Source organism: Micromonospora mangrovicola, assembly GCF_047200535.1.
GTDB lineage: Bacteria > Actinomycetota > Actinomycetes > Mycobacteriales > Micromonosporaceae > Micromonospora.
The window spans coordinates 1-48,088 of sequence record NZ_JBJZOG010000052.1 but is presented as its reverse complement, the minus strand read 5'-3'; the positions used below and the strand labels follow the sequence as shown (position 1 = coordinate 48,088).

The 48,088-nt window shown below is 70.6% G+C and carries 35 protein-coding genes; 8 read left to right on the top strand and 27 right to left on the bottom strand.

Annotated elements, in window-relative coordinates:
• Positions 1-30: 30 nt before the first annotated feature.
• From ACL02O_RS20680 to ACL02O_RS20665, 4 genes are all read right to left on the bottom strand, one after another.
• On the bottom strand, positions 31-957 hold the full coding sequence (locus tag ACL02O_RS20680; protein WP_412819757.1) for a helix-turn-helix domain-containing protein: 927 nt from the start codon (positions 955-957) through the stop codon (positions 31-33).
• A 57-nt stretch (positions 958-1,014) separates the two neighbouring features.
• Positions 1,015-1,974, bottom strand: a complete 960-nt coding sequence (locus ACL02O_RS20675; RefSeq protein WP_412819756.1) for a helix-turn-helix domain-containing protein — start codon at positions 1,972-1,974, stop codon at positions 1,015-1,017.
• A 125-nt stretch (positions 1,975-2,099) separates the two neighbouring features.
• Positions 2,100-4,820, bottom strand: coding sequence for a helix-turn-helix transcriptional regulator (locus ACL02O_RS20670; protein ID WP_412819755.1), 2,721 nt, complete (start codon positions 4,818-4,820; stop codon positions 2,100-2,102).
• Between the two features lie 213 nt (positions 4,821-5,033).
• Entirely contained in the window at positions 5,034-5,864 is an 831-nt protein-coding gene (locus tag ACL02O_RS20665; RefSeq protein ID WP_412819754.1) for an alpha/beta hydrolase, read from the bottom strand.
• A gap of 183 nt (positions 5,865-6,047) precedes the next feature.
• Here ACL02O_RS20665 and ACL02O_RS20660 point away from each other — a divergent pair, with 183 nt between their 5' ends.
• Both ACL02O_RS20660 and ACL02O_RS20655 read left to right on the top strand, forming a co-directional pair.
• Positions 6,048-7,076, top strand: coding sequence for a hypothetical protein (locus ACL02O_RS20660; RefSeq protein ID WP_412819753.1), 1,029 nt, complete (start codon positions 6,048-6,050; stop codon positions 7,074-7,076).
• 81 nt (positions 7,077-7,157) lie between these two features.
• Positions 7,158-9,860 carry an ATP-binding protein gene (locus ACL02O_RS20655; RefSeq protein WP_412819752.1) on the top strand — a complete coding sequence of 901 codons (2,703 nt, stop codon included), beginning with the start codon at positions 7,158-7,160 and terminating at the stop codon, positions 9,858-9,860.
• Here ACL02O_RS20655 and ACL02O_RS20650 read toward each other — a convergent pair.
• The 9 genes from ACL02O_RS20650 to ACL02O_RS20610 form a co-directional block, all read right to left on the bottom strand.
• Positions 9,817-10,821, bottom strand: a complete 1,005-nt coding sequence (locus ACL02O_RS20650; RefSeq protein ID WP_412819751.1) for a PP2C family protein-serine/threonine phosphatase — start codon at positions 10,819-10,821, stop codon at positions 9,817-9,819. The genes ACL02O_RS20655 and ACL02O_RS20650 overlap by 44 nt on opposite strands.
• A 102-nt stretch (positions 10,822-10,923) precedes the next feature.
• On the bottom strand, positions 10,924-11,760 hold the full coding sequence (locus tag ACL02O_RS20645; protein ID WP_412819750.1) for an alpha/beta fold hydrolase: 837 nt from the start codon (positions 11,758-11,760) through the stop codon (positions 10,924-10,926).
• A 353-nt stretch (positions 11,761-12,113) separates the two neighbouring features.
• On the bottom strand, positions 12,114-13,199 hold the full coding sequence (locus tag ACL02O_RS20640; RefSeq protein ID WP_412819749.1) for an AI-2E family transporter: 1,086 nt from the start codon (positions 13,197-13,199) through the stop codon (positions 12,114-12,116).
• A 93-nt stretch (positions 13,200-13,292) separates the two neighbouring features.
• Entirely contained in the window at positions 13,293-13,841 is a 549-nt protein-coding gene (locus ACL02O_RS20635; RefSeq protein ID WP_412819748.1) for an HdeD family acid-resistance protein, read from the bottom strand.
• A 155-nt stretch (positions 13,842-13,996) separates the two neighbouring features.
• Complete coding sequence (locus tag ACL02O_RS20630; protein WP_412819747.1) at positions 13,997-15,370, bottom strand: ferredoxin reductase family protein; 1,374 nt, start codon at positions 15,368-15,370, stop codon at positions 13,997-13,999.
• 108 nt (positions 15,371-15,478) lie between these two features.
• A complete protein-coding gene (locus tag ACL02O_RS20625) occupies positions 15,479-15,784 on the bottom strand; it encodes a hypothetical protein (protein ID WP_412819746.1) in 306 nt (101 codons plus the stop codon).
• Positions 15,785-16,543: 759 nt separating this feature from the next.
• Entirely contained in the window at positions 16,544-17,278 is a 735-nt protein-coding gene (locus ACL02O_RS20620; RefSeq protein ID WP_412819745.1) for a VanZ family protein, read from the bottom strand.
• Positions 17,279-17,759: 481 nt separating this feature from the next.
• The gene (locus tag ACL02O_RS20615; RefSeq protein WP_412819758.1) at positions 17,760-18,332 is read right to left on the bottom strand and encodes a SigE family RNA polymerase sigma factor; all 573 of its coding nucleotides are present in this window, start codon (positions 18,330-18,332) and stop codon (positions 17,760-17,762) included.
• Between the two features lie 14 nt (positions 18,333-18,346).
• Positions 18,347-19,123, bottom strand: coding sequence for a permease-like cell division protein FtsX (locus ACL02O_RS20610; RefSeq protein WP_412819744.1), 777 nt, complete (start codon positions 19,121-19,123; stop codon positions 18,347-18,349).
• A 163-nt stretch (positions 19,124-19,286) separates the two neighbouring features.
• On the opposite strand from ACL02O_RS20610, the gene ACL02O_RS20605 reads away from it, so the two are divergent.
• The gene (locus ACL02O_RS20605; RefSeq protein ID WP_412819743.1) at positions 19,287-19,430 is read left to right on the top strand and encodes a hypothetical protein; all 144 of its coding nucleotides are present in this window, start codon (positions 19,287-19,289) and stop codon (positions 19,428-19,430) included.
• Positions 19,431-20,040: 610 nt separating this feature from the next.
• On the opposite strand, the gene ACL02O_RS20600 is transcribed toward ACL02O_RS20605, so the two are convergent.
• The 6 genes from ACL02O_RS20600 to ACL02O_RS20575 form a co-directional block, all read right to left on the bottom strand.
• Positions 20,041-20,289, bottom strand: coding sequence for a sulfurtransferase TusA family protein (locus ACL02O_RS20600; protein ID WP_412819742.1), 249 nt, complete (start codon positions 20,287-20,289; stop codon positions 20,041-20,043).
• Positions 20,290-20,299: 10 nt separating this feature from the next.
• The gene (locus ACL02O_RS20595) at positions 20,300-20,908 is read right to left on the bottom strand and encodes a DsrE/DsrF/DrsH-like family protein (RefSeq protein WP_412819741.1); all 609 of its coding nucleotides are present in this window, start codon (positions 20,906-20,908) and stop codon (positions 20,300-20,302) included.
• A gap of 22 nt (positions 20,909-20,930) precedes the next feature.
• A complete protein-coding gene (locus tag ACL02O_RS20590) occupies positions 20,931-21,863 on the bottom strand; it encodes a molecular chaperone TorD family protein (protein ID WP_412819740.1) in 933 nt (310 codons plus the stop codon).
• Positions 21,860-24,805, bottom strand: coding sequence for a molybdopterin dinucleotide binding domain-containing protein (locus ACL02O_RS20585; RefSeq protein WP_412819739.1), 2,946 nt, complete (start codon positions 24,803-24,805; stop codon positions 21,860-21,862). Before ACL02O_RS20585 ends, ACL02O_RS20590 begins: the two co-directional genes overlap by 4 nt.
• Before the next feature lie 11 nt (positions 24,806-24,816).
• On the bottom strand, positions 24,817-26,250 hold the full coding sequence (locus ACL02O_RS20580) for a 4Fe-4S dicluster domain-containing protein (protein ID WP_412819738.1): 1,434 nt from the start codon (positions 26,248-26,250) through the stop codon (positions 24,817-24,819).
• 166 nt (positions 26,251-26,416) lie between these two features.
• On the bottom strand, positions 26,417-26,746 hold the full coding sequence (locus tag ACL02O_RS20575; RefSeq protein WP_412819737.1) for an ArsR/SmtB family transcription factor: 330 nt from the start codon (positions 26,744-26,746) through the stop codon (positions 26,417-26,419).
• Between the two features lie 69 nt (positions 26,747-26,815).
• On the opposite strand from ACL02O_RS20575, the gene ACL02O_RS20570 reads away from it, so the two are divergent.
• A complete protein-coding gene (locus ACL02O_RS20570) occupies positions 26,816-28,204 on the top strand; it encodes a rhodanese-like domain-containing protein (protein WP_412819736.1) in 1,389 nt (462 codons plus the stop codon).
• A gap of 189 nt (positions 28,205-28,393) precedes the next feature.
• On the opposite strand, the gene ACL02O_RS20565 is transcribed toward ACL02O_RS20570, so the two are convergent.
• From ACL02O_RS20565 to ACL02O_RS20535, 7 genes are all read right to left on the bottom strand, one after another.
• Positions 28,394-29,950: a sialidase family protein gene (locus ACL02O_RS20565; RefSeq protein WP_412819735.1), complete on the bottom strand. Its 1,557-nt coding sequence runs from the start codon at positions 29,948-29,950 to the stop codon at positions 28,394-28,396.
• Between the two features lie 280 nt (positions 29,951-30,230).
• The gene (locus tag ACL02O_RS20560) at positions 30,231-36,065 is read right to left on the bottom strand and encodes an nSTAND1 domain-containing NTPase (RefSeq protein ID WP_412819734.1); all 5,835 of its coding nucleotides are present in this window, start codon (positions 36,063-36,065) and stop codon (positions 30,231-30,233) included.
• A 63-nt stretch (positions 36,066-36,128) separates the two neighbouring features.
• On the bottom strand, positions 36,129-36,443 hold the full coding sequence (locus tag ACL02O_RS20555; RefSeq protein ID WP_412819733.1) for a hypothetical protein: 315 nt from the start codon (positions 36,441-36,443) through the stop codon (positions 36,129-36,131).
• Between the two features lie 609 nt (positions 36,444-37,052).
• The gene (locus ACL02O_RS20550) at positions 37,053-39,215 is read right to left on the bottom strand and encodes an MMPL family transporter (protein ID WP_412819732.1); all 2,163 of its coding nucleotides are present in this window, start codon (positions 39,213-39,215) and stop codon (positions 37,053-37,055) included.
• A gap of 68 nt (positions 39,216-39,283) precedes the next feature.
• Positions 39,284-39,979 carry a response regulator gene (locus ACL02O_RS20545; RefSeq protein ID WP_412819731.1) on the bottom strand — a complete coding sequence of 232 codons (696 nt, stop codon included), beginning with the start codon at positions 39,977-39,979 and terminating at the stop codon, positions 39,284-39,286.
• Positions 39,976-41,232 carry a sensor histidine kinase gene (locus ACL02O_RS20540; protein ID WP_412819730.1) on the bottom strand — a complete coding sequence of 419 codons (1,257 nt, stop codon included), beginning with the start codon at positions 41,230-41,232 and terminating at the stop codon, positions 39,976-39,978. Before ACL02O_RS20540 ends, ACL02O_RS20545 begins: the two co-directional genes overlap by 4 nt.
• A gap of 156 nt (positions 41,233-41,388) precedes the next feature.
• The gene (locus tag ACL02O_RS20535; RefSeq protein ID WP_412819729.1) at positions 41,389-42,810 is read right to left on the bottom strand and encodes an alpha/beta hydrolase fold domain-containing protein; all 1,422 of its coding nucleotides are present in this window, start codon (positions 42,808-42,810) and stop codon (positions 41,389-41,391) included.
• A 725-nt stretch (positions 42,811-43,535) separates the two neighbouring features.
• On the opposite strand from ACL02O_RS20535, the gene ACL02O_RS20530 reads away from it, so the two are divergent.
• The 4 genes from ACL02O_RS20530 to ACL02O_RS20515 all read left to right on the top strand — a co-directional run bounded on the left by ACL02O_RS20530 (position 43,536) and on the right by ACL02O_RS20515 (position 47,301).
• Positions 43,536-45,008, top strand: a complete 1,473-nt coding sequence (locus tag ACL02O_RS20530) for a hypothetical protein (protein WP_412819728.1) — start codon at positions 43,536-43,538, stop codon at positions 45,006-45,008.
• On the top strand, positions 45,008-45,688 hold the full coding sequence (locus tag ACL02O_RS20525) for a peptidoglycan-binding domain-containing protein (RefSeq protein WP_412819727.1): 681 nt from the start codon (positions 45,008-45,010) through the stop codon (positions 45,686-45,688). The genes ACL02O_RS20530 and ACL02O_RS20525 overlap by 1 nt, the downstream gene beginning before the upstream one ends.
• Positions 45,689-46,020: 332 nt before the next feature.
• Positions 46,021-46,752 carry a phosphotransferase enzyme family protein gene (locus ACL02O_RS20520; protein ID WP_412819726.1) on the top strand — a complete coding sequence of 244 codons (732 nt, stop codon included), beginning with the start codon at positions 46,021-46,023 and terminating at the stop codon, positions 46,750-46,752.
• Between the two features lie 246 nt (positions 46,753-46,998).
• On the top strand, positions 46,999-47,301 hold the full coding sequence (locus ACL02O_RS20515; protein ID WP_412819725.1) for a transposase: 303 nt from the start codon (positions 46,999-47,001) through the stop codon (positions 47,299-47,301).
• Positions 47,302-47,312: 11 nt separating this feature from the next.
• Here the strand turns inward: ACL02O_RS20515 and ACL02O_RS20510 are convergent.
• Positions 47,313-48,088: transposase (locus ACL02O_RS20510; RefSeq protein WP_412819724.1), on the bottom strand; the 776-nt coding region annotated here is incomplete at its 5' end.

Below are 48,088 nucleotides of genomic sequence, written 5' to 3'. Positions count from 1 at the left end.
GGCTGGCCCCCGCGCGGAGCCGGGGTGCGGTCACGCCTTCGTCTGCTGGTTGACCGCCCGCCAGGTACGGGGAGTCATCCCGTACGCCTGCCGGAAGATCTTGCTGAAATGGGTGGCGTCCGCGAAGCCCCAGCTGTTCGCGATCGCGGCGATGGTGCGCCATCTCGCCCGTGGGCTGGCCAATTCGTCGCGGGCGGCGGCGAGCCGCCGCGTCCGGATCCACTCCCCGAGCGTGACGCCCTCACGGGCGAGCAGCACGTAGAGATAGCGGACGGAGATGTTGTGGACCCGGGCGACGCGCTCGGCGCAGAGCCCGGGGTCGGTGAGGTTGTGGCGCAGGTAGGCCATGATCCTGACCGACAGGGTCTCGTGCAGTGCCTCGACCGCCGGTGCCGAGCCGCCAAACTCAGCGGCGAGCAGGGAGGTCAGCAGTTGGACACCGACCTCCGCCACGGACGACGCGTGTGGGCCCTGCCGCAGGTCGGGCTGGCTGATCAGCCGGGAGAAGTAACTGGCGACAAGGCCGCTGATCGGGCTCGCGCCGGCGCTGACGGGTCGTGCGGCCGCGTCCCGCAGCAGCGGCCGGCCGACACCGAGCGCCGAGTGCGGGATCTGGATCAAGCTCTGCCGGTGGCCGCCGGGGAAGAACTGCTCATAGGTGGCCGTCGTGTCGAGCAGGGCGAAGCTGCCCGGCCCCAGTACGGCTTCCCGGCCGTACTGGACAACCGCGCTGGTGCCGCTGGCCTGCAGGACCAGAAACACCGCCGGCGCGACGTCTCCGCGCGAGGTGGTCTGCCCGTGACGGGCGGCCTCCGATCGGGAGCCCGGTTGGCAGACGCTCTTCAGCGAGCACACGCGCAGGTCACCGGCGGAGCCGGTGGCGATCCGGCTGCGGAACCGGGAGGGGACGTCGATCCGGTTGCGGCCGATGGCCGAGCCGGAGAAGAACGCCCGCACCGCCTCTTCTCGGTCAGGCGCGGGTAGGACCGATGTGTCCAGGACGGCATCCATGACCTACCGACCGTCCCGCCATTCACTCGGGCTGACTCCGTACGCCCGGCGGAATGCCCGGCTGAAGTGGGTGGCGTCGGTGAAGCCCCACTGCTTTGCGATGGCGAGCACCGGCCGGGTCGAGGCGTTCGGCTCGGAAAGGTCGGCCCGCGCACCCTCAAGTCGGCGAGTCTGGATCCAGCTGCCGAGGCTGATCCCGGCGTGTTCCAGGACGGTGTAGAGGTAGCGCACGGAGATGTGGTGGGCGGCCGCCACCTTGGCGGCGTTCAGGTCCGGCCGGGTCAGGTTGGCCTGGAGGTAGGCCATGATCCTGCGGTGCAGGAGGTCCAGGCGCTCGTGCCGGTCCAGCACGTCGTCCGCCAGCTCGGCGCCGACCGCCGCCCGGATCAGGTCGACACCGGCCGCGGCCAGCCGGTGGGCGTGTGCCGGGGCGGTCAGTTCGGTGGCCGCCTCGAGTCGGGTGAGGTAGGTGGCGGCGAGCGCGGACACCGCCGTTCCGGTGCCGAACGCGCGGGCCGTTGCCGCGCGCTGGGCACGTTGCGGCAGGGCCAGGGCCGACCGGGTGACTCGCACGACCGTCCGCACGCCGCCGCCCCGGTAGATGACGACGGAGCGGCTGGTGGTGTCGCGCAACGCGAACTCGCCCGGGTGCAGCACCGCCTCGCGGCCGTCCTGCACGACGGTGGATGTACCGGAGACCTGGACGTCGACGAGCACCGCAGGCTGGCGATCGTCGTCCGCCTGTCGCTCGGTACGTTCGAAGACCGCGGGCGCCGCATCCGGTGGTGCGGTGGCCTCGACCCTGCAGATTCCGATCAGCCCCATTCGGGTGTACGACAGTCGGCTCACCATCTCCGAAGGGTGATCGACCCGGCAGCGGACCACGGTGTCGTTCAGGAAGGCTTGTACGGCGTCGCCGCGTTGATCGTCGCGCAGGAAAGACGTGTCCAGGTTGAGCTGCATACCGGCCTCCAAGTGGTGCTCGTCGGCGTTCAGCAAACACGGATTGGCGCGTGGGCGGATCGCGCGGATGTACCAGATCCGGGGCCCCGACGCCGGCCGGTGGCCGGGACCCGGCGGGAATCGCGTCAGGTGGCCGGATCGTGGATCAGCACGGCCCGGGTCAGCTGCACCCGGGTGGTGACCTGGAGCTTGCGGAACACGGAACCCAGGTGGGTGTTGACGGTGTGCGGCGAGATGGACAGCTGGGTGGCCGCGGAGCGGTTGGTGTGGCCCTCGGCGACCAGCCGGGCGATCCGCCGCTCCGTCGGCGTGAGCGCGGCCCATCCGGTCGCCGGGCGCCGCTCCACGGCCGTGCGCGCGCGACGCAGCGCGCCGAGCGACCGCAGGATCCGGTCCAGTTGCTCCGCCTCGCGCGGTGACCCGGTGCGGGCGAACGTCTGCGCGGCGGCCAGCAGTTGCCGGATGCCCGCCTGCCGGTGACCGGCGCGCAGCAGCGCCTGGCCGTAGTCCGCGGCGGCGCGGGCATAGACGAGTCGGCGAGGGCTGTCGGCGAGGATGTGCACCGCCCGCTCCAGCAGGCTCAGGTCCGCGGTCACCAGCCCGTTGGCGTGCGCGGCCATGCCCGCTGCCGTGACCGCGCCGGGGTTGCGGCTCGCGTACAGGTCGGCCTGCGCCGCCAGTTCGCCGGCCAGGGCCGGGCTCCCGCCGCGCAGGGCGATGTCGATGAAGGAGCCCACCAGGGGCCGCAGGGTGCGGGTCTGGACCAGCCAGTGGTCGTCGCGCTGCTGGTCGCGACACATGATCTCGACGGCCTGCGGTGCGTCGCCGGTCGCAGCGAGCAGCCACGCCTCGCCGAGTCGCACGTGCACCACGTCGCCCGGGTCGGCGGCGGCACCGAGCCGGGCCTTGGCCGCGGAGAGCAGTTGCCGCGCACCCTGGTCGTCGCCGCGCAACATGGCGAGGCGGATCAGCGTGATCTGGCACAGCATGGTGTACGCGTGCGCCGGCGGTCCGTCGCCGTCGAGTTCGGAGATGGTACGCAGGTCGGCGTCCAGGTCGTCGAGCTGGCCGAGCAGCCAGGTCTGACTGGCCTGCGCCCACAGCACGGCGGCCAACGGGAGACGGCTGCCTTCACGCTCACACTCCCGGCGCGCCTCGGCGATCAGCCGCGCGCTCGTGTCGAAGTTGTCCAGGTGCTGGTGGACCAGGATCTCCCAGAGGATCGCCGTCGGGTCGTAATCGCGCAGGCGCTCGAAGTGGTGCAGCGCCTCCCGGCAGTAGCCCTCGTTGAACGCCGTTTCGCCGAGTGCCAGCAGTGCCGTCGTGAGGGCCTGCTCGTCGCCCAGCGCCTCCGCCGCGGCGAGCGCGGCCTTGCCGGCGTCCCGGGCCGCGGCCTGGTCGCGGCTGCGGGACAACGCGAGGGCGCGCAGCGATTCCAACCGGGCTCGGGTCCGGGGGGTCAGACCGGACCGGCCGAGGGCCCGCTCGGTCCGCCGGCTCAGCTCGGCCGCCCACCACAGGTTCCACAGGGCGCGGCCGAGCGCCGCCTCGATGCGCCCGGCGGTCTCGTCCCCGGGCCGCTGGTCGAGCGCCGCGTCGGCGACGTCGACCGCCTCGCGGTTGCGTTGGGACAGGGTCAGCAGCCGGATGGCCCGCTCGGCGGTGGGGAAGTAATCGGGGTGTCCGGGGGGTGTCAGGCTGAGCGCGCGAAGCAGCAGGTCCGCGGCCAGGGCGGGTAGCGCGGTCGTGACGTCGTCGGCTGCGTCACGCAGCAGCCCCAGCGCGTCCTCGTCGCCGGGCCCCACGCCGATCAGCAGGTGCCGTACCGCCTCGGTCGGGCGCCGGCCGCCGCGCAGCAGGTGGGACGCGGCCGCCCGGTGCAGGACATTGCGGGCCGACGGCGGGATGCCGGCGTAGACCGCCTGGCGGAGCAGGTCGTGTCGAAACTCGAGGCGCTCGCCGTCGTCGGCGAGCACCGATCCGTACACAGCTGCCTCGGTGTCGGCGATCAGGGTGGCCGCTGGCGCGCCGAGCAGCACCTGGGCGTCGGAGAGCGTGAACCGACGGCCGAGCACGGCGCCGGCCTGCAGGAACCGGAGAGTCTGCGGCGGCAGTGAGCCGAGCCGTCCTCGCACGCCGGTCACCAGGCGGTCCGGCGGGCCGTCGGCGGTCGGTGCGCCGGCCAGACCCTCCATCATCTCCACCGCGAGGAACGGATTGCCGCCCGCACCGGTCAGCAGCGCGCGGAGCCGGTCGTCCACCGGCGCCCGGAGGATGTCCGCGGCCAGCGCCTCGACCGCCGCGGGCGGCAGGGGCCTGAGCCGTACCCGCTCGACCCGCAGCGCGACCGCCTCGGTCTCCTCCCGGCTGGTGAGCGCCCAGCACACCGGGGAGCCGCGCAGCCGGACGGGCAGGACCCGGAGCGCGAACCGGCTGAGCGGATCGGCCCAGTGCAGGTCGTCGACGGCGATCATGATCGGGGTGCGGCTGGCCTGGCTCTCGATCAGGCCGGCCACCTGCTCCACCAGCCAGTACCGCTGTTCCTGGTGCAACGGCAGCGCGGCGAGGTCGGCTCCGGTGAGCAGGGGTGCCGGGCCGTGGCGCAGCGCCTCGAGCAGCGAGGCCAGCGGGGCGACCTGGTCGTTCTCCTCGGCGCGCCCGTAGGCCACCCGGAACCCGCACTCGGCCGCGTACTGGATGGTGGCGTCCAGCAGAGCTGTCTTGCCGATGCCGGGCTCACCGTGCACGAGCGCCGCCGCGGCGGAGCCCGACTCGGCGACGTCGTCAAGCAGCCGCCGAAGCACCCCCATCTCGGATTCCCGGCCGCGCAACCGGCGCCGATCCATGCCTCACCCCCTGAGCCTCACCCTTCCGGCCCTGGGGTGCGGGAGTCTCGCGCCGGCCCGCCCAGGCACGGGATGCCCGGATGGCCGGCGACGCTCGGCGTCGTCCCCGGCCCGCCCCGGGCGCCTCGTCGATCCACCGGACCCCAGGTCCGCTGCCACCAGCCTGACACCGGTCGAGCGCGTCGGAATCCCGGAAACCCTTAGTCCCGTCCGCTACGCGAACCGTCGGACGAACGCGAGCGCCGTCTCGGCGGCCTCCCGCCAGCCCTCGTCGATGGTGATGGCGTGCCCCCGGCCGGGAAGCTCGACGAACTCGGTGATGCCCGGATTGTCCTGCTGCCGGCGGTACACCGCCTCGGTGATGGCCCGCGGTACGGTGTGGTCGCGCTCCCCGCCGATGATCAGCAACGGGCCGCGCTCGGGGTTGGCCGTGTCGACCCGCGCTTCGGTCCAGGGGTTGAGGTTCGCGGTGGCGGCCTGGAAGATCGGCGCTCCGGGGGCGGGCACGGCGTAGGTCTCGTACAGGTGCTTCGCCTCCTCCTCGCTGACCGCGTTCGCGAAGGCGTACCGGAACTGTTCGAAGGTCAGCGGCACCGCCCGGTGCCGGTTGGCGGGATTGCTCAGCACCGGCGCCGAGGCGCGCAGCGCGGAGAATGGCAGGGGCAGCACGCCCCGGAACGGCGCCGGGGCGATCGCGACGGACACCGCCGCAAGACCGCGCCCGGCGACGATGTTCGTCAGCAGGCCACCGAACGAGTGCCCGATCACCGCGGGCTTCCGGTCGAGTCGGCCGATCACGGCAGCGTAATGATCGGCCACCTGGGCGATGGTCTTGCCGGCGAAGACCTCGGGGTGGGCGTTCGCCTCCTCGACGGTGTCCGGGTCGTCGGGCCAGCCGGGCGTCACCGGCGCGTAGCCGTGCTCCTCGAACACCTCCGCCCACCGGTCCCAGCTGCTGGGCAGCAGCCACAGCCCGTGGATGAACACCACCGGGGTACGCCCTGCGGCGTTGGCGCACTCGATCTGCGCGTCGACCGTAGTCATCTCTGGTCCCTCCCGTCATCGACCGACCACGCTCGTGCTCGGCGCGGCCGAGGCTAGGCCGGGTCGGGCCGGGCGAACCGGCGTCGGTGTGCACGGCCGTCAGCCACCTGTGCACGCTGGACACGGGCCGCCGGCATCGACGCGCCTAGCCTCGAGACGGTCGTCACGAGGGGGCACGGGAGCATGCAACTGGAACTGGACCAGATCCAGGGAACCGTACTCAGGCCACGGCCGACGCCGTACGTGGGCGCCTACCTGCTCTACCGGATCGACGATCCGGCGCAGGCCCGGTTGATGCTGCGCCGCCTGGTGCCGCACGTGACGACCGCCGCGGACTGGCAAGAACCGGAGGACGCGGCCTGGCTCAACATCGCCTTCAGCCACCCCGGTCTGCGGGCGTTGGGCCTGTCGCGACAAGTTCTCGATGGGTTCCCGCAGGAGTTCCGCGAGCCGATGCGCGCCTGCGAGGCTCAACTTGGGGATCTTGGCGAGGGCGACCCGACCAACGGGAAACTGCCGGAACGGGCTCGCTTCGACATCGGGCTCCTGCTGATTGCGCCCGACCGGGCCACCTTCGAGGCGAAGCTGGCCATCGGCCACACGGCGCGGCAGAAACTGGCCGGTGTCACGCCGGTGAGCCGACTGGACATCCGAGCGCCGGAGAGTGGTCGAGACCATCTCGGCCTCGTGGATCGGGCCAGCCGGCCCTTCGTCTCAGGCGAGAGTGGCCGGCCCCGGGCGGGCCAGGTCCGCGCCCGGGCGGGCGAGTTCCTGCTCGGCTACGTCGACGAGCTCGGCCGGATCGCGACCGGCCCCGGTCCGGAGCGGCTGTGGCGCAACGGCACGTACCTGTCGATCCGGAAACTGCACCAGAAGGTCGCCCTCTTCCAACGCTTCCGCAAGGAGAACGAGGACGTGTACGGCGAGGAGCTGCCGGGCGCCAGGCTGACCGGTTGCCCGCACATGCTGCTGTGCCGGCGGGCCGTGTACGGCCCGGCGCTGCCCGCGGGCGTCCTCGACGACGACGGGATCGCCCGGGGCGTGGTACTGGAGTGCGTCAACGCCGACCCGGGTCGGCAGTTCGATTTTTCGCCGCACGAGTGGATCTTCGACCCCGGGCTGCCGGCATTCGTCGTCTCGAAAGGCAGCGAACAGGTGTTCCTACCCGGAATCAGCGGATTGCGGTATCTCGCGGGAGCAATGCCCGACTGAACGTGGGCCACGACCGTGCTGCGGGTCATCTCGCTCACCAGGCGGCCTGAGTTGATCACCACCCGCCGTACGCTCGACGGGATGGCAACACGGGACCTGCTGGGACGAGCCGACGAGCTGGCGGCGATCCAGCGCATGATCGGCCGAGCCCGCGACGGGCGCAGCGGCGCACTCGTCCTGGGCGGGGAGCCCGGCGCCGGGAAGACGGCGCTGCTTGCGCGGGCGGTGGCGGACGCCGGTGATGCGTGCGTGCTGCACGTCAGCGGCGTCGAGGCGGAAGCCGACCTGAGCTACTCAGCGCTGCACCTGCTGCTGAGCCCCGTCCTGGCCGGCGGCACCGTGCTGCCCGAGCCGCAGCGGGTCGCCCTACGGACGGCGTTCGGCCTGCAGAGCGGCCCGACCCCCGACCGCTTCCTGGTCAGCCTGGCCGCGCTGACCGCCCTGGCGGAACTCGCCACCGCACAGCCGGTGGTCTGCGTCATCGACGACGCGCAATGGCTGGACACCGAGTCCGCGGACGTGCTGGCCTTCGTCGCACGACGGATCCGGACCGAACGGATCGCGATGCTCTTCGCCGTCCGCGAGAACGACCACCCGGCCCGCGCCTTCGACGGGCTCGACAGGCTCGCGGTCGGCGGGCTCCCACCGGAGGCCGTGCGGCAACTGTTGACCACTCGGGCCGGCACCGCGGTCTCCGACCGGGTGGCGAACCTGCTCCTGGCCGGTACCGACGCCAACCCGCTGGCCCTGATCGAACTCGCCCGGGAACTGACCGCCGCCCAACTGTCCGGCGCGGCCCCCCTACCCGACCCGCTGCCGGTGGGGCGGCGGCTGGAGCAGATCTACCAGCGCCGCCTGCGCGCGCTGCCCGCCGCGACCCGAACCCTGCTCCTCGTCGCTGCGTCCGACCCCTCCGGCGATGCCGGTCTCCTCCGCCGGGCCGCCGAACGGCTCGGCTCGTCACTCGCCGCGGCCGGACCGGCGGAGAGCGGGCACCTGCTGACCCTCGGCCCACGTCTCGAGTTTCGGCATCCGGTGATCCGCTCCGCCGTCTACCACGGCGCACCGGTGGCCGAGCGGCGCCTCGCACACGAGGCGCTGGCCGCCGTTGACGACAACGCCGACCGGCGGGCCTGGCACCGGGCCGCCGCAGCCGTCGGACCCGACGAAGAGCTCGCCTCCGAACTCGAACAGTCGGCGGGCCGGGCCGGCGCCCGCGGCGGCTACGCCTCGCGAGCCACTCTGCTGTCTCGAGCGGTGGAACTGACCGAGGACCGCAGCCGGCGACCATACCGCCTGCTGGCCGCCGCGCAGGCGCACCTGGGGGCCAGCGATCCGGCCGCCGCCGACGTCCTGATCGGGCAGGCCCTGCCAGACCTGCTCGCCGCCCCGGACCGCGCCGAGGGGCTGCGGGTACAGGCCCGGATCCGCTTCGCGCAGGGCCGGCTTCCCGAGGCGTTCGCGCTGATCATGGAGGTCGCGCGGACGCTGCTGGACCACGACAAGCGAGCCGCGCGGGACGCGCTGTTCGAGGCGTTCGAGGTCGCGGCGTGGACCAGCCGGCAGGCCACCCTCGCCGCGGCCACCGAGGCCCGGCGGTGGCCGGCGATCCAGCCGGCTGAAATGACACCCGCGGACCTGCTGGTCGACGCTTTCACCGCCCGCTTCCTCGACGGGCATCAGTCTGCCTTCCCACGCTACCGGGCCGCCATCGCCGCCCACCTCGACGGCGCGCCGGATTTGCGAGGATTCAACCTGGCGAGCCTCGCCGCCCTGGAAATGTGGGACGTCGACGCGCTACTCGCCCTGACCACGGCATGGGTCGACCTCGCCCGTGCCCGGGGGACGGTCAACGCACTGGCCCGGGCGCTGCGCATCCGGGCACTGCTGGAATTGGTGCGCGGCGACTACATCTCGGCGGACGAGTTCAACGGGGCCGCCGCGGAGCTGTCCCAGTTCGGCCACCGCCCGGGGGTGGAACTCCTGTTGAGCGTGACTGGCCCGGAGGACCTGGCCAGATCGACGGCCGAGCGACGGATCCGGCAGGCCGCCGCCCAGCACGAGGGTCCGTACGGGGCGCTGACCTCCGAGTTGGCGTTGTGCATGCTGGATGTCAGCCTCGGCAACTACGCCACCGCACTGGCCCACGGCCTCCGGGTCCTCGCCGAGGAAACCGTCGGCCCGCTGTACGCCAGCAACCTGCCGGAGGTGATCGAGGCGGCCCACCGGGTCGGCGACGAGTCCACCGCCGAGGCGGCGTTACGGCAACTGGCGGCCATGGCCTCGGCGAGCGGAACGCCGACCGCCCGCGGGCTGCTCGCCCGCTGCCGGGCGCTGGTCGCGACCGAGGACGAGGCGGAGCAGCACTACCGCTCGGCAGTCGCCCTACTCGAGACGTCACCCGCAAGACCCGCGCTCGCGCGAGCTCACCTGATGTACGGGGAGTGGCTGCGCCGCAGGCGGCGCCGCCGTGAGGCGCGGCAACAGCTGAGGACGGCGTACGTCATGTTCGAGGGCATGGGGGCGGCGATCTACGCCCGCCGAGCCCGTCGGGAACTGGCCGCCGCCGGGGAGACGGTTGTCGGCGGATCCACCGAACGAGGCACGCTCACGCCTCAGGAACTCGAGGTGGCACGACTGGCGGCGGGGGGCGCACCCAACCGGGACATCGCGGCCCAGCTGTTCATCAGCCCGAGCACGGTCGAGTACCACCTGAGAAAGGTGTTCCGGAAGCTGGATGTCACATCGCGGGCCCAGCTGCACGCGCAGTTGCCGTCCGGCTGACCGTCGCCGTACCGGAGGGGCCCGCGGTGAGGGCCAGCGCGGCGACGTCGTCGGGCCGGCGGCTGCCGGTGGCGGCGCTCAGGAGTTGCCGCACGCAGTCGATGACCTTGCCCGCGTTGACCGTGTCGAGCGCGCCGACCGCCGCCGCCACGCCGGCCTCCGAGACCATGGCCCCGGAGGGCAGGCGGGCCTCGGTCAGGCCGTCGGTGTAGGCGAGCAGGGTGTCGCCGAGCGCCAGTGGCAGCGTCACCTCGGGGAAGACGGGGTCGGTTCGGACGCCGAGCATCGGGCCGGGGCGCAGGCCGAGCGTCCGCGGCCGCACCACCCCGTTCTCCTGCCGTACGAGGAGCGGTTCCGGGTGGCCTCCGCTGGCGATGGTCACCCGGCAGCCGCCGTCCCCGGTCTTGACGAGGGCGCACAGGGCGGTACAGAAGCCATTGGCGTCCACGGTCCTGTGCAGGAGTTCGTCGTTGAGGGCCCTGAGCATGGCGGCGGGTCGCTGGCTGCGGTCTGCCGCCCGACGCATCACGTACCAGCAGTGCGCGGTCAACGACGCCGCCGTCACTCCGCTGCCGCACACGTCGCCCACGATGACTCCCCAGGCCCCGTCGTCGAGTGGGAAGACGTCCAGGAAGTCGCCACCGAGTCCGGTGGGCGCCGCGGGCCGGTGGAACGCCGCCAGCGTCAGTCCCGGCACCGCCGGCAGGGCGGCAGACGAGTCCAGGGTCCTGGTCACCACCGACCGCAGCAGCCGCAGCCGGTCCCGTTCCCGGCCGGCGGCCGTGGTCAGCGCCCGACGCTGTGCCGCGCCGACCCCGTCGGCGAGCCTGCGTTCCAGTTCCTCGGCGACCACCTCGGCAAGCCCGACGAGAACGGCGAACTGCTGGCCGGTGCCCGGCTGCCCGTAACTGGGGCCGGCGGCCTCGCCGAGAACCGCTCCCATGTTGACGCTGGTAAGCATTTTGCTGCTCCATTCTGAACAGGCGCGCGATTCCGGAAGCCGCGGGCAGCTCCGGGCAGGAGGGGCCGCGCCGCGATGGGCGGCGCGGCCCGGTCGACCGGATCAGCGGACCGCGTAGGCGGCGGCCTCGATTTGCCGCAGAACGGTCTCGGGTCGGGACAACATGACAACGTGCGACGCGTCCCGGACCTCGACCACCCGACTGCCCGCCCGCTGCGCCATGTACCGCTGGGCGGCCGGCGGGATGACCTGGTCCGCGGCGGGGATGACGTACCAGGACGGGAGGTTCTTCCAGGCCGGTGCGCCGCTGAGCCCGGCCAGGCCACCGACGCTGCCGGGTCGCTGGGTGACCGCCATGAGCGCCGCGGTCGACCGGGTCAGGTCCGCCGCGAACACCTCGTGGAACCTGGCCGGGTCGACGTAGCCGTCGTAGCCGGTCGAGCCGTCCGGCAGCGGAAACGGGCGTGTGATCAGGGCGGAGGAGAGCTGGCTGCCCGGGAACTTGTCGGTCAGCGCCAGCGGGCTCTCGCCTGCGTCGGGGGCGAACGCCGCCACGTAGACCAGCGCCTTGACGTTGTCATGCTCCCGGGCCGCGTTGGTGATCACGGCGCCGCCGTACGAGTGGCCGACGAGGATGACCGGACCTGGAATGGTGTCGATGATGCTGGACACGTACGCGGAGTCGCCAGCGAGATCCCGCAGGGGGTTCGCCGCCGCCAGTACCGGGTAGCCCGACCGTTGCAGTAGCGGGATGACGCCGTTCCAGCTGGACGAGCCGGCGAACACCCCGTGGACGAGCAGGACGGTCGGCGGCTGGTCCGCGACGACCCGACCGGTGGCGGCGGCAGCGGACCGCGGGACAGCTGTGCCGCCGAGCGCGGCACCGGCCACCAGCGCGGTGGCCGCGCGGTGGAAACCGCGGCGGGTGAAGGATGACATGTAGCTCTCCTCGAATTGCCGTGAATGGAATTTGTCGCGGCCACTCGGCGGGTACGGCGGATTGCGTCCGGCCGAATTCCGGAAGTGTTCGCCGGGAAAATCGAGCCGGCCGCGAGCAGCAGGTGAAAGGGATCTCGCGGATCTTTCCCGATCGATGTGGCCTCGCTCAGGTTAAACGCCATCGATTCGGTGAAATGTGTCGCACGTGCAGCCGACCATTCACCCTGTGCACTGTGGGCCGCTGTTTGTCGGGCTGCTGTTGCGACGCGCACATGCCGGGGGCGGCGGATGATCGGGCCGTTGCGGCGGTGGCCAGCGCGGCTCGGGCCGCCGAACTCGCGCTCAGGCCGCGCTCAGGCGTCTACTGCCGACGCGCTGTCCGGGCCGGTGACGGGCGACTGCTCCGGGAGCCGGTGGACCGCGACGGTGGCGACGACGGCCTTGACCGCGGCCGCGAGCGGGATGGCCATGAGCGCACCGATCAGGCCCAGCAGCGCGCCCCCGATGAGGGCGGCGAGCAGCACGGCCAGCGCCGGCAACTGGACCGCGTCGCGCATCACCCGCGGGACAAGAAGGTAGTTCTCCACCTGCTGATAGAGCACGAAGAACAGCGCGAGCGCCGTGGCGTGGGGCCACACGTCGGTGGTGGCCAGGGCCACCACGACGCAGATCGTGGCACCCAGCGTCGCGCCGACCATCGGAATCAGGTCGGTCAGCGCGACGACGACGGCCAACGGGAACGCGAACGGCACGCCCAGCACGGTGAGCGCGACGAAGGACGTGCCGCCGGCAATCACCGAGATGACGATATTACCGATCATGTACGCGCCGACCTTGTCGGTGACCACGGTCAGGGCGCTCTCGACGGCTCGGCGGTGCCGTCGTGGGGACGTCGAGACGAGCCTGGCGCGTAGCCGGGGCAGGTCCAGCATCAGGTACACGGTCAGGACGGCCACCAGGAACGCCGACGACAGCGCACCCATGAACCGCTGCCCGTATCCCAAGGCGTCCCGCCCGGGCAGCGCGGTCAACCAGTGCGCGACCTGGGCGTGGACCTGGAAGCGGTCGTCCAGCCTGGCGAGCCACGGCGAGTCGGCCCGCAGGTCGGCGAGGTAGCGGGGAAAGTCGGCGGTCAGGGCACTGCCCTGGGCGACGAGTGGTGGGACGAACGCCGCCACCGCCGCGATGAGCACCGCCAGCGCAGCCAGGACGATCACCGTCACCGCGAGACCGCGCCGCACGCCCCGGCGGACCATGGCCCGCACCGGCGGGTCGAGGCTGATGGCGATGAACAGCCCGATGAGGGCCTGCACCAGCACGGTACGCACGGCGTAGACGACCAGGCAGCCCAGCCCGACCAGGACCACTCCGCCGGTGGCCGCGATCGCCCGGCCGAACACGGTGGTGCCGGACACCGGGCCCGTCGGCTCATCGCTCATGACATCCTCCCTGCTCCGGAAACGGTGCCCGCCACCCGGCGCCCGGTCCCTGACGGGTGGGCGGCGGGTGGCGGCAGCATGTGGTCGGCTCGATCAGGTCGTGACGAGGCGGCGGGCCTCCCGGCCGGCCATCTTCGCCTGCACTGCCACGACGATCGTGGAGATGCCGTAGACGATCGCGAACAGACCGAAGACCGTGGCCAGGGTGAGCGCCCCGGCGTCCGGGCGGATCGCCAGGACCACACCGAACCCGACCGACACCAGTCCGCTCAGCGCCCACAGCACCCGCTGGCCGGCGATCTTGTCGCCGCGGAAGGCCATGACGATCTCGACGACACCGGTGATGACCGCCCACACGGCGATCCAGACGGTCAGCACCAACGCGGTGATGCCGGGCCAGAACAGCGCGCCGAGCCCAGCCCCCAGCGACAGCACGGCCAGCAGGAGATACCCGGCCACGGGCCCGGCCCGATCACTGCTGAACGCGTGGGCGGCGTCGGCAGCGGACGCGATGAACGCGTACACGGCGAACAGGATGACCAGCGCACCCACGGTGATCTGCGGCCACGCGACCGAGACGAAGCCGAGGACGACGGCCAGGATGCCACGCCACAGCAGCGACGTGGTCAGGGACTTGAACATGTTTCCTCCATCGGAGCCAGCACCGAACCGATCGCCATCGTCGCCGTCCACCCGTCCGGCGACGGTGTCGTGCGTGCACGCCTCCTGCGCCTACGTGCACAGCCGGGGTGGCGGGCCGAGGCCGCCGCGTCAGCGCTCGGCAGCCGCGCGGAGGCTCATCGCACGTCGAATCGCTCCCAACGGATTCGACTGGTGGGTACACCGTGGGCGCGGAAGCCTCGGGACAGGGAGGTCATCATCGCCGGGGGCCCGCACATGTAGACCCACACCTGCTCACTGCCGCGCCCGCCCATGACCGACGACGCGGTCAACTGACCGTCGCGATCGGCGACGACGAGGTGTAGGCGCAGGGATGGATGACCTGCGGCCGTCGCGGTGATCTCGTCGATGAAGAGGGCGTCGCGGGCGTGGGCCACGCAGTAGTAGAGGTCCACGTTCCGGTCGAAACCCTGGTCGACGGACCGCAGCCAGCTGAGAAAAGGCGTTATGCCGATCCCCCCGGCGATCCAGATCTGATCGCGCCCGCCGTACCGGTGGTCGAAGCCGCCGAACGGGCCGGTGATCCTGGCTGGAATTCCGGGCCGAAGACGATGGTAGATGCCGTAGGTATCGTCCCCAGCGGCCTTGACCGAGACGGTGAGACGGCGTACCGACGGTGAACTGGCGACGGTGAACGGGTGTCGACGCCAGCCGCCGGGTCCACCGAAGGCCACGAAGACGAACTGACCAGGGATGAACACGAGCGGGTCGCCAACCGGATCGAGCCCCACGTTGACGGTTGTCCCGTTCAGGCGTTCGACGGCGGCTACCGAGTACTGGTGAACCGGGACCACGTAGCGGGCGAAGATTTCGCGGTAAAGGTACGCGGCGACGCCGACGACACCAGTGACCAGGTAGACCGCGTCGAGCACGGTCGAGCGGTGCAGGATCACCGCAACGGTCGCGCCGTGCACGACCGCGACGGCGACGAACAGCCCCATGAACCGGTGCGAGGCCAGCCACCGCTCATAGCCGGCCTTGGCGAGGCGACGTACCGGACCGGGCCATCGGGCGGCGCGCAGACTTGGCGCCAACGCCCACAGCGACAGGAACACGATCCCGTACAGCGCCACACTTCCCAGGGCCCGCCCGAGCGTCGTGCCGTACGGATCCGGCGGCGAGTTGCCGAGCGCGAGATGGGGTACGAGCAGCAGCACGCCCACGACGGCGAGGCGGCGATGCCACAGTGCGACCCGGTCGAGGCCCCCGAACGCCCGCTCGATCGGTGGCAGGAGCGTGGTGAGTACCAGTGCGCAGACGAAGAGCAGCACCGCCTCGGCGCCGCAGAGCTCGCCGACGAATCGACCGGCGGACTCACCGCTCGGCCCGGCGACCAGCCAGAGCACGAGGTTGCCGGTGGCGACGGCGGCCAGTGCGGCGACGCCGGCCGCCCCACGTCCACCCACCGGACGAGTCCCTGCGCAACGGCTCGTCGGATCGTCCAGGGCCGCCGGCATGTCAGCTTGCTCCGCTGTCGGGTCCGAGCCCATCTGGAATCTCCTCCTGGTAAGTCTGGGCACGAGGCCGTAGCCGGAACGAGCGATCAACGGGCGCCACGCCCGTCGCGGGAGCCCTCCGGCGCCGATCTGCTCTGCGCGTCATCGCTGGCGAAAAGCCGCTGATGCAGGTCGGTGGTGAGCTGGTGTACCCGGCTGGCCGATCATGACGAACGCCGAGAGGAAAAGCGCTTCCAGCGAGATGATCAGCATGAGCTCCGGCCGTTGATCACTTTCGATGCAGATCATCCATCCCGCGAGCAGCGCGGCATGGAGATAGACGAACGACATCGGGCCGGCGAACGCCATGATCCGGTTCGCGACCCGCAACTGGAGGTCCGCCACCCGACGCGCCCGGTGCTCCGCTACCGGGTGCTCCTGCGGGCGTTGTTGCCGCTCCACCGCCATGTCACCTCCCGATCACCGGGCCGGCCGGAGTTGCGATGTGCGGGGTGGGCGTCACCCGGGTCGACGCGGCCCGAAGGCGTCGGCCAGCCGCGCGACGGGACGGCCGACGCCCGCTCCTCGTCCTCCGGGTACCGATATCGGCTTGCACCGGCGGGTGGGCCAGTGTCGCGGAGGACCGCCTGCCCAGGCAGCTGCCCCCGCCGCCAGTCGTCGCCTACTCACAGTGATCACGCTAAGGCCACCAGAACCGGTCGACCGTGTCGTGCGTGTCCCACGCTTTGCCACCCGTGCACGGATTCGCGCCGCCGCATCCGCTCAGCCGTGGACTCGCGCCACACCTTCCGTCGGTGCGCCACCATCAGCTGTTCCTGGCGATCGGCGCCAAGCGGGTCGCCGCGCCCCGCCTGGCGGCTGCCGGTACGGGGCGGAGGGCCGACCTCTCAAGCCGGCACCGCCTGTGGCGGCGAAGCCGCGATCGGACTGGCGGCAGCCGCCGCTGTTCGACGCGGTCCGTGAGTACCGCGACCGGCAGTTCGACCTGCGACGCGGTCTCGTACCGGACAACTCGTGGTTGGCCGGGCGCTGCATCTGGCGCACCGCATCGGCGAGGCCCGCGGCTGCGATTTCGGTGGCATGGCGGGCGATGCAGCGCACGCTGGTCGTGCTGCTGGCCGACCATACCGACGGCGATCACCGCGACACTGACCAGCCCGGTCCGGCTGAAATGTTGCCACGGAGCCGGACAGGCCCGAAGGCGGCTCAGCGTCTCGGTGCCGGGGCCGATCGAGGTCGATCTGACGACGCTGTGGCCGTAGCGCCCCACCAGCGGTGCGACGCCAGCGCGGCCAGCCCGGCGCCGGCGGTGTTGAGCAGTACGTCATCCACAGAGGACACGCGGTCCAGTTGCAGGACGTACTGCGCGGCCTCGACCAGGACCGAGCAGCCCGCAGCGAGCACCAGGATCCGTGGTACGGACGCCAGCGCCGCGAACCGCAGCGGGGCGAGGAACCCCAGCGCCGCGAACACCAGCAGGTTGCCGACGATCTGAACCGTCACCGTCAGCGGCCCGCCGGCGAGGATCGTGAGCAGATCCCGCAGCGGCACCAGGCTCACCCGACCGGGAACGGAGCCGGCCTGGTCGCCCCGCAACATGATCATCCATACCCACGGCACCGTCCCGTAGACGATGCCAACCTCGGCCAGCGACATCCGCCATGCCGCCGCGGTACCGGCGTCACTCCGAGTGCGCGCCAGAGCCCACACCGCCAGCGCGGCCAACGGCAGTGCGGCCACCGTTATGAGTGCCACCCCATTGAACGTACCGACCCAGCCGTGCCACCCCTCGACCATGCCACCTCCACCGCCGTCCGACATGATCTCCTGCATCGGCGGGCCGTCGCGGTTGCAGAGCATAACGCCGACCCCTTCGGTGTCCGGGTAGATGTTCCAGTTGGGGCGCTGCCGCCGCTGGCCTCGCTGTGCCCGATCACCCACTGGTCGTTGATGATCTTGGCTGAAATCCCGTATGACATGAACGACGGGTGGGCGGGTGTGGGGCCGCGTCGGGGTCGGTTGGGCCGGGGGCGGCGTGGCTTAGCTGGGCGCCCACCAGCGGTGCGCCGGCCGCCACCACGCTTTCGGCCGCCAACCCGCCCCACTGGACCAACCGCCGCCGATTGATGCCACGTACGGCATCCGAGCCCATGATCACGACCCTTTTTCGATCGATGAACTGACCGTTGCAGGTCTACCGGCGACCGCCTATCGGCAACCGATCGCCGACCCATACGCCGCCCCTATGCGCGGTACCGAGAGCACATTTGGTGTCCAGCGGCTTGCCGGCGACGGGGGCTTGGGTCTGTCCGGCGGCAAGCAGGATACGGGGCGTCGGAGAGCGTGCTACGCCACCCCGTGGACGCGGGGGCGTCAATACCGTCCATCAAACGCGTGAACGAAAGAACGCCCTATCGCTCTCTCAATGGTCGAGGAAATCCTCCCCGAGTAACGTTCGTAACCGGCTCAGTGCCCGAGCGTTACGCATCTTGACCACCGATGCGGACACACCGAGGATCGCGGCCACGGTGTCAACGCTGTGGTCCTCGGCGTGGCGCAGCACCAGGACCGCCCGGTCCTCGACCGCCAGACGCGCCAACGCGTCCACCAGCGCCATGCGCAGCTCCGGCGCCCCGGAGGGCGTCCCGTCCGGCCGCTCCGGCAGCTCGGCCAGCACGATCTCGGATCCACTGCGCCGCCGCTGCTGGTCGAATACGGCATTCATCAGCACCCGCCTGCTGTACGCCTCGAGGTTCGTGCCGTTGCGGATCCGCTCCCAGACTGAGTACATCTTGGCGAGGGTGTGCTGGGTCAGATCCTGCGCGAGATGCCAATCCCGGCACATGAGGTAGGCGCTGCGGCGTAGTCGGGTGCTGACGGACTCCACGAAAGCCGTGAACTCCTCATCCCGGGCAATTCTTGCGCGACGGCGACCCGCACCCCATCCACTCAGAGCTCCGGTCGCAGTGGCCGCGGCGGATCGAGCCGGTGTCACGGTGTCGCTGTCGGTCACTGGAGCCCTCCGACCGGGGCGTCCTTCGGACACCTACGGCCGATGACCTCCTCGACGCCGTCCATCGTCGCGTACCGGGAGCGGACGGCGGTGTACTGCGAGGCCGCAACCAACCGCAGGCGAAACGACTCGGGGAACTGGTCGGCGGTGACCGCCGCGACGAGATCTGGATTGTGCGCCCAGCGGGTCCGGAATCTCTCGTACGCCTGCCCGCGACTTTCGAAGATCAGGTTCTGCACCTGCGGATCAGCGCTCAGCGCGGTCTCGAGCGCCGCTCGTTGCCGGTCGGTTATCTCCGCGCCGAGGAAGATGACCACGTCGGTGGCGTCGCGCTCCACCGGGCGCGGCGTGCAAGAAGGAGCCACCACCGGCATCATCGCCGCGGCGACCGTCACCGGCTGATCCGCCGCCGAGCGACCGGACGGAAGGTTCAGACCGGCAACCGCGCCGATCACGACGACCATGCCGGCCGCCACTGCCGCCGCAGTCAGCTGGTTTCGTCGACGGCGCAGCCGGACACCCTCGATGATGGCGGCGTGTGCCATGTCGTCGGGCGCGACGCCAGGGTCGTCGTCAACCGCCCGTTCGAAATGCTCTCGCAGATGCCGTTCCACGGTCCGCTCTCCTCGCTGCTTCGCTGGGCCTCTGCCGGTATGACTGGATGGCCGCTCGATTCGGTCACACCGGTGGTCGACGGCGCCATCGGCCGACCGCGGTACCAGCAACCCTGCTGAGCCGGAAGCGGGCTGGCGGGACTGGGCGCAGGCACTCACCGGCCGCTCGCCGTGGCTGGGTCACGACCCAGGCCCGCGGTGGAGGCGGTGGGTGAACAACTGCGGATATGGCGGAACGGCGACCCGGGCCGTCGTCGCGACCGATGGGTCCGCGTTTATGTCGACCTCCCGCGTGATGCGTTGCCGTAGCTGCTGCCGGGGGGTGCAGGACGACCCGGTCGGTCTGCTGAACGCCTTGACCGGATGGGTTCAGCGGCGCGGTTCGGGCAGCCCAGGGACCGCAGTGGTGAAGACGATCGACAACAACTTCACGATCACCGCGCCGTACGACCTCCCGGCTGGTTGACAGCCATCTCTCTCGTCGTCAGGTGGCACGTTGTCATCGTCGTGATGACGCTCAGCCTGGGCGTTGCACTGGCTTTCGGATCAAGTAGCCGCTTCGCCTTGGAAGACGACTACTGAGACCGGCCGATTCTGCCCCTGCGACCCGCCGTTGACCGCTGAAACGGGAACGGATCGGGCACGCTGCCCGGGACCGGCACCCGCTCGTCGACTGATCGAGTCACCGAACGCCAAGCCTCGAAGGCCCACGCGAGGTCAGTTGTGTCTGCGCTGATGAAGACAGTCTCCAGCCAGGCGATGGTGTCAGCCCCGTCGGCGCACCGCCATTCGTCTCCTGGGGCGACACGCATCGTCCGACCTGATGTGCGCCACGTTGCGACATGGTCGCTGGTGCGCTCCCGCGTCCAAGGACCGAACAGCTCGACCGACCAACCATCGCCCAGAGACCTTCGCACGATTCAAGTGTGGCGAGGCGACCGACGTTCTGTCGATCGACCGGACGTTGCACGTGAGGATGCGACTTCCTCGGTGTGATGAAACGATCAGGGTCGCTGTACTTCGCTGCCGTACAAGATCAGAAGAGGCCATCCGGAGATCCCGAATGGCCTCTGAGCTCAGGACTCCTCGGTCTTGCGGATGAAAAAGACGAGGACGTTGTCCTCGGTGCCGTTGGAGAGCAGTTCGTAGCCGTTGTCCTCAGCCCACGCCGGGATGTCGGACGATGCCCCCTTGTCGGTGGCCATTACCTTGATCACCTGGGTCGGCTTCAGCCGCCGCATCGCCTTGGTGGCCGCGAGCACGGGCATCGGACACATCAGATCACGAGCGTCGACGATCTCGTCCGCCTGGATGTCGGTGGTCACGGGTCTCCTCCTAGATGAACATGGTCACGTGGGACTTGCGGGCCTCTGACATGAAGGCGGCCGCGCCGCCGAATTCCACGCCCTCCACGAAGTCGTCATGGGTGTACCCGAACACGTCGATGGTCATCTGGCAGCCGATGAGCCGCACCCCGAGTTCGCGTGCCTCGTCGAGCAGGGTGCGGACGCTTGCCACATTGTTCTTCGCGAACTTCGCCTTCATCATCCTGGTGGACAGTGCCTTCATTCCGGGCATCCCGGTCAGCACGTCGGGCATTGGCACCGGCATCGGCATGGCCGGGTTGCCCACCGGATCGACCAGGAGTTTGCGCTCGGCGTCCCGGTGGATGATGTTCAGGCCGTAGAACGTGAAGAACACCGACGTCTGCAGGCCGGCGGCGGCCGCCGCAGTGCTCAGGATGAGCGGCGGGTACGCCCAGTCGAGGGTCCCCTTGGAGGCGACCAGGGCGGCCCGGCGGGAAGCAGGGTTTCCTGCCCACGCCCGCTTGATCTCGTCGCGGACGATGTTGCGGACATCCTCCTCGGTCAGCCCGACCTTCGTGCCCGGCGGGGACACATCCGGAGCCTCTACCGGAAGCTCTGCGTGAAGCTCGGAGGTCATCTGCTTCCTCCATCTCCTGCCCTTACAGGCGATCGTCGTGACTGAACTTTTCCGCGATCACGGATGCCTCTCGCTGTGCAGCCGTCAGCACATCCGCCGTGATCGCCGCACGTTCTGCCCAGTGCCGGGCTGCCGGTCCGACGACCAACTCGTCGGCACGGTGCCGCGCCCGCCACTCGCGCGCCTGCCCGGCCAGGGCCGCCAGCGTCACAGCGGGATCCTGCTCGAGCAGTGCCCGCAGCACCCGTCGCCGGTCACCCAGCCGCAGGCCCAGGCCGGCGCCGCGGGCCACGGTCGCCAGATGGGCGCGGGTGATGATGATGCCGCTGCGGGCCGGCGTGAGCAGACCTGTCAGCAGGCCGTCGAGGTTGCCGCCGTCGCCGAGCGGCGCCACGTCACGCAGGTGCGCCGGTGGGCGGTCGGGCGGACCGACCTCGGCGGCCTCCGCCAGCAGCGCGTCGTGCAGCAACCGCGACCACTGCGCGTACGGCGCCGGGCCGCTGTCCGACAGCGCGCGGACGTACGCCGGGAGCCAGCTCGCGAGGTGTTCGTGGAACAGCGCGACCCGGGCCTGACGACGCATCGTCCGCCGCGGACCGGCCGGCTCGTCGCACTCCGCGTCGGCCAGCGCCGCGTAGAGCCCGAGCAGCGCGGCCAGGTGGTCGGCGTCGGACGGTACCGGCTGCCGCAGCGCCCGCCAGAAGCCCGCTACCCGGTCGGCGGCCTCACCGCCGAGCATGCCCTCCGCGCCGAGGTAGACGGAGGCGTACGGAACCAGCTGCACCACGAATGCTTCGGTCCACTGCTCGCCGCTCGGCCGGGGCAGACCGAGCAGATCGGCCAGGCGCAGCTGAGCTTCACCGGGCGCCTCGGCCAGCGCCCCCAGCGCCCGGAACAGCTCCGCGCGGTTCCGGGCGTGACCGGGCGCGGACTCGGCCAGCGGCAGCGTGGTCATCGGAGCGCTTCCCCCTCTCGGACCGGGGAGCCGTCCTCCGCGGGGAGGTTGAAGATGGGCTTGGCCGGCTTCAACGGCCGCATCAGCCAGTACGGCCGACGGGTGCCGTCCGGCGAGTGCCGATGGGCCGGCCGGGCCAGCTCCAGCCACCGCCGGTAGACCTCGTGGGCCTTGGCCGTGTCCACGACGATGTCCCCGTACGCCTCGGCGGGCGTGGCCTTGCGCACCCTTACCGCCTGATGCCAACAGTGCTGCCCGGAGATCGGGTCGGGGTGCACCGGGAAGGTGAGATTCTGGTGCACCCCGACGTCGCTCCACCAGATCCGGGCGGTGTCCGGATCGCTGGACCGGTACGGCGACACCCCGGCCAGCCGCTTCATCCGCCACCGGCCGTCGTCCCGGGCCAGGTCGACGGTCGCCATCATCTGCCGCTGGCTGTTCTCACCCTGTGCGGCGAGCTTCCATCGGCCCATGTGGTGGCTGCAGGCCACGACCCCGGGCCGGATGCCCTCGGTGACCCAGGCCTTCACCACGTAGGAGCCGATCTCGGTCTCCACCGTCACCAGGTCTCCGTTGCCGATGTCGATCCGGGCGGCGTCGCGGGGGTGGATCCAGAGCGGGTTGGTGTGCGCCAGCTCGTCGAGCCACTTGGCGTTGCCACCGCGGGTGTGAATCTGCGTCGGGAGGCGGAAGGTGGAGATCAGCACGACCTGATCGGGATCCATCGCCTCCGGATGCACGTGACTGCGCTCGTACCCGGGGACGGCCTGGTCCCGCCAACCCCAGTCGGCGAGGGTGCGGGAGTAGAACTCCAGCCGGCCGCTGGGGGTGGGAAAGCCGCGGCGGACCGCGCCCTCGACGCGGACGCCGACCGGCCGGCGGCCGTGGTCGTCGGGTTCCGGCGCGGCCGTCGGCACGATGTTGGGGGAGGCCGGCGCCGGGGCACGGGTGTAGACCCGGCCGAAGTGGTCCTCGCCGACGTCGACGAGCTGGTCGTCGGGGACGGGCTCCTCGTAGATCGGGCCGATTCCCTTGCGCACCTCGTACGCGCCGTACCGGCGCATGTACGCCAGCGGGGTCAGCCCTTCGGCGGCGGCCTTCTCGGGCAGGCCGGGCACCGAGTTCTCGAAGATCCAGCCGTAGTATTCGTCGACCGACAGCTTCGTACCCGGCTGCTCCTTCGACTCGTGGTACTGCCGAATGCCGAGGCTACCGTCGGGGTCGATGCGCCAGGAGAGCTCGATCCAGAACTCGTTCTCCTCCCACACCTGCCCGGGGTTGACCTCGCGGGTGTCGGTGACCTGCTCGCCGAGCCGCTCCCGCGCGGCGCGCAGCACCGGTTGACGGAAGCCGATCCACTGCCCGTCGTACTGCTCGTAGGAGTGGAGGTCGTGCCGTTCGGGGCCGAGCCCCATCGGCAGCACGTAGTCGGCGAGAAAGGCGGTCTCGCTCCAGGTCGGCGTGAGCGCGACGTGCAGTCCGACCATGGTCTCGTCGGTGAGGACCTCCATCCAGCTCAGCCCGTCCGGGTTGGTCCAGACCGGGTTGTAGACGCGGGTGAAGTAGACGTCGAGTCTGCCTCGGCCTTCCTTCAGGAAGTGCGGGAGGAGGAAGGAGAGCTCGTTGAGGGCGAGGGGATACTCCAGCGGCCAGGTCAGCTCGTTCCAGGTGCCGGGGTGCGGCGGGGTGTGGATCGGCCGCGGCACGAACTTGTTCCACGCGTTCGGGTGGGTGCCGCCCGGGGTGGCGACCGCCCCGAGCATCGCGTTGAGCAGGAACAGCGTGCGGGACACCTGCCACCCGTGCAGGTTGCCGGCGCTGGCCGAACGCCAGGTGTGGGTGGACAGCCGGGTGCCGGCGTCGCCGACCAGCTCGGCCACTCGCTGGACGGTTGCCGCGTCGATGCCGGACTCGGCGGCGGCGAACTCGAACGTGTACGGCGCGTAGAGCTCGCCCAGCAGCTCCTCGAACTCCTCGAACACGGGGGCCCGCTCGGGGTGCTCAGCGGCCAGGTACTCTGCCCAGTTCCACCAGCGTCGCATGAATTCCCGGTCATGCAGCCCGTTGCGCAGCAGGTACGACGCGATGGCCAGCAGGATGGCCGGCTCCGATCCGGGGTACGGGGAGAGCCAGTGGTCGGCGTGGGTGGCGGTGTTGGACAGCCGGGTGTCGAAGACGATCAGCTTGGCGCCGCGTTGCTTCGCCTCCATCACCCGCTGTGCGTGCGGGTTGAAGTAGTGCCCCGCCTCCAGGTGGGAGCTGACCAGCAGGATGACGTCGGCGTTGGCGTGGTCGGGGCTGGGTCGGTCGATGCCGGTCCAGAAGTGGTAGCCGGCCCGCGCGCCGCTGGAGCAGACGTTGGTGTGTGAGTTGTGCCCGTCCACGCCCCAGCTGGCCAGCACCCGCTCGGTGAAGCCGTCCTCGCCGGGCCGTCCGACGTGGTACATGATCTCGTTCCGTCGGTCCTCGACGATGGCGGTGCGGATCCGGCTGGCGATGTCGTCGAGCGCAACCTCCCAGCTGACCGGCTCCCACCGTCCCTCACCGCGGGCGCCGATCCGCTTGAGCGGTTGCAGAATCCGGTCCGGGTCGGTGACCTGGTTGATGGTGGCCGGGCCCTTGGCGCAGTTGCGCCCACGCGATCCGGGATGCTCCGGATTGCCCTCGAACTTGCGGACCTGGGCGGTGTCCCGGTCCACGTAGGCCAGCAGCCCGCAGGCGGACTCGCAGTTGAAGCAGGTGGTCGGCACCAGCAGGTAGTGCCGCTCGGTCCGCTTCGGCCAGTCCCGGGACTCCAGCTCCACCCAGTCGTCCCAACGCTCCTTCGGCGGGAACGCGGCGAGGTGGATCCGGCTCGGCCCGGGGTAGAACGTCTCGCCTCGGGCTTCGGCCTCGGCCCGGGCCGCGCTGACCCGGCCGGCGATGTCGTCAACTCGTGTCATTGCGGCGTCTCCTAGGCGAGGGGGACCGACTGGCCGGCCTGGACGTAGGCGTGTTCGTGCAGGGCGAGGCCGGCGAGCGCGACCGCACCGGCCGCGACGGCCAGCGCACCGCCCAGGCCGAACGACACGACTCCGGCCGCGGCCAGCAGGGCGAGCGCCACCAGGGCCAGGCCGGCCCGGTAGTGCCAGCGGTACCGGCCGCCGGTCATCGCGGACGTGGCGAGCCTCGCGTGGGCGGTGACATGCGGCAGGGTGACCTCGCCGAACACGAACAGCAGGTGTGCCAGGGCTGCTCCGCCGAGCACCCAGCCCAGCGCGTCGGTCACGTCACCGGCCCGCCACGCCTCGGTCGGAAGCAGCACCGCCGCGCCGGCGAGAATCGCCTGCACCGCCAGGTGCGGCGGGAGCAGCGGGCTCTGCCACAGGTCGCGTGCCTTGGCCTGAGCGAACAGGTACGCGGTGTAGACCGCGGTGAGCAGGGCCAGCGGAAGTCCCGCGACGGCCGCGACGGTCCGCAATGCGGGAGTGCCGATGATCGCGGCGAGCAGGTGCAGCCCGAGTACGGCGGCGAAGCCACCCAGGATGATCCCGCCGCGGGCCAGCCAGGAGCGCCACTGTGGCCGGGTCAGGATCAGGTAGAACCGTTCCGGGTGTTCGAGGTCCCAGATCAGCAGGGCTGCGGTCAGAGCAAGAAACGTGGCGGCGACGACCGGGGCGATCCAGACCCAGAGCGGGCTGGCGGCGTCGAGCCTGCCCAGCAGAACCAGGAGCAGGGGAACCAGATACGCCCCGGCGGCGATGCTCTTCGTCCACGTGTAGGCGCTGACCCGCCAGTCCCATGGCGCGCGGTGCGCGACGTCGTACGAGATGATGGCGGCGGCGCTGCTGGACTGGGCGGTGGTCGGTCCCTGCACGATGTGTGGACCGGCTGGTTGCTCGACCCAGGCGTAGGTGTCGCCCTCGGGTCGGGCCGCGGCGAGCGGATCCAGCGTGGCCTGCGTGGCACCCTTGTAGAACAGCTTGGGCCTGGTGCCCTTCTCCGGCCGGCGAACCGACACCGGCTCGCGGTTGACGATCTGCGCCACGGCGGAGTCGGGGTCGTTCAGGTCGCCGACCATGATCGCCTGGGTGGGACAGACGACCACGCAGGCCGGCTCAAGCCCCACCTCCAGCCGGTGTGCACAGAAGTTGCACTTCTCCGCGCAGTGGTCCTCGGGATTGATGAAGATCGCGTCGTACGGACAGGCCGCCATGCATGCCTTGCAGCCGATGCAGGCGTTCTTGTCGAAATCGACGATGCCGTCCTCCCGAACGTACATCGCACTGGTGGGACAGGCGGCCACGCAGGGCGCGTCGGCGCACTGGTTGCAGCGGGTGACCTGGAACGCCCGCCGGGCCTGCGGGAATACACCGACGTCCACGTTCTTGACGAACGTGCGGGTCACCGAGAGCGGAACCTCGTTCTCCGACTTGCATGCCGTGGTGCAGGCGTGACAGCCCACGCATTTCGTCTGGTCGATGACTTTCGCCCACGCGGGGCTGGGTGGGCCCGTTTTGATCGAGCGGGCGATGACTGGCGGCGCGGGCTCGTGCGGCATTGCGCCCTCCCGGCTAGGACTCTGTGGTCGTGGTTTCCAGTAGGCGTGCCCGGTGCTGCACGCTGGCGCAGACGATCTCGCAGAGCCGCTCGATCGTCTTCTCGACGACTCGGTAGAAGACCTGATTGCCGACCTTGCGTCGGCCGAGGACCCCGCCGAGGGTCAGTTTCCGCAGGTGTTGGGACGCGTTGGCGACCGAGATCCCGGCGGCCTCGGCCAGCTCGCCGACGGACGTTTCGCCGCGCTCGCACAGCAGGCTCAACAGGTGCAGCCGCGTCGGATCGCCGAGGAGGGCGAACCGGGCCGCGGTCTCCTCGAGCATCGGTCCGGGACCAAGCGCCATGGACAGACGCTAGTTCTTGGGTCTTCAATTAGTCAATTGATTGCCGACCAAAACGTGAGGCGGTGTGTCATGGACTTCGAGGTCTTCACCACGCCCGGGCTCGGGGACAACAGCTATCTCCTGCGCTCCGGCGACGAGGCGGTCCTGGTCGATCCCCAGCGGGACGCCTGGCGGTTCCTTGCCGCGGCCGAGAAGCTCGGCGTACGGGTGCGTGCGGTGCTGGAGACGCACGTGCACAACGACTACGTCTCCGGTGCGCACGAGGTGCGGGCCGCCACCGGCGCGGAGCTGGTGCTGCCCGCCCGAGGCGGCTACGAGTTTCCGCACCGGCCGGTCGACGAAGGCGACGAGGTCGCCGTCGGCGATCTGCGGCTGGTTGCCATGGCCACGCCGGGCCACACTCCGGAGCACCTCGCCTGGCTCGCCCACCAGCCAGGAACGACGGAGCCGCGGACCCTGTTCAGCGGGGGCAGCCTGCTGGTGGGCAGCGCCGGGCGCACCGACCTGCTCGGCCCGGACCTCACCGACCGCCTGACCCGGGACCAGCACGCCACCCTTGCCCGACTCGCGGCGCTTCCCGACGACGTGCGGGTGCTACCCACCCACGGTGCCGGCAGCTTCTGCGTGGCGGCGATGCCGTCCACCTCGCCGACCAGCCTCATCGGCACCGAGCGCCAGCGCAACCCGCTCCTGCTCGCCACGGACTTCGCCGGCTTCGCCGAGGAACTGTCCGGCGAGCTCATGGCCTACCCGAGCTACTACACGCACATGGCCCCGATCAACCGGGCGGGCGCTCCCGCGCTCGGCACGCTGCCGCAGCCGCCCGAGGTCACCCCGGCCGACGTCACCGAGGCGCTGCGGGCCGGCGTGTGGGTGGTCGACGCCCGTGACCGGGCGGCGTTCGCCGCCGCCCACATTCCCGGCTCGGTCAACATCGAACTGAACTCCGGCTTCGCGAGCTACGTGGGATGGTTGCTGCCGTTCGACGCCCCGATGCTGCTGATCCTGCCCGAACCGGCACAGGAGTCGTTGCCGGAGGTGATGACGCAGCTGATCCGGATCGGCTGGAGCAACGTGAAGGGATACCTGCCGGGTGGGGTCGAGCGGTGGCGCTCGCACGGCGGCGACGTCTCCTCGTATCCCCTCGTCAGCGCCGACGATCTCTGCGACGCGTACGTCCGCGGCGAACAGCCGGCGGTGCTCGACGTCCGTCAGCCACTCGAGTGGCAGTGGGGCAGGATCCCCGGCAGCCGCACCGTCTTCGTCGCCGACCTCCCGGCGCACCTGCACGAACTTGCCCGTACCGAACCGGTGTGGGTGATCTGCTCGAACGGCCACCGGGCCGCTGTCGCGGCGAGCCTGCTCGACCGCGCCGCCGTGCCGGTCCGGCTGGTCGGGGATGGAGGGGTCGGAGAATGGCGGGTACGGTGCCGGTCACGGCGGGCCGCCAGCGTCTGACCGGGGGTGCGACGCAGGAAGGTCTGCACGGGTTGATCAACGAATAGGAGCAGGCCGCGTAGCCGAAACCGAGTTTTCGGATAGTACGGGTCACCTGCGATCACGGCTCGCAGGCGGGAGACACGCGCTCCCGCCTGCGACGCCTCAGGGCCCGGCCGCCGATCGAGCTCGCTGAGCTCGAGCATCCGGCTACGGCGTGAAGGGCACGGTGCTGTAGTGGACCGTCGCCGGATCGCCCGCTGACGACACGGAGAACGCGGTGGCGAAGGCGCCGGGGACGTCCGCGAGCCCGACGTAGTCGCCGAGGAAGAACCCTCGGTCGTCGGGCTTTGCCGCCGTCCGGATGTCGAATGACTGCGCCGTGACGCGGCTCTCCACCCAGTCACCGTCGCAGAGATCGGGCTCGCTCACGTCCGGCGCCGCACACTGGTTGACGAAGTAGTCGGTCTCGGACGCCCCGCTTCCGTCGTTCCGTCGGAAGTCGTAGTAGCTGACGGCGAGCCGGCCGTCGGCTGAGACGTGCACCTGCGGGGTGAAGGACTGGCGGTTGAGACCGGCGACGCCCGTGAGCGCGCGCGGGACGGCGATCGGACGCGACCACGTGCGACCACCGTCGGTCGACGCGATCAGCGCCACGTCGTTGTAGGCACCGCCGCTGAACCGCGCGTCCTGCCAGACCGCGAAGACGCTCCCACTCGTCGGATCGACGGCAGCGTCCACGCCGATAGCGCCGGCGCGCACGGGCAGGCCCGTGTCCGGGTCGACGGTCGGATTCGGCAGCATTCTGGCCGCGGTGACCGCTGTCGACCAGGTCGCGCCATGGTCGCTCGAGGTCTGAGCTGCGACGTTCCAGCCACGCGATTCGCCGGTATTCGACTTCTCGTGGATGAGGCTGAAGACGTTGACCAGATCTCCGCCCGCGCTTGCGGGACGGACCACGATCTGATTGGCGATCGTCTGGTCGTACGCCGAAGCCTTCAGGATCGTGCGGATCGGCTCCCAGGTCTCGCCGCCGTCGGTCGAGCGCGTGAAGATGGTGTCGCCCGCGAACACAGCGGCGTTCTCGAAGGCCGTCGGGTTACCGTTGTCGGACGGTGGGCTGTTGAGCCGATCCCAGACCGCGTACACGAAGCTGCTGTTGTTGGGGTCGGCGGTGATCGTGTTCTTGTCGTGCATGGAGGTCGCGGAGGTGTCGAGGACGAGCTCCGTCGACTCCTCCCAGGTCAGGCCCCCGTCGTGCGAGCGTGTGACGAGCATGCCGTCGACCGCGAAGGTGTCCGGAAGCGGGACGAGCGGCGAGTAGACCCCCAGGTGCATGAAGTACGCGGTCCCGTCCGGAGAAAAGGTTACCCACGGGTCGGTGGCCCGCGCCCAGAAGGCGTTTCCGGTGCAGGCGGACGACCTCGTGACCACGACCGTCTCCCAGGTCTCTCCGCCGTCGAAGCTCACCCCGGCGAGGTTGCCCCTGGCGCCGCCGCCGCTCCAGCGATCCTGCTGCCAGACGGCGATGAGGTTGTCTGGGTTTGTCGGGTTGACCGCCAGATACGGCTCGACCTCGCTGTTCGCAAAATCGACCGCGCCGAGCGAGCGCTGGAGGTCAGGAAGGTCGGCGGCGCAGTCGGCGAACGGGCTACCGGCCGTGGACGAAACGGCGACGGTTGTGGGCGCGACCGGGGCCGCTGCGGCGGCCGGCTCGACTGCGAGCACACACACCGTGACGGTGGCGAGCAGTAGACGCACTTTCATCGTCGAACTCCTTCTCGTCGGTGGTTTGCCGCTGCCACAGCGAGGGATGGCGCTCCCTCCTCGCGAGACATTGCGGGCGACCGTACGCGCGAGCTCTCCAGAAACGCTCCAAACGCCACCTGGACGCCGCCGCCTTCGGCCGCGAGCGCTCTTGACGGTTACACCAGTCGCGGGGAACCGGGACCCGGCGGTCGCCGGGGTGCCGGCTCCCGGTGCCGCTACGTCCTGGTGAGGCCGAGCTCCGGATGACCGAGACCGCGTGCGCGTGGCGAAAGCAGAATCACGAGGAGCACCGATCGACGTGGAGGTAGGTCCGGCACTCCTCGTCGGTGAGCCCACGGGTCACGCGGCGGCGCGCGATGTCGAGCAATTCGTCGACGTCCACGGTCATGACGTACACGTCCGGCCCTTCATCCAATGTGACGAGCAGGTGGTGATCGTCCACGAACTCGACGTTCTGTACCTGCTGTTGCAGCGGGATGGCCTGCAGCGGCGCACCCGTCGACGTATCCCAGACTCGGATGAGTCCGGTGCTGTCCGAGGACGCGATCATGGCCCCGTCGGGGCTCACGTCGACGTCCTTGAGGACCCCGCGGTGGCCCGTCAGAACCGCGTCCACCACCCAGGTGTCGGGGTCGACGAGAACGACGTTGCCGCGCTGGCTGACGCCGACCAGGCGTCCGCCGTCGGGAGTGAAGTGAACGACGCGAAGCCAACCCTCCTCGAACGTACGGTGCACGAGCTCGGTCCACGTCGCGACGTCGTACACCACGAACTCGTCCTCAGCTGACGCGACGAGGTGTCGCCCGTCAGGGCTGAAGGCGACCGTCGCTGCGGAACTCAAGTCGATCGACGCCGTTGGCTGCGAGAAGCTGCCGCTGTTGAAGCGCAGCTCGCCGGTGCGTGAGTCCCACACGCTCACGCCGGAGGTGTATCCACCGGCCGCGAGGAGCGACCCGTCAGGTGAGAAGTCGAGGCTCCACACCCACTCCCGGTACGGCGTCTCCGGCGCCTTTCTGCACTGCGGGTTCTCTTCGAGCTCGACGTAGACGCACAGTCCCTGCATCGTCGTAACCGTGCCCCGCTGCAGATCGTGGACGCGGATCGCCCCGAATCTGGGGACCGCCTCGGACATCAGCTGCTGGGCGGCTACGCGCCCGCCGTCGGGAGACAACGCGCCGAGTTGGCCGGTGATGTGCGGAATCTCCGTCGCGATCGCACCGGTGGACGGGTCGAACACGATCAGGTCGCCGCCCGTGACCGACGTGAACAGCCATGCCACGCCTCGATCGTCGACAGTGTCGATGCCATCCGCCAGAAACGTTCCGGACTTCAGGGCGAAGCCGCCAACCTCACCGCGCGCCGAGAGGTCCCACACGCGAACCTCGCCGTCGATCGCGCGGGTCGCCAACCGCAGACCGTTCTCGCTCAGGTTGGCCTGGGTGACCTCGCCCTCGTGGCCGCGGAGCGCCATCCGCTCACTGCCGGAGGTGACGTCGTACAGGAAGACACCCGAGCCGAACGAGCCGATCACCAGCAGGCTCTTCTCCTCCTTGTCGAACTGCAGCGCGGTGGACTCGATCCCCGCGTCGCCAAGGGTGCGCAGGCGATCGCCGGAGCGGACGTCCCAGAGCGTCAGCGGCTCGCGGTTTCCACCGGTGACGACCCGGCTGCCGTCCGCATTCAGCACCGCCGCGCGCCCCAGCTCCACGGCGCGGCTGAAAACGTCGCGGCCGGTGACCGTGTCCACGACCCACGTTCTCGTCTGGCCGGCGAGGGCGACGTACCTCCCGTCGGCACTCCTGGAAGCTCCGTTGAGTCCCGCCTCCACAGCGAGTAGCTTCTGAGCGTCGGACTCGAGGTCGAACAGCGTCACGCCGACCTTCTCGAAGTCGCACTCACCGCCTGTGGCTGGCTGAGCGACACGGGGGCGGGCGACGACCACCAGGGGTCGTGAGAGATCGATGAACGGGCCGTGCAGCACGAAGCCGCGTAAGGGGCACGCGCCCGTCGGTACGTAGCGCACCTCCTGGCCCGACGCGGCATCCCAGACGTGGATCCCCGGCCGTGCTCCGCGAGGCGGTGTGCGCCCCGCGGTCTGACTCCAGCCGACGGCCCCGACGATCTGCGACCCGTCTCGCGTGAAGTGCGCGCTGGACACCAGCTCACCGTCATCGAGCTCGAGTCCCCATCGGGGCTCGTGTCCACCGACGTCCCAGACCTCGAGCCGGTTGGTCCCGGCGGAGAGAAGCGAGCGACCGTCCGGGCCGAGGGAGGCGTCGCCCCCGGCCCATCGGCCGATCGGCGGCAGCTTCGGCCCGGGCATCGTCCAGATGGTTCGGTGCTCACGAAGGGCCTCGTGGAGGGCGGACACGGCCTCGTACGTCGGCTCGGCGGCCTTCGCGGCCTCAAGGGCCAGAAGGACGCTCAGCTCCGGGTCACGGTCGAGCACGGCGATCGCCGAAGCGGCCAACTCACGTGATGTGGCGACGGCCTCCTGGTCCTTCGCTCGTTCCCGGCTCAGGAGCGCGACCGCGGCAAGCAGCAGGGAGATGGCAGCGGCAGCCGCGAGCACAGCGACCACAGCGCGGCGCCGGTGCGTCGTCCGCCTCCGGCGCTCGTCGGCTTGGACGCGGCCTGTTGCTAGGTACTCGCGCTCGCCTCCGGTCAAGCCGATGTCGGTCGCCGCGGCCCAGCTCTCGAACTGCGCGAGGCGGCCCTCAAGAGGCAGGTAGCCGTCGTCGCGGCCGGAGCTCTCCCACTCCTCGACCGCGTCCCTCAAACGGCGCTGCAGGAGCAGATCCTCGCGGCGCTCGTCGATCCACGAGCGAAAGCGCTCCCACTGGCCGAGCAGGGCTTCGTGGGCGACATCGACGGTAGGGCTACGAGTCAGCGGCTCGCGGTCGAAGGCGAGCAGGCGGTGCTCGCCGTAGCGGTCCAAAACTTCGTCGAGGACGGCGGGCTCGATCTCGAGCTGCCGGAGCTCGCGCCGCCGCACTCTCCGGCGGGTGTCGTGTGCCTGCGTATCCACAGTGACGAGACGCAGAAAGACCTGGCGTACGGCCTTGCGTGCCGACGGATCGAGACCCTGGTAGAGCTCCTCGGCGCGGCGGCCGAGGGCACCGACGACCCCGCCAGTCGCGCGGTAGCCCTCTTCGGTCAGGAGGTCGTTGGTCCGGCCCGCGAAGAGCTCGGTCAGGGCGTACTGGAGGAGCGGGAGCGCTCCCGGCTGGTCCCGCACATCGGCCACGATCTGTGAGACGAGGCCTGGCGCGAAGCGGACGCCCACCTGCGCCGCGGGCCGCTCGATCGCAGCCGCGAGGTCGTCCTCGGAGGGGACGGTGACGGCGCACATTCCCTGCCGAAGGAGCTCGCCGAACTCCGGGTAGGACAGCGGGTGGTCGAGGAAGTCGGCGCGCAGGGTGAGCACCACGCGCGTCCGGGAGCGGGCGTCGGTGGCGAGGCGGGTCAGGCCGTCGAGAAAGCGTCGACGCGTCTCCTTGTCCGTCGTCAGCGTGAAGAGCTCCTCGAACTGGTCGATCACGAGAAGCAGCCCGGTGTCGGGCGGGAGAAGCCGCTTGACCTGGCGACTCACTCCCAGCTCGTCGCGCGCGAGCTCGTCCACGAGCTCGGGAGGATGGGTGACCCCGACCCGCAGGAGTGCGGCCGCCAGCTCGTCGAACGGATACGAGCCCGGGAACATGTCGGTGACCGCCCAGCTCTCGGAGGCCGGAAGGCGACCCTGGCGGACCGCCGGGACGAGCCCGGCCCTCACGATCGACGACTTCCCGATGCCGGAGGGCCCGACGACGGCGACGAGCCGCCGCTCGCCGAGCGTGGCCAGCAGCTCCTCCACGACCGATTCGCGTCCGTGGAACTGCTCGGCATCGGCCTCGCCGAACGCCCGCAGCCCCTTGTACGGGTTTTCGGCCGCCGTGTATCGCGCATCCAGATCTCGCGGCTGCTTGCCGAGTGCCTCCGCGACCGCCGCGACCAACACGTCCACCGACTCGTAGCGGTCGTCAGGGTCGTCGGCGGTCGCCTTTGCGACCACCGTGTCGAGCATCGCTGGAATTTCCGGCCGAATCGCGTTCACCGAAGGCAGCCGTCCGTCCATCGGCGGCCGCCGGCCCGTCACGAGCTCGAAGGTGAGGAGGCCGAGGCAGTAGAGGTCCGATCGGACCGTCCGAGGCTCGCCGCGCAACTCCTCGGGCGTCACGTAGGCGGGCGAGGGGCTCGCGACCCGAGGAGACTCCGACAGATCTGCGAGCCTGGACGCGATCCCAAAGTCAGAGAGGTAGGCGTTGCCGTCCTCGTCGAGGACAACGTTCGTGGGTTTGAGGCCGCCGTGCACGACGCCCCGGCGGTGAGCGTAGGAGAGCGCGGCGCGCACCTGATCGAGGAGCCGGATCGCCGGCCCGGTGTTCCAGGGCCCCCGCTCGAGCGCGTCCCGCAGCGACCCGCCCCGGAGCCAGCGCATGACGAGGTAGGCGCCGTCGGGGTCTCGCCAGTAGTCGTACAGCGACACTACGTGCGGATGCTCGAGCTGGGCGACGATGCGCGCCTCGGCTTCGAAGCTCCGCACGAACGCCGGCTGGTTCACGAACTCCGGTCGGATGATTTTGATTACCACCTCGCGCCCGACCGATGGTTGATAGGCACGGAACACGACCGCGAAGTCGCCTCGGCCGACCTCCTCCCGCAGCTCGTAGCCGCGCACCGAGCGGCCGAAGGCATGCACGGGCAGCTGAGGAGGGAGACGGTCGATGCGCAGCGGCGGGAAATCGGCCGACAGCCCGTCGATGAGGAGCTGGAAGACGCTGACCGGGCTGCCGATGCCCTTGTACCGGTACTCCCCGAGCGCCTTCGCTTGCCAGCCGGCCTCGCGTCCGGCGAGCGCGGCGTGAGCGCCGCCCGACAGAAGGACCTGCCCGCCGTGGCCGGAGGCGAGGATCCGTCCGGCCCGGTTCAGCACGGGCCCGAAGTAGTCCCCATCGCGACTCTCCACTTCGCCGACGTCGATCGCCATCCGCACGAGCAGCGGGCCGGTCTCGAACCGCTCGACCGCGGCCAGCTCGCGCTGAATGTCCTCGGCGGCGGCGACAGCCGCGCCGACGTCGGCGAAGACCGTGTCCATGCCGTCGCCGACGCGCTTGACGATCCGCCCTCCGACCGCTTCGAGCGCCGAGCGCACGATCCTCTCGAAACGCTTGACCACAGCCCGCATCTCCTCGGTCCTGAGCTCCCAGAGCACCGTCGAGTCCTCGATGTCGGTCAGCAGGAAGGCGAGCGTCTCGATCTGCGGCTGCACCTCGAAGTCGAGTGCAGGGGCGTGGTTCAGAATCTGCTGCTCAAGCTGGCGGAGTCGGGTCGAAGTGTCGAGACCGAGCTCCTCGATCAGGTAGGTGCGCGTCTTCTGGTAGGCACGGAGCGCCTCCGCCCGCCGGCCCGAGCGGTAGAGCGCGAGCATGTGCTGCGCGCGGAACTCTTCGCGGAAGGGATACTCGCTGCACACCACTTCGAGCTCGGCTACGAGCTCGGCGGCGTAGCCCATCGCGAGCTCGGCCTCGATGCGGGTCTCCACGGCTGCGAGCCTCAGCTCCTCGAGACGCTGCGCCTCGAGCTCGAGCGGGAAGGACGCGATGACGTCGGCGTAGGGATGCCCCCGCCACAGCGCGAGGGCCGCTCGCAGCCGCTGGGCAGCCTCCGGCGGGTTCGTCTCAACCAGCTCCCGGGCGCGCTCGACCGCCTCCTCGAACTGGACCGCGTCGACGTCGCGGGGATCAATTTGGAGCCGATACCCGCCGCCGTCGCGAACGATCACATCCCCGACGGCCGCGCGCAGGTTCGAGACGTACGTCTGCAGCGTCGAACGGGCACCCGGCGTGGGCTCGTCCCCCCAGAGCCCGTCGATGAGCGCGTCGATTGAGACGACCTCGCGGACGCGCGCCGCGAGAAGGGCCAGGACCGTCCGCTGCTTGCGTCCTCCGAGCGTGACGCTGGCGCCCTCGCGCTGGACGACGACAGGTCCCAGGACCCGCACGTGCATCTCCGCACGATACGGCGGGTCGGTCCCGATCGGAAGCCGGCGGTACTCCGTGTCGGTCTCGCCCATCTCGGCCTCCTCTGTCGAGGGATGCGGAAGCGGCGAAGAAACTCCCCCATCCCGTGGCTCCCCTCAACCGCCGAGCGGGTGGAGCAGGACGCTCGCCGTCGTAACCCCGAACGCGTCGTTCTTGTCGATCAGCAGCCGCCAGTGCCAGGCGTAACGCCAGCGGCTGCCGTTCTTTGTGCTGTAGGCGGATCCCGCACGGCCGTTCTCGGGGGCCGGAAATGCTGCGAAGTCGGGAGCGACCACTACCACGACGGCGTCGGACCTCTCCGGCGGTTCGGCCGCAGCCGGACCCGCAAGGAAGACCGTGAGCGCCACCACGACGCAGAGCGCGACGATGAGGTGACGGCGACCCGTCGGGGACCCAGCGAAAGTGCGCATGTCTCCTTCTCCTGTGCGATGGCGCATCACGGTAGGGCCGCGCGCTCCAGAGACGCTCCAAGCCTCGCCCCGACCCGCCGGGCGCCCGGGGGTGTCGCCGACTCCTGTCGCTTGGACTTGTGCTGGGGATCGGCATTGGCCGATTCCCAGCACGGGCTGCGCCTTCATGGCCCCGTCCCGCTCGGCTGACAGTCGCTCTTCGCCGAGGGGTGCGTAGCACCGCCATGGTCACCTTGTCCGTAGCGCCCCACCCCGCGCCGAGCACCGATAGTGGGCTCAGCCCGGCAGCGGGCGCCCGGGCGCGCAGCAGCGCTGCGACCTGGACGACCCGCCGCTGCCGTCACCATGGCGAGGGCCGGCGCACCGCTGGCCGGCGCCGTCGTGCTCGAACACGGCGGGTGCTCGTCGAGCATGTGCAGGGCCCGCCCGACGTCGCCGGCCTTTACCGGGCGACCAGGCTCCGGTGCTCGGCCTCGACGGGCGCCCGGTCGTGTGGCTCGGTGTAGTAGCGCCTGCAGCGGTCCGTTCGCCGACCCCCACAACCCCTCGCAACGCGGCACCAACGAGGACACCAACGGCCTGCTGCAGTTCGTACGTACGCCGTCCCACTCACGCGACGATCTCCTCATCCTGGTTCTCGAGCGCAGCCACCTGCTCGATCATTTGGCCGGTCGTGGGCTCGGCTTCGTCGGGGCGGACCCTGCTCAGTGCCCGGTCGAGCCAGCCCGGTAGCCACCAGTTGAACCGGCCGACCAGCTCCATCGTGGCCGGCAGCACGATCAACCGCACGATCGTGGCGTCCACGAACACCGCGACGGCCAGGCCGAGACCGAGTTGCTTGACACCGACGTCGGCGCCGAGCATCACGGACAGGAACACGGCGATCATGATGGCCGCGGCAGCGGTGATCACCCGGGCGGTGCGGACGAGCCCCTCGCGTACCGCCAGGCGGGTGTCACCGATTGTGTCGTACGCCTCTCGGATGCGGGACACCAGGAAGACCTCGTAGTCCATGGAGAGTCCGAACAGCACCGGGAACATGATCAGCGGCACCCAGGCGGTGACCGGCATGGTCGTGGGAAAGTTCAGGACATTGCCCAGCCAGCCCCACTGCACCACTGCGACCAGCACCCCGAACGACGCGCCGATCGACATCAGGTTGAGCAGGCCAGCCTTCACCGCGAGCAGCAGCGATCGGAAGAGCACCACCAGCAGCAGCAGCGACAGGCCGACCACCGCGACAATCACCACGGGGAGTCGGTCGGCGGTCAGTTCGGCGAAGTCGATGGCCGAGGCGACCACGCCGCCGACGAGTACCGGTTGGTCCGCGGTGACCGCGCGGAGCCGGTGCACCAACGCGGCGGTGGCCTCGTCCTGGCTGCCGGTGGTCGGGCGGACGGCGAGCAAAGCGATCGCCCCGTCGTGGCTGCGCCGCGGTAGGTCCACTGATGCCACACCGGGCTCGGCCGCGATCACCGTGGCAACCTGGTCCGGATCGCCGTCGGGCAGGCCGACCACGACCCACAGGGTGGCGTCGAAGCCGCCGCCGAAACCGTCGGCGAGAATCCGGTGCGCGGTGTAGGCGCTGGTGTCTTGAGGCTGGGTGCTGCCGTCCGGCATGCTCAGCCGCAGGCCCAACGCCGGCGCGGCCAGCGCCGCCAGTACCAGCGCCCCGGCCAGGGTGGCGAGCAGCGGCCGGCGGATGACGCTGCCGGCCCAGAGGGACGACCAGGGCCTGGCCGGGGCGCGGCGGCGGTGTACCGACAGCCGGTCGATCCGGTGTCCGACCAGGCCGAGCAGGGCCGGTAGCAGGGTGACCGCGGCCAGCATGGTCGCGAGGACCGTCACCGCCGCGCCGACCGCCAGGCCGCGCATGAAGCCGAGTCCGGTCAGCAGCAGCCCGGCCAGGCCCACCACGACGGTCGCGCCGGCGAACAGCACCGCTCGTCCGGCGGTCGCGGTCGCGGTCACCACGGCCTGCCGTGGGGTACGGCCGGAGTGCAGCGCCTCCCGATACCTGGTCACGATGAACAAGGCGTAGTCGATGCCCACCCCGAGGCCGATCATGCTGGCCAGGACCGGCGCGAATCCGGGAGCGGGGAACACGTGCCCCAGTAGGAACATCCCGGACAGGCCCACCGTGATCCCGAGGATCGCGGTGATGACGGGCAGCCCCATCGCCAGCACCGAGCCGAACGCGAAGAGCAGGACGACCGCTGCCGCGGCGAGCCCCACCGCGTCGGCCGGGCCACCGCCGGGAGTCTCGACGTTGTTGACGGCCGGCCCGGCCAGCGCGAAGGTCACCCCGGAGCCGCTGGCCTCGCGTACCTGGTCGAGGAGTTTCTGGGTCGCCGCGACCGGCATCTCGTCGCTGGGGAGGTCGAGCATCGCCACCGCGTACCCGGTGTGCCGGTCGGCGGTGATCTGGTCCTGTGCGTCGTACGGGGAAGTGACCCGGGCGACGTGCCCGGTGGCGGCGAGCAGGTCGACGACCCGCTGCACCCGATCCCGCGTCGCGGGATCGTCCAGGGCGGCGTCGGATCGCACGGCCAGGGTCAGGCTGTCGCCGGTGAACCCGGGGAAGTGCTCGGCGATCAACTGCTGCGCCCGGCCGGACTGGGTGGCGTCGGTGCTGAAGTCATCGGCGGAGCCCGCGCCGTATCCAACGGCGAGCAGCACCATGGCCGCGGCGAGCACGATCCAGCCGGACAGCACCGTGAACCGGCGCCGGTGGCAGAAGGCGGCGAGGCGGGAGAGCCATGAGTCGGTCATGCCGCAGATCGTCCGGCGTGCCCGAGGCGGAAGCGTCCCTCCCGCGGAGCCTTTGCCGTGGCGGCCTACTACCGGGTCGTACTTCCAGCGTCGTATCCGTCCGGGCTGACCAGGCCGTTCTGGTAGGCGAAGACCACCAGTTGGGCCCGGTCCCGGGCACCGACCTTGACCATCGCCCGGGACACGTGGGTCTTGGCGGTGAGCGGGCTGACCACCAGACGGTTGGCGATGTCGTCGTTGCTCAGGCCGGCCGCGACGAGGTGCACCACCTCCCGTTCCCGGGCGGTGAGCAGGGCCAACTCCGGCGGCTCGGGCCTCGGCCTGTCGGCGGGTCGCCCCGACCCGACCGAGCGTCTGATCACCGCCCGGGTGACGCTGGGCGACAGCAACGCGTCGCCCCTGGCAACCACGCGTACCGCCTGCACCAGCTCGTCCGGCTCGGTGTCCTTGACCAGGAAGCCGCTGGCCCCGGAGCGGAGGGCGGCGAACACGTCGTCCTCCTCGGCGAACGTGGTCAGCACCAGCACCCGTACGCCGGACAGTTGAGGGTCGCCGGTGATCCGGTGGGTCGCGGTGACACCGTCCACACCGGGCATCCGGATGTCCATCAGCACCACGTCCGGGCGAAGCTCCCGGGCCAGCGCCACCGCCGTGCCGCCGTTGCCGGCCTCACCCACCACGTTGATCTCGGGCACGCCCTCCAGCAACGCCCGGAACCCGGCCCGCACCAGGGCCTGATCGTCGACGAGCAACACCCGGATCACGTCAGTTCACCCTCCCGAGGCTGCCGTTGGTCCCGTGACCGGTGCGGCGGTTCGTGGTTCGGGGACTCCCAGGGCAGTATCGCCCGGACCTGGAACCCCCCACCCGGCCGTGGCCCCGCCTCGAACCTGCCGCTCAGCGCCTCAGCACGCTCCCGCATCCCGGTCAGCCCTCGCCCGCCGGACGGCGTCCCGCCGGCATCGGCGCCCACCCCGTCGTCGCGTACCTCCACCGACAGCGAGTCCGGCACCGGCCGCAGCGACACCTCGGCACGAGCGGCCGCCCCGGCGTGCCGCAGCACGTTGGTCAGTGACTCCTGCACGATCCGATACGCCGTCTCGTCAAGCGCTGCGGGCAGCCGCTCCCCGGACAGCTCGCTGTGCAGCTCAACCGGCACACCCGCCGCCCGCACTGCGGCCAGCAACTCGGGCAGCCGGTGTAGTCCTGTGTCCCGCTCCGCTGGTCCGCGCCCGCGCTGGTCCGGCCCCGCCGGGTCCGGCCGACCGTCGGAGCGCAGCTGACCGAGGGTGGCGCGCATCTCGGCCAGCGCCGCCTTGCCGGTGCCCCGGATGCTCACCAGCGCCTCCCGAGCCCGCTCCGGCTCTGCGTCCAGCAGCTGCAGGGCGGCGGCGGACTGGACGGTGATGGTGGCGATCGCGTGTCCCACCGTGTCATGCAGGTCGCGGGCGATTCGCAGCCGTTCCTCGGTGACCAGGCGCTGCGCCTCCAGTACGCGTTCCCGTTCTGCCTGGTCCAGTCGGTGCCGCACCTCGGCGGCGTACGCGGCCCGGCTGCGCATCAACGCGGCGAGCAGCATCGCCACCGCCAGCGTCGCGGCCTGCGGCAGGAACGCGGCGAGCAGTTCCAGCGGCGGCATCTCCCGGTGCACGATCAGCACGACGGCACCAACGGTCAGGAAGAACACCGGCACCGGCGCCGCCCACCACAGGCGCCCGACACGGACCGTGTCATACAGCGGTACCGCGAGCACCAGTGCCGGCGGGAAGCCCGGATAGTCGAGGGCGTAGAACAGCAGCAGCACCGCGGAGACGGCGCACAGCACGGCGGTCGGGTACCGCCGGCGCAGCAGCAGCGGGGCCGCCATCGCCAATCCGAGCAGATAGGCGAACCGGTCCCGGTCAACCGAGCCGTCCTCACTGCCGGTCGCTATCGCGATCTCGGCAGCAACCAGCACCGCGAGCGCGATTCCGGTGTCCACCGTCCACCGCCGTAGCACCGGGCCGCCCCTCAACACCCGCTCACCGTATGCGTCCGCGCGCCCGGTCCGCCACGGACCGTCCCGCCCAGCGCCCGCCGATGGGCGGTTCGCCCGGCCGCCTCAGGTGCGGAGTGGGGGATGCCCCACCTTCCGCATCTGATGGGTGGGTGGCACCCACCCGGACCGGCGTCATCACAGCGTTGCCAGGAAGAAGTCCACCACCATGTCGGTCACCTGCTGGGTCGACGGTTGCTGTCCGGGGGTGGCCAGGGTGTGCCCGGTGCCGGCGACCTCGACAAGCTCTGCCTGCACGCCCGCGGTGCGCAGCCGCTCGGCGAACCGGACGGACTGGCGCGGTGCGACGTCCTCGTCCAGCGCGCCGTGGAGGATCAGGAATGGCGGCGCCTGGTCGGTGATGTAGTTGATCGGGCTGGCCGACTGGCGGGTGGCCTCGGATGACCCGATACCGGCCCAGAGCAGAAACCGGATGAACGGCGGCGCGTCGGCGAAGTCGTTGAGGTCGGTGGGGCCGAACATGTCCACCACGGCCTGGACCGCGCTGGACTGCCCGGCGTACGGGCCGGGCCCGCCCTGCCGCCCGGTCAGACCCAGCAGCGACGAGAGCCAACCACCGCCACTGGCACCCCACACACCGATGCGGGACGGGTCGACACCAAGGTCGGCGGCATGCGTCCGGAGGAACCGCACCGCACATTTGGCATCCTCAAGCGGGGCGGGCCACCCGGCGGCGGGGGTCAGCCGGTAGTCGATCGAGGCGACGAGATAGCCGTTGGCGTTCAGCCGCTCCCGCAGCGGGGTGAACAGCGCAGCCTGGTGATTGGACAGTGACGCGCCCAGCCCGGAGAGTTTGCGGTCGCCGAGTACCAGGCCACCGCCGTGGATGTACATCGCCACCGGGGCGATCCGGCCCGGAACCGCGGCGCCGGCCGGTGGGGTGTAGATATCCATCGCCAGCGGGACCCCGTCGATCCGGCAGTACTCCACTGTGCTGCGCTGCCCGGCGGGCAGGTGGCGTGGAGCCACCGTGTCGCCGGGGAAACCAGCTCCCGCGAGCCCGTCGCTGGCCCCGCTGAACCCCACGAACCCGCCCAGCAGCACGACCAGCGTCACCGGCGCGACAGCGAGGGCCCCCGCCACCCGGCGCAGCCGGGGCCGGCCCGAAGCATGCCCGTCCGGGCCTCGGGAGGCGGCCACCGCGCCGAGAACCCACACGGTGCCGAATCCCGCTACGCCGATGACCTGCAGCCCCGCGCAGACGTAGTCGACGAACCCGATCACCGAGTCGGCCGGCATCCACGGCGAGGGACCAGGCAGGACCGGGTTGCCGCGGGTCAGGACCCATACGACGAGGAAGGCCAGCGCCGCGGCGGCAGCCAGCAGCACCCGGCGCGACGTCGGGCGGACCAGCACGCGGGCAACCGTGCCCAGCTGGGCGGCGCCCAGCGCGGCGAACAGCATCGCGTACGGCCACGCGGTGCGCCACACTGCGGCCAGCGGAGCGAGGTAGACAAGAGCGCCGCCCGTGACGGCCAGCAGCGACGTGATCAGCAAGGGGCCCCGGCGCAGCCGCAGGTGCTCCACCGCAGGGCTCATGACGGCGTCTGCGGCCGCTGGGGACAGTGACGTTTCTGGCATGCCACCGATCGTCGCGACCCGGACACGCGGCATCGTCCGCCCTCGGTAGGCAATCGCCGCCACCGCTACTACTGCCGCCTACTTCGCCCGAAGTAGCGAGTGCCCTGCGGCGGGCGGGGTCCTCCAACGCCGGGCGCGAGCCCGTGTTGCAGGTGGCGCCGCACCGGTGAGAAGCCATGTCCACGCCAAGTCCCGCCTGGTAACCCAGATCGCCATCGACGGCAGCCCACTACCGGCCTGGAAGCAGGGTGGGGAGGGGTTCTCCATGCGACAGCCGACCACCGTGAGTGAGAGGTCTACCGCAGAGCGTCCACGCGATACCTCCCGCGAGATCCACGGCATCCAGTTCGACAGCGGCGGACGACGCGGCACCGCACTCGGGTGTTTTGTCGACGCGTCGACTGTCGTGCGAAGCCTGCTCGGACCGGTCCACGAACCGTTGAACGGCCGGCACGTACGTGAGGTTGGCGTACGGCTGGCCATGCTCCGGACGACGAGAGCCGCGATGGCATTCCCGTGGACGCCCATTGTCAGACAGGAATGGCTGCAAGTGTGACGCGTTCCCGACAGGATGGCGGGCGGCTTCTGGTCTGATTGCCGGCTGGCGGCGGGCCTATCGTGGCGGCCAGTACACCATCGCCGTCTTTCGGGATGGCGGGGTGTGAGAATCGGGACGGTGGGCTATGGCCGAGACCCTCGATGAGCCCCTTCCCCGCCTGTGGTCCGAGCCGTGGGCCGCGCAGGCGGCGGTGCAGGCCAAGGCCGTCCGCGCACAGATGCAGGTAGCGCTCGCGTCGGAGCCGCCCGACCCCCGACGGCAGGCGGCGGCGGACGCGGTGGAGAAACTGCTCGCCGCGGTCGACACGGCCACCCAGGCAGAAGGCCGACGGCGGCGCAGGGGCCTGCTCGACCGCTGGCGGGGCGGCGCCGTCGAGCAGGCGTACCAGAGCCTGCACGCGGCGAAGATCGCTCTCGTCGACCTGCTTGCGCCCGAAGACCTGGATGCCCTCACTCCCGGCGTGCTGGCCAAGTTGGAGACGTGCTTGCCGCCGGAGGATGTTCGGCGGCTGAAGTTCGAGGCTCTGATCCGGCCCGACCTGCGCGCGGACCAGCGGGTCGACCGGATGCAGGGCCGGGTGCGCGCTGATGCTGCTCGACACATCGAGGCCAGGAAGCGGGCCCAGCTCAAGCAGGCGATGGAGATCGCGTATGACGCGTCCGACCAGTTGCACGCGCGGGTGCGTGGATTCCGTAACGTGCTGCTGGCCGCCGCCGTCTTCATGGCGCTGTTCATGACGGCGTTGGTGGTCGTGGTGGCCAAGTACCCCGACGCGATGCCGCTGTGCTTCAAACCCAGCATCACCGCCCCCCAGACGACGCCCAACGGCCCCGCCACCCGCACCGTGTGCCCCAGCGGGGAAGACCCGCCGTCGGCGGCGCCCGGCACCGACCAGCCGCAACACCCCGAGCCGGGCGACGTGATCATCGTCGCCGGCCTGGGGCTGCTCGGCGGTGCGCTGGCTGCCGCGTTCGCCATCCGCAAGCTCCGCGGCTCGTCCACCCCGTACGGGGTACCCCTCGCCCTGACCTGGCTCAAGGTGCCCACCGGATCCCTCACCGCGCTCGCCGGAGTCCTTCTGCTTGGCGGAAACTTCGTACCCGGGCTGTCCGAGCTGGACTCCCAGCGGCAAATCCTGGCCTACGCGCTCGTCCTCGGCTACGCCCAACAGCTGGCCACCCGCTTCATCGACGACCGGGCACAGTCACTGCTCAACAGCGTGCCCAGCACCGACCCCGAGGCGAATCAGCCAACGCCGCCGACCAGAGGCGAACTACCGGCCACAGACGTCCCACCCGCCACCGATGACGACCCTCAGGACCGGCCCGAGGCCGTCCCGGCCACGGTCGAACCCTCTGGCACTGCCGGACCTGCTGGCCCGGCTGAACCGGTGCCCGAGGAGCTGCAGCAGGTAGCCGTGACGGAGGAGGCGGAGCAGGAGAGCCCCGATCAGGTGGAGGTCACCGAGGATCGGTCTGCGGACGGCGTGGTTGACGACGAGGACGTGACCCACCAGGACGAGGACGAGGATGCCGAGGAACTTGCCGGCGAGGCGGTGGAGTACGACCTCGGCGATGAGAAACGAGGGGGTGCGTGATGGCGGCGCTCGCCACGAACCTCGCAACGCTGCGGCATGAGATCTACCGACGGTGGCCGCATCACCAGAGGCGCTTCGACGGCTGGATCGGCGACGTCAGTCATCAGCGCCGCAAGTCCGACCACAACCCGGACTCGCGGGGCGTCGTACACGCCATTGACGTCGACGTCAACGGCATCGACCCGCATGCTCTGGTCCGTGTGGCGATCCGCCACCCCAGCACGCAGTATGTGATCTTCAATCGAACCATCTGGAGCCGGACCCACGGCTTTCAGCCGCGCAGGTACACGGGATCGGATCCGCACACCGGGCACGTGCACATCTCCGGCCGCTACGGCAGCGCATTTGAGAACAACCGCAGCGCGTGGGGTGTAGCCGCGGCACCGTCCCCTGCTGCGAAGGCTCCACAACCGGCTTCGCGGGCTCCGGCGCGCAGGCCAGCGCCCGCACAGCCGGGCAAGCCCGGTTCCCGGTCGCTACGACTGACCCGGCCGCCGATGCATGGCTACGACGTTCTGTTCGTGCAGCGGTTCATCGGCGCCAAGCAGTGCGGCGTGGCGGACGGATTCTACGGCCCACGCACGGAGGCCGGCGTTCGCTGGTACCAGCACATGCGTGGCATCAAAGCCACCGGTGTCTGTGACGCCACCACGTTTCGACACATGGGCATCAAGGTGTGACCAAGACAGCTCTGGTGCCTCGAACGCGCGAAAGGACCAGGCATTCGTCGAGCTCCGCGATCGTGGGGTGTCCATCCGCGTCGATTCGGCGGTGCGGCGGCACTCGTGGATCACGTTCGGTCCACAGCTCACGCTTGACGACAGCCTCGGCTACCCGCCAAGGTCTGAGCAGCAGGCGACCCGTCTCGAGTAGACCCTCACGGCCCGAGTCACTGCAGCTGCCATGACACGTACTGTCATGCCTCTGGTTCAGCGCTACCCGCGTCACGGGATTGCGAAAGCCGGCGTTCGGTCATGCCAGAACATGTCGGAAGACCCGTAAGGTGTGGCGGATGGGGTGGGAGGCACTCGGGCAGTGGGGTGACGGCGTCGCTCGCATCGAGCCGCTCGCTGGCGGAGTCGCCAACGACGTGTGGAGCGTGCGCGTCAACGGGCACCTCGCGGTCGGCCGTCTCGGCACCAGGAGCGACGCTGATCTCGCGTGGGAGACAGAGCTTCTCCAACACCTCGACCGTGAAGGTCTGACTGTGCCGGTGCCGATCCCGACCATGGACGGCCGGCTGTTCGCCGATGGTCTGGTGGTGATGACCTACCTGGATGGCGGACCGCCCGAGACGCAGGCCGACTGGCGTCGCGTGGCCGGCACGCTCCGCGAGTTGCATCGGCTGACGCAGGGCTGGCCGCAGCGCCCCGGCTGGCGGTCGTCGACCGACCTCCTGCACGCCGAGACCGGGACGAAGATCGACCTCGGTGCGATGCCCCCGGAGGGCGTGGCTCGATGCCGGGCAGCGTGGGCCCGGCTCGCCGGACGCCAGACATGCGTCGTGCACGGCGACCCTAACCCTGGCAACGTCCGCATGACCGCAAGTCAGGTCGCCCTGATCGACTGGGACGAGGCGCACGTCGACGTGCCCGACCTCGACCTGGTGCTGCCCGACAACGCCGCAGGCCTCGACGACGGTGCGTACGACATCGCCGCGCAAGCGTCGGTCGCGTGGGAGGCTGCTGTCTGCTGGGACGACGAGTACGCAGTCAAGCGGCTCGCCGAAGTCCGCACCGGTTGAACCCGCCCCGTCAAGCATGTGGTGGGACTAGACACCGTCGTCAACTACCGGATCTGCCGAGTTGAGGGCTGACAGGTGCGTTGAACGGACACGGCGTTCACGGGTAGCTTCTCGATCGATGCCTGCGAAACCCGACAGCGGAGCCGGGCCGGTGTGGCCCGGCTCCCTTGCTGGGAGTTTCCCCCTGGTCCTGGACACTTGAGCCTTGGATTGTGATGGTCCGGGGAGATCAGGAGTCCCTGACAGATGGTGAACAAGCACTACCCCGCCGAGTTCAAGGCTGACGCGGTCGCGTTGTACCGGTCTCGGCCGGGGGCGACGATCGCGCGGATCGCTGACGATCTCGGGGGCAACCGGGAGACGTTGCGCAGTTGGGTCCGCGCTGATGATCGGCGTCGGGGTGCGGCGGCCGGGCCGGCGGGGCCGCCGGCGGCCGGGTCGGTGGAGGACGAGAACGCGGCGTTGCGGCGGCGGGTGCGGGAGTTGGAGGAGGAACGGGACATTCTGCGGAAGGCGGCCCGGTATTTCGCCGGGGAGACGCGCTGGTGAGACACCCTCTGTCAACCTTCGGCTGCCCGGGTGGGCGGGAGGGCGCGGTTGCGGTTGGCGGTGTGGGTGTCTTCGTTGTAGGTGACGCCGAGGCGTAGACAGTGCCAGAGCAGTTCGAGCCAACGGTTGCCGAGTTTGCGGAGAGCGCTGGAGTGCCGGTCGCCGGCGGCGATTTTGGCGTTGTAGAAGTCGCGGGCCCAAGCGGAGCGGGTGATGCTGCAGAACGCCCATTGCAGGACGGCTTCGCCGAGGTAGCGGTTGAAGGCCAGTCGTCGGGCGATGGTGTATTCGCTGCGGCCGGAGCGCCTGGTGACCGGGGCTTGGCCGGCGTAGCACTGCAACGCGTTCGGTGTCGCGAATTGATGCCAGTGCTCACCGATCTCACCGGCGATCCGCGCGGCGAGCCGGTCACCCGGGCCGGGCATGCTGAGGTAGATGTTCCCGGCGGGGAAGGTCGCTGCTGGGTCAGGGTTCTTGACGGTCTTGGCCCGCGCGGGGCGATGACCGCCGAGAAGGAGCTCACCCATCCGCCGTTCCCATAGGCGTCGCTGTGCGCGTAGTAGCAGGAGCTGGGCGGCAGCCAGTCGGATGCTGCCGGTCTTGGCCTGGACCAGGCCGGGCTGAGCGGTTAGCTGGGGCTGCGACAGCGTCTGGATGACGCGGTCGGCGAACCGGTCTGGCCAGCCGTGCCGGCAGGAACGGGCGAACGCCTCGAGCTCGTCGCGGCTGACCGCAGCCAGCGCCTCCGCGGAAGGCCAGCGTTCCACGAGTTTGAGGAACACCGCGG

Excerpts from the sequence above, each read along its gene's own strand:
- ACL02O_RS20560 (WP_412819734.1), bottom strand. The coding sequence starts at position 36,065 with ATGGGCGAGACCGACACGGAGTACCGCCGGCTTCCGATCGGGACCGAC.
- ACL02O_RS20650 (WP_412819751.1), bottom strand. The coding sequence starts at position 10,821 with ATGCTTACCAGCGTCAACATGGGAGCGGTTCTCGGCGAGGCCGCCGGC.
- ACL02O_RS20645 (WP_412819750.1), bottom strand. The coding sequence starts at position 11,760 with ATGTCATCCTTCACCCGCCGCGGTTTCCACCGCGCGGCCACCGCGCTG.
- ACL02O_RS20660 (WP_412819753.1), top strand. The coding sequence starts at position 6,048 with ATGCAACTGGAACTGGACCAGATCCAGGGAACCGTACTCAGGCCACGG.
- ACL02O_RS20585 (WP_412819739.1), bottom strand. The coding sequence starts at position 24,805 with ATGACACGAGTTGACGACATCGCCGGCCGGGTCAGCGCGGCCCGGGCC.
- ACL02O_RS20575 (WP_412819737.1), bottom strand. The coding sequence starts at position 26,746 with ATGGCGCTTGGTCCCGGACCGATGCTCGAGGAGACCGCGGCCCGGTTC.
- ACL02O_RS20535 (WP_412819729.1), bottom strand. The coding sequence starts at position 42,810 with ATGAGCCCTGCGGTGGAGCACCTGCGGCTGCGCCGGGGCCCCTTGCTG.
- ACL02O_RS20550 (WP_412819732.1), bottom strand. The coding sequence starts at position 39,215 with ATGACCGACTCATGGCTCTCCCGCCTCGCCGCCTTCTGCCACCGGCGC.
- ACL02O_RS20520 (WP_412819726.1), top strand. The coding sequence starts at position 46,021 with ATGGGGTGGGAGGCACTCGGGCAGTGGGGTGACGGCGTCGCTCGCATC.
- ACL02O_RS20525 (WP_412819727.1), top strand. The coding sequence starts at position 45,008 with ATGGCGGCGCTCGCCACGAACCTCGCAACGCTGCGGCATGAGATCTAC.
- ACL02O_RS20595 (WP_412819741.1), bottom strand. The coding sequence starts at position 20,908 with ATGACCTCCGAGCTTCACGCAGAGCTTCCGGTAGAGGCTCCGGATGTG.
- ACL02O_RS20565 (WP_412819735.1), bottom strand. The coding sequence starts at position 29,950 with ATGAAAGTGCGTCTACTGCTCGCCACCGTCACGGTGTGTGTGCTCGCA.
- ACL02O_RS20590 (WP_412819740.1), bottom strand. The coding sequence starts at position 21,863 with ATGACCACGCTGCCGCTGGCCGAGTCCGCGCCCGGTCACGCCCGGAAC.
- ACL02O_RS20655 (WP_412819752.1), top strand. The coding sequence starts at position 7,158 with ATGGCAACACGGGACCTGCTGGGACGAGCCGACGAGCTGGCGGCGATC.
- ACL02O_RS20665 (WP_412819754.1), bottom strand. The coding sequence starts at position 5,864 with ATGACTACGGTCGACGCGCAGATCGAGTGCGCCAACGCCGCAGGGCGT.
- ACL02O_RS20530 (WP_412819728.1), top strand. The coding sequence starts at position 43,536 with ATGGCCGAGACCCTCGATGAGCCCCTTCCCCGCCTGTGGTCCGAGCCG.
- ACL02O_RS20675 (WP_412819756.1), bottom strand. The coding sequence starts at position 1,974 with ATGCAGCTCAACCTGGACACGTCTTTCCTGCGCGACGATCAACGCGGC.
- ACL02O_RS20625 (WP_412819746.1), bottom strand. The coding sequence starts at position 15,784 with ATGGCGGTGGAGCGGCAACAACGCCCGCAGGAGCACCCGGTAGCGGAG.
- ACL02O_RS20515 (WP_412819725.1), top strand. The coding sequence starts at position 46,999 with ATGGTGAACAAGCACTACCCCGCCGAGTTCAAGGCTGACGCGGTCGCG.
- ACL02O_RS20640 (WP_412819749.1), bottom strand. The coding sequence starts at position 13,199 with ATGAGCGATGAGCCGACGGGCCCGGTGTCCGGCACCACCGTGTTCGGC.
- ACL02O_RS20570 (WP_412819736.1), top strand. The coding sequence starts at position 26,816 with ATGGACTTCGAGGTCTTCACCACGCCCGGGCTCGGGGACAACAGCTAT.
- ACL02O_RS20630 (WP_412819747.1), bottom strand. The coding sequence starts at position 15,370 with ATGGGCTCGGACCCGACAGCGGAGCAAGCTGACATGCCGGCGGCCCTG.
- ACL02O_RS20635 (WP_412819748.1), bottom strand. The coding sequence starts at position 13,841 with ATGTTCAAGTCCCTGACCACGTCGCTGCTGTGGCGTGGCATCCTGGCC.
- ACL02O_RS20555 (WP_412819733.1), bottom strand. The coding sequence starts at position 36,443 with ATGCGCACTTTCGCTGGGTCCCCGACGGGTCGCCGTCACCTCATCGTC.
- ACL02O_RS20670 (WP_412819755.1), bottom strand. The coding sequence starts at position 4,820 with ATGGATCGGCGCCGGTTGCGCGGCCGGGAATCCGAGATGGGGGTGCTT.